The organism is Clostridium sp. AF50-3 (genome assembly GCF_003477445.1).
GTDB classification, from domain to species: Bacteria; Bacillota; Clostridia; order Lachnospirales; family Lachnospiraceae; genus Otoolea; species Otoolea fessa.
This window is the reverse complement of the sequence record NZ_QUDH01000002.1, coordinates 1-57,671: the sequence shown is the minus strand read 5'-3', so window position 1 is coordinate 57,671 and position 57,671 is coordinate 1. Positions and strand designations below refer to the sequence as shown.

Below are 57,671 nucleotides of genomic sequence, written 5' to 3'. Positions count from 1 at the left end.
GGAACGGAAAAATAATCTCTGCCCCGCGAAGTCCCGTTGTCTGTGCATGCAGGAAGCCGTCCGACTCCGGTTCCTGTATTTCCGCGCCCAGCGCACGGAGTGCCCGCAAATGCCAGTCGATTGGACGTTTTCCGATCATACATCCGCCGGGGCTGTAGACACCCGCCTCGCAAAAGCGTCCCAGGAGCGCTCCCAAAAGCATAATGGACGAGCGCATTTTCCCCATCGCTTTCTGCTCGATCCGCCAGCCATTCATCTTCGAAGTATCGATTTCCAGACGGTTTCCGTGCAACGCACACCGGCATCCCAGAGAATCAAGAATCCCCATCATACAGAACACATCCTGTATTCTGGGGACATTTTCAAGCACGGTAATTCCGCGGTTTAACACTGACGCCGCCATCATCGGCAAAACTGCATTTTTCGACCCCTGCACCGTGAGTCCGCCCTGAATCCGGCACGGTCCGTGAATCTCGATGAAAGCCAAACAATCCCCTCCCACCGGCATCTATGTATTATTATATGCCAACGAGAGAAAATGGTTCTCATTTTCTATATTTCCCGAAGTAAATATGTAACTCCGCCAAATATTCCTACTGCTCCAGCTTAATCTGGTTCGAGACGCTTAACACCATCCCCATCTCCAGCATCAGGAACATGACGGACGTACCTCCGTAACTGATAAACGGCAGCGTAACACCCGTGTTCGGGATCGTATTCGTAACAACCGCGATATTTAAGATAACCTGAATCGCGATGTGTGCCATCACGCCGATCACGATCATCGCACCCATCAGATCCGGTGCATTTCCAGCAATTACCATGAAGCGGTAAATCATAAACATGAAAATCAGAATGACCGAAATCGCGCCAAACAGACCTAATTCCTCACAGATAATCGAAAAAATCATATCATTCTGCGCCTCCGGCACGAAACCGAGCTTCTGGAGACTCTCGCCCAGTCCCTTTCCAAACAGACCGCCGGAACCGATCGCGTACAGACCCTGGAGCACCTGATAACCGCCGGAACGTGCATACTGCACCGGGTTGACCCAGACATTGATTCGTCCCAGCTGATAATCCTTCAGGATATGGAGCTTTACCAGCAAATGCCCTATATAGGGGGCGACCGCCAGAAGTCCAACGCCGCCTCCGATGCAGAGAAAAAACGGCCATTTGATCTTGCACGCCACAAACAGCATCACAAACACGATGCCGCAGATGATGATACCAGAACTTAAGTTGTTCGCCGTAACTAAAAGTGCCAGCGGCGCCGACAGCGCCACGATAAATCCGACTGCCCGCAGCTGGTTGATCCGCACGCCCAGATTGGCAATCAGAACCGCCAGAAGCAGAATCAGGGAAATCTTGACAATCTCGGTCGGCTGGAACTGGAGCGGTCCCAGGCGCAGCCAGCGCTTCTTACCATGCGATGCCACGCCCAGAGGTGTAAAACGCGTCAGAAGCAGCGTCACATATGAAACGATATATCCCAGCATCGCAAACCGCGCAAACCAGTGATAATCTATCTTGGAGACGATATACATCGCAACAAAGCTGACACCCGCGATGCCCGCCTGACGAAGCATAAAATATCCCGGATTGCCGTAATCAAGCTGCGCCTTATAGGAGCTCGCGCTGTAAATCATGATCAGTCCGAATACCGTCAGGAAAATGATGGTAAACAGCAGACTGTAATCATAAAACCGATGTGGTTTTTTCTTTTTAATTTTTCCCGGTTCCGGCATACTTCCACTCCCCTGCTTTTTGTTGTTACAGTTTCGAAATTCTGCCTGTAAACGGCAGTTTTTCCTTCAAATCAGGGCTGCCGCAGACAAATGCCGGCTGCGACAGCCCCCTTAAATACATTAAGCCTTTATTCGTTACTGTTCACGCATACGTGCCCAGTAACCTTTATTCTTCCAATACCGAATTGCTGCGTGCTTTGCACTCCGCAATTCTCAAAAGTCACAATTCCTCCTGCAAGCAATCTTGCGTCGGATTTCCGACCTTTGAACCTTGGTATTACAAATTTCTCACAAACTCTTTGAATTTGCGTCCGCGCTCTTCAAAGTTCTTGAACTGCCCCCAACTTGCACATGCCGGTGAAAGCAGGACGTTATCGCCCGGATTTGCGTAGGATGCACATACCTGTACAGCCTCCTGCAGATCTTCCGCGTACATGATATCATTGAAGCCGTGGCGTTTTGCACACTCGGCAATCTTGTCGCGGGTCTGGCCGATCAGCACCAGATAGCGTACCTTTCCGCCAAAGCTCTCGATCCACTCGTCAAACTCGGAATGCTTATCATATCCGCCTGCAATTAATAAGGTCGGTCCCGGCATCGCCTTGATCGCCTGCATCGCTGCATCCGGGTTGGTTCCCTTGGAATCGTTGTAGTATTTGACGCCGAAACGCTCGGTTACGAACTCAATGCGGTGTTCAACTGCCTTGAATTCCTTGATCACCTTCTGGATCTTCTCCAGCGGAACGCCCATGTTCATACTGATAGCAACCGCTGCCATAACATTTTCATGGTTATGACGGCCAAGTAACTTCAGATCGTGGATATTGACAATCACGGTCTCTTTCTCGCCGTCGTTGTATACAATCTCATCCTCTTTCAGGTAGAAACCTTGTTTCAGGGTACGCAGACTGGAAAAATATACCACCTTGATGTCTTTTAAAGTCTCACCAAATTCACGCAGTACCGGATCCTCATAGTTCAGGACGCAGACATCGCCCTCTTTCTGGTTCTTGGTAATGCTCTCTTTCGTCTCGATGTAGCATTCCATCGTCTTATGACGATCCAGATGATCCGGGGTAATATTTAAAATAGCGCTTACATTCGGGTGGAAATCGGTCATGGTCTCCAGCATGAAGCTCGATACCTCTGCAACAGTTACGGTCTCATCCGTTGTCTCCAATGCATGGAATGCAAACGGCTCACCGATATTTCCAACTACAAATACGCTGTCATAGAATGACTTCATGATCTCGCCGGTCAGGGAAGTCGTCGTTGTCTTTCCGTTCGTGCCGGTAATGGCTGCCATACGTCCTTTGGCACAGTGATATGCAAGCTGCATCTCGCCCCAGATCGGAATACCGGTTTCACGAATCATCTCTACAAACGGTGCATCGGTCGGGATGCCCGGGCTTAAAATTGCCAGCTCCACGCCTAACAAATCCGTCTTTTTCAGCTCTCCGAGGACGAACGTGATCGTCGCGCCTTCGTCAAATTTCTTTTTCAGCTCCTCTGGATCCAGTTTTTCATTGCCATCGTAAAGCACTACCTCTCCGCCTTTTGAGAGAAGGAGCTTTGCAGCTGCAATACCGCTGATACCTGTTCCTGCTACTAATACTTTCTGACTCATAATCTTCCTCCTATAATCCTAAGTATGCTATAAGGCAAAGGATTGCCGTAATAATCGAAAATACGCCTACGACCCTGGTCTCAGACCATCCGCAGAGCTCGAAATGATGATGGATCGGCGCCATCTTGAAAAAGCGCTTTCCGCCCGTCTTCTTAAAATAGGTTACCTGAATAATAACAGATAATACTTCCACCAGATAAATCAGACCCACGATCGCGATAAAGATCGGCATCTGCATCATAAAGGCACTGGAAGCGACAAAACCGCCGAGTGCCAGTGAACCGGTATCGCCCATAAACACACGCGCCGGATAGACATTGAACAGAAGAAAGCCCAGAAGACTTCCAACTACTGCGCCGGTAATCGGGCTAATGCCGCTGTTCTCCCCGATCGCCACGATCGTAAAGAACGTTGCTACCAGAATCGTCACACTGGTGCACAGGCCGTCCAGACCATCTGTGAAGTTCACGCCATTGTCAGTTCCCAGAATGATGAAGAACAGTGCCGGTACAAACAGCCAGACCGGAAGCTGTAAATACTTGCCGGTAAATGGAATCAGCATCCCTGTTCCGATGTCCGGTGAGGTTACAATATAATAGGCAAAAATACCTGTGATCACAAACTGTCCGATCAGCTTCTGGATCGGATTTAAGCCCTCCGAACGTTTCATCACGATCTTGATGTAATCGTCCAGAAATCCAACCACGCCGAATCCAACGGTCATAAACAGCACCGGAATGATCTTCGGATAATCCCGGATATAGAGCAGAGACGTAATGATGATGCTGGAAAGAATTACCAGACCGCCCATCGTCGGGGTTCCCTGTTTTTTCAGATGCGTCTGCGGCCCATCATCGCGCACCTGCTGTCCGAATTTCAACCTGTGGAGAAACGGTATCACGATCGGGCACAGCACTGCGCTGACCACAAATGCGATGATAACCGCCAGTATTGTTTCATTTACCATGTCACACCTCTAACTTATCTTCCTATGTATACAGAGATAGTTCCTCAAATTATACACTTCAATAGTATACGTCTTTTTAGGGGAATAATCAACCTCTTTTCTCCACCCCCAGATACGGCAAAATGACCTCAAACAGATCGCGGATCACCGGGGCGGCAATCGTCCCGCCATAGTAGATTCCTTCCGGTTCATCGATGGCGATAAGCGCGATCACCTGCGGATCGTCCGCTGGTGCAAACCCTAAAAATGAGGAAATATATTTTTTCCGGCTTCTTGGAAGTTTCTCCGAAGTTGCCGTCTTTCCGCCGATCCGGTAGCCCTCGATCCGGGCGTTTTTCCCACTCCCCTCTGCCACCACCTGTTCCAGAATATAACGCAGCGTCTCACTCGTCTGCTCCGATAAGATCCTCTCCCCTTTTGGATAGGAAAACGCGTGGACTGCCTGACCATCTGCCCGCACGGCACGGATCCCGATGTGCGGTGTGATGCGCGTGCCTCCGTTGATCAGGGAGGATGCCGTTGTAATGAGCTGGATCGGCGTGATCTGAAACGACTGCCCAAAAGAGACGGTCGCCAGCTCCACCGGTCCGATCTGATCCGGCTGGTGCATGATCGTCCCCGCCTCACCCGGAAGATCAATCCCAGTCTTTCCCAGCAGACCAAACTGCTTAAAATACTGATAGTACCGCTCCGGTCCCAGCCGCTGTCCGACATCGATCAGAACAGGATTGCAGGAATTCATCATTCCCTGTAAAAACGTCTCCCCGCCGTGTCCGCCCACCTTGTGACACCGAATCTTCCGATCTTCCACGATCCGGAATCCTGGGCAGGAAAACTGATCAGTCAGGTTGACCACGCCCGCCTCCAGTCCCGCAGCGCAGTCACGATTTTGAATGTAGACCCCGGTTCGTATGTATCATTTAAACAGGGATTGCGCCACATCTGATTGAGGAGAGCTTGTTTATTTTGCGCTGATGCTGCGTGTGACTGCACTTCATTCTTCCAGGATATGTCTTCTTCTGTTTCTGAATCTTCGTTTTTTCCATCTGTCACCAGCTCAAACGGCTCATTCAATGAAAACTCCGGTGCATTTACCATTGCATAGATTTCCCCGTTCTTCGGGTTCATCACGATGATCGAGACGCGGTTCGCATTCTTTTTCTGCATCGTCTGGTACGCCGCCTGTTCCGCGTACATCTGGATATTGACATCCAGACTCGCCTGCAGATCCCGCCCTGCCTCCGGCTCGATGCGATCCTCCGCCTCATTTTCCAGCTCGATCCCCGCCGCGTCCGTGAGCGTCAGGATCTTGCCATCCGTGCCCTTTAAATACTTCTCATACTGTACTTCCAGACCGATGATCCCCTGATTATCTCCCCCGGTGAACCCCAGCACTTTCGATGCCAGACGTCCATATGGATAATATCGTTTATAGTCCTCATCCACCTTGACCCCCTCCAGGCGCATTGCCCGGATCGCATCGCCCCGCGTTTTCTCCACATTAGACTTGATCACCTCCCTGGAAGATCGTTTTTCCGTCTTTTTCCGCACCTCTGCCTCCGGAAGTCCCAGTTCTTCGCTCAAAACCCGGATAACTGCCTCCGTATCTTTTACCTGATTATGAATCACAGAGATGGTACACACAGTCCGGTTATCGGCGATCACCGTTCCGTTCCGATCAAGGATCCGCCCGCGCGGCGCTTTGATACTGCGCTCCCGCTGATGCAGCTCCTCCGCCATCTGGCTGTAATAATCCGCTTTATACAGCATGAGGAAGAACAGTCTCCCCGCCAATCCTGCCATGCACAGGCAGATGGCGGCGCACAAAAAGACAGTTCTTCCTCTGTGATGCGTCCGGTTCCGATTCATACTGCTTCCTGTCTGATCTCATTGCTACAGTATATCATACGAACCGTTTCTTTATTCTGTATTTTCGTTACTGTTCACACACGTGTGCCCAGCAACGGGATTTTGCCGATGCTACGCATTCCAAATCGGCAAAATCTGCTGCCAGAACTGTATCGTACGGATTTTTCAGTTCAGAAAATTCCTACCTGTGAACAGTTACTCATTATCCGCTGTTCCGGTGTCTCTGCCCGTTTCCGCCGTTTCACCGTTTCCAACCGCCGCCGATTCATCCTGCACATTTCCCATCGTATCCGGATAGCTGTACTCGTCTCCGGAATCGATAAATTCCTCATCGTAGTTCGCCCAGCCGCCCTCCGGAGCCGGAGTCGTCTCTGCCGGTGTTTCAGCTGCATTCGGATCCTCGGTCGCTGTGCCGCTTATAATGCCTTCTTCCTGGCTGGAAAGATTGGTCTCGAGATCCTGTGCCGCGCCGCCTGCCGGGAATACATTCTTATATGGAAGGACTTCCGCCATAATCTTGCTGAAAATCTCGCTGGCAAAAGTCGAATGTGCCTGCTGCTCGCCCGGCAGATGCGGGGTATCTACTACCACATAGCAGAGTACCTGCGGATTGTATGCCGGTGCATATCCGATAAAGGAAACCAGATAATTCTTCTCCGCACGCGGCTGCTTCTGCGCCGTACCTGTCTTACCAGCCACTTCGTAACCGGCAACTGCCGCCGCGCCCGCGGTACCGCCATCACCTGATACTGTCTGGTAAAGCGCATTATTAATGAAGTTCGAGGTCGATTCCGAAACCGTCTCTCGCACCAGATTTGGGGAAACGGATTTGACAACGGATCCTTCGTCGTTCAGAATCTCTTTTACCACATGCGGCTCATAATAGGAACCGCCGTTGATTAAGGACGCATATCCGGCTGCCATCTGCACCATCGTACAGTTATAGTTCTGTCCAAATGCGTTGGTCGCCAGAGAAGCCGGATCCATATTGGATGCCTGATAAATCAGACCTGACGCCTCGCCCGGAAGGTCGATGCCCGTCTTCTCGCCAAATCCGAAAATCTTCTGATACTGGACAAACTTCTCTTTTCCCTCCAGTGATACAATACGCATCATAACGACGTTGCAGGATTTCATCAATCCCTGTGTGATCGTCAGCGGTCCGTGACCGGCTCGGGCAACACACCGGATATCCCAGTCTCCGAAATGCAGTTTTCCGCCGCACTCAAAGACCTCGTTTCCGGAAATCGCGCCTTCCTCGATCGCCCCGGCTACCGTAAATGCTTTCTGTGGAGAACCCGGCTCATAGGAGTCGCTCACGCAGAAGTTTCTCCACATTTTATACCACGCCTCGGACTTCGTCTTTTCATCCATCGCCTGGATTTCCTCATCCGTATAGTAGGTGCTTAAATTGTACGGATCATTCAGATTGTAACGGGTCGTCGTATCCATCGCCAGGATCTCACCGCTGTTCGGATCCATGACGATCGCCGCCGCCAGATTACTTCCAATGCCCGCCTGCCACTCATCCAGATATTTCTGGACAATCTTCTGGATGTTGACGTCGATCGTCAACTCCAGCGTCCTTCCGTTCTGCGCCGGTTTTACCGTTCGCTCGACGTTCGAATCGCCGTTTAAATAACCATACTCACGACCGCTCACACCGTTCAGGATATCATTATAATACTGTTCAACACCGCCGGATGCATTGCCATCCTTGAGGGCAAAACCAACCACATTGCATGCCAGCTCATTGTACGGATACGTTCTCTTATATTCTTCCTCGAACCATACGCCCGTGATACGCTGGTTGCCGCCTTCCTCCGTCGGCAGCGCCCGGTATTCCTTGTTCTTGTCCTTCTCATAAGTCTCAAACTTCTCTTTGTCTTCCGCTGGAAGCTGTTTCGCATAGATCACATACTGGCTGTCTTTTTTCTCCTCGATCATCGCCTGCAGCTCGTCCCGCTTGTAACCGAAGCACTCCACCAGCGCGTCCAGCGTGGCATCGAGATACTGGTAGTTCTCCTCCGTATCCAGAATCTGCTTCGGATCGATGACCAGATTGTAAACTTTCTCGCTAATCGCCAGATACGTCCCGTTCCGGTCGATAATATTGCCGCGCTTGTAGGGAATCGTGCGGCTCTCATAGTCCTGATGGCTCAGGACTATCTGATTGTACGACTCGCCCTTACTTTTTACCAGATTATAAAGCACCAGCACCAATGCAAACAAAGCCAGCATAATTACCAGGACGGTAATTGCCAGCTTTTCCTGCATATATTTCCGAAAGGTCTGTCTGCCGTTAGTGTTTTGGGATGTCCTCATACTGTCTTACATACTCGCTTTCCGTCTTGTCATATAAAAGAATCTGATCCTTATTTGCATATACCATGCCGAGCTCTTCGGTCGCCACTTTATATACATGATCCAGATCCACATACGTGTCAATCCGGGTCTGAAGTGCATCATTCTCGGACTTCAGGTTCTCCAGTTTCAACTCCAGATCCTCAATGTGGCTGATACGGGTCGTGATCGACGCCTGCTTATGCAGATAATTCATACATAAAACCAGCGTGATCAGCGCAGCGATGGTCAGCGCCAGCACATACGGTCCGTTCATGTAAAGCGCCTTTTCCTGGTTGCGGCGCACGGCGTGTTTATGCCGGTACTCCTCTCTCTCATCTCTTTCTGGTCTTATCTCCACGGTTCTCTGAACTTTTCGCACGGTATTACCGTCCACATACGTGGAGGCCGATACATGTTGTCTCCTTCTGACAGACATAACGTTCCCTCCCTGCTCTTTCGCTTTTTCTCTCTTTTATCTCCCCCGCACCTGAAACGATCTCTGTTCTGCGGTGCAGTTATGCTTTTGTTTATGATTTTTCAAATACCCGGAGCTTTGCGCTCTTGGAACGCGGGTTTTCTTCCATCTCCTGATCGGTCGGAAGAATCGGTTTTCTTGTAATCACCCGGCCGCGGCTTTTGCGTCCACAGACACAGACCGGAAAATCCGGCGGGCAGATGCATGGATTTTCATTCGTCCGGAAACGGTTCTTTACGATTCTATCTTCCAGGGAATGGAACGTAATGATCGAAAGCCGTCCGCCCGGTGCCAGGCGCTCAATCATCGTATCGATCGAATCTTCCAGCACATCCAGTTCCCGGTTTAACTCGATCCGGATCGCCTGAAACGTACGCTTTGCCGGATGACCGCCGGTCGCCCGGACCTTTGCCGGAATCGATGCCCGGATGATCTCCGTCAGCTCGCCTGTCGTCTCAATCTCTTTTTTCTGTCGTGCCTGTACGATGTGTTTTGCAATATTCTTCGCAAACCGATCCTCACCGTAGTCCCGGATGATCCGGTACAGTTCCATCTCACTGTAGGTATTGACGATGTCCTTCGCGGTCTGCTCATTTCTCTGATCCATCCGCATATCCAGCGGCGCATCGTCCTCGCGATAGGTAAATCCCCGTTCCGCTGTGTCAAGCTGGAAAGAAGAAACACCCAGATCCAGATAAATTCCATCCACCTGCGGAATCTCCAGCTCATCTAACACCTGTGCAATCCGCTCATAATTGCTCCGCACAACGGTTATCTTATCTCCAAAGGGAGCCAGACGTTCTGACGCAGCCGCAATCGCGTCCGCATCCTGATCAATCCCGATCAGGCGTCCGCCGTCTCCCAGCCGTGCCGCTACCTCGCTCGCGTGACCGCCGCCTCCCAGTGTCCCATCCACATAGATACCCTGGGGCTTTACACAGAGACTGTCAACCGTCTCATTTAATAATACTGATTTGTGATTAAATATCATATGCCAAGGCCTTCCATATTTTCTGCAATCTCTTCCATGTCATCATAGACATTCTTCTCCGCCCAGGTCGCCTTGTTCCAGATCTCGATCCGGCTTCCGACGCCGACCAGGACAACCTCCTTCTCGAGTCCTGCAAAATCCCGCAGAACCGAAGGAAGCAGGATTCGTCCCTGACGATCCACCTCACACGCCGAGGCACCTGCCAGAAAGAAACGGGAGAATTTTCTGGCATTCTGATTGGTAAGTGGGAGTGCCTGTAACTTCTCTTCGAACTTTTTCCACTCAGTGTTATCGTACACAAAAAGACAGCCATCCAACCCCTTTGTCACCACAAATTCGTCTCCAAGCTGTTCCCTGAACTTCGACGGAACGATCAAACGTCCCTTCGCATCGATTGTATGATTGTATTCTCCCATGAACATATCAATCACCCGTCATCCGATGTGTACCACTTTTGTGTCCCGAAAATCCATTTCGTTCCACTTTTCACCACTTTCTACCACTTGTTATGTTTATTTTAGTACATGCCCATCAAAATGGCAAGGTCTAAATCGAAAAAAATCAGAAAACTCAGGCACCGGTTCTTTTTCCGAACACATGTACCTGAGTTTTCTGTACTTATCTATATTTGTTTCTATTTCCACTCTTATTTTATAGCGCCGTCTCCAGCCCTCTTTCAGTCTCCGTCTCCAGCCCGATATACTGATTTAAGAGTTTGTCAAGCTCCACACTGTAGTGATAAATTGTGTCATATGCTGCCTTTGTGTCAATATTTTGATTCAGCTGCTGTCTTGCCCGTTCAATCTTTTGAACTAATTCTTCTCTCATATCCGCCATCCTATGCATTCTCCTTTTCTATTCTCTAGTGCCATTCCTCCTTACTTCACTGTCATTTTACGTCTTCCACCAGCAAAAAGCAAACTATTTCGACCGATTAAATTCGACAAAAAACGACGTTTGTTACTGTTCACACACGTGTGCCCAGCAACGGGATTTTGCCGATGCTACGCATTCCAAATCGGCAAAATCTGCTGCCGGAACTGTATCGTACGGAATTTTCAGTTCAGAAAATTCCTACCTGTGAACAGCAACCGACGTTTGCATATAACAATAGGGCAGGATCCCGAAGAATCCCACCCTACTATATAAATACATTATTCAGAATAAACCTATTTCACGCCAAAGATAGCCATGAATGTACCTGCTGCTACGGCAGTACCGATAACACCAGCTACGTTCGGTCCCATTGCGTGCATCAGAAGGAAGTTGCTCGGATCTGCCTCAGAACCAACCTTCTGGGATACACGTGCTGCCATCGGAACTGCAGATACACCTGCGGAACCGATCAGCGGGTTTACCTTACCATGAGTTACCTTGCACATAATCTTACCGAAGATAACACCTGCTGCAGTACCCAGAGCGAATGCAATCAGACCCAGAACTACGATCTTGATGGTATCCAGGTTTAAGAAAGCCTCTGCACTGGTAGTAGCACCTACGGAAGTACCCAGGAAGATAACGACGATGTACATCAGGGCGTTGGAAGCAGTCTCTGTCAGCTGCTTAACAACACCAGACTCACGGAACAGGTTACCAAGCATAAGCATACCAACCAGCGGAGCAGTTGTCGGCAGAATCATGCAGACAACGATTGTAACAACAACCGGGAACAGAATCTTCTCCAGTTTGGATACCGGACGAAGCTGCTCCATACGGATTTCTCTCTCCTCTTTGGTGGTAAGGAGTTTCATGATCGGCGGCTGGATAATCGGAACCAGAGCCATGTAGGAGTAAGCTGCTACGGCAATCGGTCCCATCAGACCTGTCTGACCAAGTTTACCAGCCAGGAAGATAGAGGTCGGGCCGTCTGCACCACCGATGATGGAGATAGCAGCCGCAGCCTTATCGTTGAATCCCATGAAGATAGCCATGAAGTAAGCGCCGTAGATACCGAACTGAGCAGCTGCACCGAGCAGGAAGCTCTTCGGGTTAGCGATCAGCGGACCGAAGTCTGTCATCGCACCGACACCCATGAAGATGAGGGATGGTAAGATACTCCACTCATCCAGTAAATAAAAGTAATGTAAAAGTCCACCAACTCCGTTCGATGAGTCTTCAATCGATCTCATAATATCCGGATAGATATTTACAAGCAGCATACCAAAGGAAATAGGAAGAAGCAGTAACGGCTCGAATCCTTTTCCGATTGCCAGATACAGGAAAATCAGCGCTACGAAAATCATAACGATGTTTCCAAATGTCAGGTTTAAGAATGCTGTCTGCTGAAGAAGATTGGACAATGTAGTTGTTATATATTCCATATTAATTCCTCCAAACGGAATAACATATCCCGTATTTTTTCAGCCAGTTTTATAAAAATTAGATTAGTTTAATGTAGCAAGAACTGCGCCCGGTTCTACCATATCGCCTACTGCAACATTAACACTGGCAACGGTACCGTCCTGAGGAGCTACGATCTCGTTCTCCATCTTCATAGCTTCCAGAAGCAGGATAACCTGACCACGTTTTACAGCTGTGCCAGCTGCTGCCTTAATACCAAGGATCTTACCTGGCATCGGGGATGTGATGGTTACGCCGCCTGCTGCCGGTGCTGCTGCTGGAGCCGGAGCTGCTGCCGGTGCTGGAGCTGCTGCTGGAGCCGGTGCTGCTGCGCCTGCAAATCCTTCTTCTACGGTTACCTGATATGCTGTACCATTTACGGTGATAGTATAATTCTTCATTTTAAATTCCTCCAGATTTTATCGATGATTATTTACGTGTAATGGAGCGGATATTTACGCTGTCTGCCGGTACGCCGGTTGCTGCTGCGATCGCTGCAGTGATAACTGCTACCAGTTCTCCATCGTTTGCCGCATTGCCTGCTGCTGGTGCTGCGGTACGTGCCGGCGCTGCTGCCGGTGCTGCAGTCTGTACAGGTGCCGGTGCTGCTGCCGGTGCCTCTGCTCCTGCTTTTTTAGCCTTTACATTTGCCTCAATCTCGTTAACCTTCTTGAAGCTGCTGATAATTAAGCTGATGAAGATCAGTACCAGGAATACGGTACCCATACCCATCAGGGTATTTAATGCTGCCTTCTCCATCTTCTCACCGAAGCTGTAGTTTACAACAAAGGATAACTCAGTCGGTACCAGAGAAGTACCGCCGTAGCTGCTTACGCTCTCCTCAGCGGTCAGGGAGAAAGTCAAGTTTCTCTTCTCAAAGGAAGCCTGAACAACTGCTGTGTAGCTGTCATCATCGGCGCGCTCTACGGTCACGCTCTGAATCTCACCCATCTTGCCTAAATCGTCCTTAGAACTGGTCCAGGAAGAAATTGCAGACTCAATGACTGTGTTTTTCTGCTTCTCAGCCTGTTTCAGCTGTGCTGCCAGATCTTCGTCACTGTAGCTGGCGAACTGCTCCAGATAGCTCTTAGCGCCATCGCTCATGGTCTGCTCGATCTCCGGAGAAATCGGCTCTACCGCTTCTTCAGAAGCGCTACCACAGGCGGACAGAGCGAAAAAGCAGACTGCCATGCAAAGTACAAGCAGCATTCTTTTCATATTCTGTTTCATAAATGTGTCACCTCGTAATTAGATCGTTCCATGCTTTGACGGACGTCCCTCTTTCTTCGTGAATCATATCCTGACAGCATCCATGTTTCTTTCATGGCGCCATCCGTGATACTTCCCACCTATCTGTGTTTGCAGGTGTTTTTGCAAAATTTCCAGAGCTTGTCATCACTCCGGGAATTCTCCATCTGACACGCTGCGGCAGCAGAGGATTGTACAATCTCCTCTGCATACATAAATGGCATGCACTTCCGTCTATGCGAATCCGACTTTAATAGCCATGCATACATAAACATCTGTACCACTGACTTGTTATTCGATTCTCACATAAGCGCTGTCCGGTGCCTGACTGATGACAAACACTGCCCTCATCCCTGTTTCCGGAAATGATTCCGGCAGCCAGCCGCACTGACATCCCTTTTTTAGCACTACAACTCCGCCGACGGTTCTGATTATATAATCATTATACAATATGTAAAAACACGCTGCTTCCATGCAGTACTAAATCCGGAATCTGCATTCTCCGACCTTTCCCTGCCTGCGTCTTAGCGCAGCTGCCTGCCTGCGAACCACTGCTTTCACAGTTTCCTGCTGACAAACGCCCCGCTTTCGCACTACTTCTGTGCCCGCCATCCCGATTCTGCGCTTTTGCCGATATAACGCATACCGAGGCTCTTCCTAATTTGCAGCCAGAAGAGCCTCGCATCTTTCGTCAAATCCGCACCGGAACAGCCGCAGCTTATCTTGCACATACAGTTGATATAGCAGTTTGAAACGTCATGTTATGCCAGATTACTTATGCTGTTTTCCTCCATCCCATAAGCAAGTCCTTTTTTTGCCTGTTTAACATTGTATAATGAGGTTGGCAAAAAAGCAAGTTATTTCCGTTCGAATTTGTTTACTTTTTCATTTTTTTAACTGAATCAGCTCCAATATCTGGGTACTGGTTCAAATCATATTTATATTATACCCCTGCCGGACCAGACGGCTGCACCGGTGACTGGCTTCCGGTTGTCGGAGTCTGTCCATCCGTCGAACCGCCATTTCCCGCCGCATTCTCCTCCGGCAGAACTACCGTGCAGCTTCCGTCTGCCGCTGCCTGCCAGGTATTTCCATCCATCTCGAACGTAATACCTGCGTACATCGCGCCGCTGGCATCCAGGTAATATTTCTTACCGCCAAGATCCAGCCAGCCGGTCTGCATCACGCCGGACTCGTTCATGTAATACCACTTTCCGCCGACTGCCTGCCAGCCCGTCGTCATGGCGCCGGAGCCGTCAAAGTAATACCAGCTTCCGCCCAGGTTCTGCCAGCCCGCCTGCATCGCGCCGGATGCGTTCAGATAATATTTCTTGCCGCCCGTCTCCAGCCAGCCGGTCTGCATCAGACCATTGTCCGCCATGAAATACCAGCTCCCATCAACCGCACGCCAGCCCGTCGCCTGCTCGCCCGATGCATCAAAATAACGCCAGCCGCCGTCCAGTGTCTTCCAGCCGGTAATCATATGACCATCCGCCTCCAGATAATACTTTTTGCCTGAAAGCTCCAGCCATCCTTTAGACGGATTGCCCGCCGCATTCATATAGTACCAATTCTGACCATCGTTAATCCACGCCGATTTCTGCATCACATGGTTCTGATAATAGTAACGGTTCCCCGCGATCGTCCGCCAGGTATTGCCCGGAATGATCTGCGTATAATCTTTATACAGATAATCAATATCCACATTGCCGTTCACGCCCTTGACCGAACCGGTGTTGGACGCCTGCCACATCGAGGTCTTTGAATATGTATACTTCTGCTGGTATTTTGCCACCCATATATCATACGAAATCTTCGACATATCGATCTTATTGGCAATCCAGTATTCATTTGCATAGACCATCGGATAATATCCTGCATCCTGAATCCGCTTACAGAACGCGTTGATCACATCGCTGACCTGAGACTGCGTCAGAGTTCCCAGCGTATTAGCATCCTCGGCATCAAAGACAACCGGAAAGGAGATAGGATAATCCTTGATAAGATTCAGGACAAAATCCGCCTCCTGCTGCGCCATTTCGACCGAAGTCGCATACGAATAAATGTACGCGCCCAGTCGCAGCCCTGCCTGGCTCGCATTTGCCGCGTTCATAGCGAAAAACGGATCCACATTACCGCGGAACCGGGTTGCCAGCATCGCAAACTGTACATTATCCGATGCCACCTGGCTCCAATTTACATTCTGCTGCCAGTAAGACACATCCACGCCGCGCGCAATCGCACCGATCCCCTCATTCTCCGTCACCCGGTACACGCCAAGCCCCGATGTGACCGCGCTCACACCCCCATTGGAAACAGAAGTCGAACCGCCAGAGCTGCCTGTACTTCCCGAATTGGAGCTGCCCGAACCGCCGCCCGGCCCCGCATTCGAGGATGACGATGTAAGAGAAGAATCTCCCGCCGGTCCTGCCAGCGCTGTCATCGGCTGAAAACACAGCGCTGCTGCCAGCATGCCAGCCGCTGCCCGTGAAAGCACACGCGCGCGCCCCATCCTTTTTTTGTTCATTCTATTCCGATTCATGCCAAAAAACCTCCTTGATTATCCTTTTATACCTGTTGTCTGTTCACCATTTATATACATTTCCCCGCCTGATCCGGCGGGGGCATATGCGAAACAAATATGGTTCATCCACACACTGTGTAACCAACAGCAGAACATTTCCTATTATAACCTAGTTTAACAGATACTCCCCATCCACTTCAATAGAGAAACTTTAAATAAAATCTGTCAAATTTATTACAGAATGCTTCCCTTTCTGCTAAAAGAATGAAGCCGTCCATGCCAAAAACAGGATTTTCAAGCAGAAAAACACAATAATGCCGGAACAAAGCTTTCCCCCGTTCCGGCATTTCATTTTTGCATATTCAGTTTTCCGCAAAATTCCACTTTTCTTTATTCCTGCAAAGGAACTTCTGTTCTCCTGAAAGATTTTTTCCTATTTCCGATTCCGGTTCATCAGGCGGATAATGTACAGAAACAGGTTGATAAAATCGAGATACAGCTGCAGCGCTGAGAATACCGATGCTTTCTGAAGCAGCTCCGGATCCGCGGAGAAAATCTGGTAATTATCCCGGATCTTGGTTGTATCATAAGCGGTAAAGCCTAAGAATACCACGATACCGGCATAGCAGAGCACTGTCTCAAAGCTGCCTAGATTTAAAAACATTGAAAGCAGACCAAAGAGAATCAGAAACAGCAGTCCGCCAACGAGCAATGGACGGATTCCGCTCAAGTCCAGCTTGAAGATCAGGCTGACGCCCGCCATCATTCCGAAGAACAGCGCGGTCGCCGCAAATACAAACACCATCTCCACAACACCGAAGATCAGGAAATACATCGAGAAAACAACGCCGTTTAAAGCTGCATAGAATAGAAACAGCCCTCTCGCCGCTCCCACCGATAACTTGTGAATCCGGGCACTCAGCCAGATCACCGTCAAAAGCTCCAGTCCCGTCAATGCGAGGGTCGCATATGGAACCTGAAATACATACAAAATCGCTCCCGTCACGTATCCGGCTAATGCGATGCCAAATGTCACAAGAAGCCCTGCAAACATCCATAAATATGTCTTCGCCACATACTGTCCCAGTGTCTCATGGCGTTCCCCCGCCATCTGCCAGGACTCATTCATTGGTTCATAGCCCATAATTCTGCCTCTCTTTCTGACCAGCGGCAAGTGCCTCTGCCCTCTGTTTCGAATCTCCGTTTTATCTGCCGCTTGCGCGGCATCCATCCAGGAAGAAACACTGTCACCTATCTTTTGTAACATAAGAATATCACACTTTCTGAAAAAAATCCAGTACCACCCCGTTTTGTCAATCATTTTCGAAACCATGCATAACTATTTACAGGTTATGAAGCTCCCGCCTCTTTTTCTTCCACGAAAGCGGCACATTCCATTTTTTCAGCGCACTGAAAAAATAATAATAAATATTAAAGAGAACCGTTGTGATCGTCCAGGTCAGCGGATAGCTGAATACTACTGTCAGGATATCCGGGCGGATCGGAACAGCGATCAGGATCCAGACAACCCGCAGGACGCACACGCCCAGCGCCGTCATAATCATCGGAATCCAGCAGTCTCCCACACCGCGCAGTGCGCCGGAATAAATCTCAATACAGAGGTATGTCACAAATGCCGGCACCAGGAAGTGAAGAATCTTCATGCCGATCGCGATTACCTCCGCATCCGTTGTGAACAACAGATAAATATAGCCGCCCGTCAGATACAGGATCGTGCTCAGCCCCACCGTGATAATACAGGAAATTCCCAGGCAGACGTACACGCTGCGTTTCACACGGTCCAGCCGCCCCGCGCCGTAATTTTGTCCGACAAAGGTCGTGATGGAGATCCCCAGCGCATTAATGATCATCCAGTAAGTGCTGTCGATCTTTCCATATGCAGCCCACGCCGCCACCGTGTCTGTTCCCAGTGCATTGACGCTGCTCTGGATCACGAGGTTGGAAAAGGAATACATAACCGACTGGAGTCCAGCCGGAAACCCAATCCGGATGATCCGCACCAGAATCACCGGTGTGATCCGCGTTTTCCGGATCTCAAACCGGTACGAGCCATCCGCACGCATCAGCGTTCCCAATACCAGACACGCACTGACCACCTGGGAAAGAATCGTCGCCACCGCCGCGCCACGCACGCCCATCCGAAGTCCTACTACAAACAACAGATCGAGCGCAATGTTTGTAAAACAGCTGATCACAAGGAAATAGAACGGTCTTTTGGAATCACCGATTGCCCGCAGGATTCCGGCACCCATATTATATAAGAGGTTCGCCGTGATTCCGACAAAATAAATGTGCAGATACCCGCTTGCATTGTCCATGATATCCTCCGGCGTCCCCATCAGGCGAAGCGCCGTGTCGGAAAAAAGGAGTCCGCCAACCGTCATGAGGATACCGCACAGCAGCGAAAAGGCAATCGCCGTGTGGACTGCCTCGCTGACCCGCTGACCGCGTCCCGCCCCGTAAAACTGGGCGATGATAACTGTCGCACCCGAAGAAAGTCCTACAAAAAAGCCAACCAGCAGGTTCGTAAGCATCGATGTGCTTCCGCCGACCGCCGCCAGCGCTTCCTTTCCGACAAAACGGCCTACTACCACCGCATCTGCCGTATTATAGAGCTGCTGAAAAAAAGTTCCAAATAAAATCGGGAAGAAAAATAGCAGAAGCTGTTTCCAGATCACTCCCTCTGTGATCGCATTTGCCCGGCCAGTCTCCCCGGTTTGTCTGACTCCCTCTTCCCGTCTGGTATCTTTCATCCAATCCACCCCCTCTTATGTTCTTTGTCTCTGTTTCCTGTATGCATCCTGCTCACAGATATTTCACCTATAGGAATTCATATGTCTTTTCGTTATTCTTCTCCCGCAAATCCCATTTCCAACTCAATTCAGCTCCGCAATCCGCGAGATCCCCACATAGATATGAGAAATCTTGTACCAGGTAGCAAAATCCACCACGCCCGTCTGCGGAAGTCCAAACACCGACTGGAACGCCCGTACGGATGCCTCCGTTCCGGGTCCGTAGATCCCGTCCGGCGTAACCCGCGGGATCGCTGTATACACAGTCGCCACCGCATCAAGCTGCTGCTGCAGCTGCCGCACCTTATCGCCGCTGGACCCCACCTTAAGCGGTTCCCCCGGATAGGAGATCGGGATTCCTGATATCTGTTCCGCAGTGTTGATGTAAATACTATTTCCATAGAAGCGCCGCAATATCTCGATCGCGCTGTATCCCTGTTCTCCCAGACTGCAGGATCCCCACTGGGTCATCCAGCCCGGGCAGGACACCCGCCGCCCGTCGCAGTACTGCGTCAGAATCGGCTGCCTCACACCGGGGCGGGACAGATAGTTGTCAAAAATGTCATCCACCACCTCTGAGATCGGCTCAAAAATATCGCGCCCGTAAATCCATTTGTGATCGAATGCCGTTGAGGATGTAATCGTAAAATCGTAGCCCTGGTTCCGATACCACTCCGTATACACCCGGTTCAACGTAAACGACATGATTGCCAGCACATTAGCGACGATTGTGCTGCGCGGCCAGGTCGCATAAATCTCGCTCGATGCCACGTTCTTGATATAATCCCGGTATGCCACATAGTAATCTTTTGCGGACGCATTGGTCGGTGCACCGTCATGCACGACGATCGTCTGCGGCACCACCACGCGGCTCAGCACGATCTCTCCGCTCTCCTGCACTGGTTTTACCTCATCCTCGGCAATCTTGGGCGGATAGGAACCATATAAGGTATGGTCCGGAATCTGGATATTCTCCTCCGCTCCGGTCTGAGCCGGAAGCGGAATCATCCGGATCGGCTGGACTGCCAGCACGCCCGCCAGCACCTCCGTTCCCTTTACCTTCACCGGCCCATAGCCCTCTGCCCGCACTTCCACCGTATAATCCGCATACGGCTTTTCCCGGTTCTGTTCTTCCAGTGAAAGCAACGCAGGAGGCGCCGCTACCGCAATCTCCTCCGTCTGCCCGGATAAATTGGTTCTAAGCACTTCCTGCGTCTGTCCTGATTCTCCATAGCTGATCGAAGCCTCTGCTCCCTTAATTGGAAAATTGTTTTCACTGTTTACCACATCGATCCGCAGATAGCCGTCCTGCATTCCAGTTGTCTCACAGATTCGGACACGGTCGAACGAATGATAGCGCATACACGCAGCCTCGCATTTATTTTACATGGTCATTTACAGTTTATATCCGGCATCTTTTATCTATGCCGGTTTTTAACCGCTTTTTTAATGTTTTACTGCCGTATCTTCCTTGTTTTCCTCTTCTAAATTGCTCGCGTCGCCTCTGCCAGCCACATCTTCTCTTCCTCCATCATATACGGAGACAGCTTCTCATACACGCCCTTATGGTACGCGTTCAAAAGCTCGCGGTCGCGCGCTTCCATAAGCGATACATCGATCGTGTCCAGATCGATCGGAACCCAGGTCAGGTTTTCAAATTTCATGAACTGACCAAATTCATTCTTCACATCTTTCACACAAAGCATCAGATTCTCCGTCCGGATGCCAAATTTTCCTTCCAGATAAAGCCCCGGCTCATCGGAGGTAACCATGCCTTCCTCCAGAACCGCATTTTCAGCAGGCGATGTGAGCAGCCTCCATCGGATGGAATTCGGGCGCTCATGCACACATCCCAGATAGCCGACACCATGCCCTGTTCCATGGTTGAAATCCAGACCGTTTCTCCACAGGAGTTCGCGCGCAATATAGTCCAGGTTGATACCGCGGCAGCCATACATAAACTTCGCATCCAGCAGACGCAGCATCGAACACGCCACCAGCGTACAGCAGCGTTTTTCTTCCTGCGTGATCGGTCCGACCGCGATGGTACGCGTCACATCCGTCGTTCCCTCATAATACTGTCCGCCGGAATCGACCAGATACAGCCCCTTATTCGGCACACTGCTCTTCTCTGTCTCAGACGCCGTATAATGGCACATCGCCGCGTTCGGTCCCCACGCAGAGATCGTCGTAAAGCTCATATCCAGGCAGTTTTTTTGCTCCAGGCGCAGCTTATCCAGATATTCCCCTGCGGTCCACTCGTCCAGTCCTTTTTCGCCTGCATGTTCCTTCACCCAGCGCAGGAAACGGGTCAATACCAGACCGTCCTGCACATGCACACGGCGCATATTTTCCTGTTCCACTGGATTTTTGACTGCTTTGGCCGCTGCCGTCGGATTCATCGCCTCGATCACTTTCACGCTCGCATCCAGGCACCGGAACAGACGGTAATTGATCTTCGACTTTTCCAATAAAACGCGCTCATAGCGGAATGCGGATGCAATCTGGTATACCGCCTCATATGGCATGATCCGAACGCCCAGTCCATGCAGATAGGCACGTACTTCTTCGTTCAGCGTCTTCTCATGAATAAAGAGGAATAATTCCTGTTTTGTCACAATCAAGTAGGACAATACAACCGGCGTATGTACAATGTCATCACCCCGGATATTTAAAAGCCACGCGATATCATCAAGACTCGTCAGCAGATGCACCGTCGCCTGACGCTTTTTCATCTCCCCGCGCAGATCTGCAATCTTCTCCTCCGCCGGTTTTCCCGCATACTTCTCTTCCAGAATCCAGACCGGGTTCATCGGAAGCGCCGGGCGGTCATCCCAGATACTCCCAACCAGATCCTCACCCTCCGAAATGCGTACCTTTTTCCCGGACAGTGCTTTCGCGATGCGCTCGCCCTCTGCCGTATCGACCACTCTGCCGTCAAAACCCAGAACACCCTGTTCCGGCATATGTTTTTTCAAAAATTCCAGCGTCGTCGGCACGCCCTCCTGACCGGAGCGGTAAAGTTCCACCCCGCTGCCGGAAAGCTCTGCTGCCGCCTGCACAAAATATCTGCCATCCGTCCAGAGACCTGCGTCCTCCATCGTAATGACCGCCGTTCCCGCCGAACCGGTAAAGCCTGTCATATATTTCCGGCATTTGAAATACCCGCTCACGTATTCCGAGCCGTGGAAATCCGATGTTGGAATCAGATATGCGTCCATTCCACGCTCCGCCATCTTCTCGCGAAGCTGTTCAATTCTCTCCCGAACCTCACGTCCCATTTTTCTGCCTCCTGTTGTTTCTCTATTATCCATTTTTCAACGCATCTTTGATCGCCTCCGTGATCGCCTCACTGTACGTCGGATGCGCGCGCATCGCCGTCGAGAGCTGATATGCCGTAAGACCATTGGCGATCGCCGTTGCCATCTCTCCGATCATGTCCGTCGCACGCGCACACATGATCTGCGCCCCGATCAGCGTGTTGGTATACGCCTCAAAAATCAGGCGCACAAAACCGCGGCTGTTTCTCGCTAAAAGCGCTTTTCCATTTTCCGTCATATATGCCACACCGCACTTGATCTTCATATTATAAAGGCGGGCGTCATTTTCCGTAAATCCAACCGCCGCAATCTCCGGCTCCGTATAAATACAGGTCGGCACAACCGGAAGCACGACATACATACCGTTCGGCACGACCGAAAGCTGCATCCGGTGTCCGCGTCCCGCCAGGTTTTCGACCAGATAAGCCGCATGGGACGCTGCCACATGGGCAAGACGTTTCCGCGCCACGGTATCGCCGATCGCATAGACATTTTCCTGCGTCGTGCGGTAAGTTCCCTTGATGAGCGGACGCCCATTTTCCAGCTGTACCTGACAATCGTCCGCCAGAACCTTCGACATATTCGGGCGTCTGCCGACTGCCACCAGCACGCGGTCCGCCGGGCTTTCCTTCCAGCCACGCTCACAACGGTAATTGACCGACACCGTGTCGTTGCCGCGATCCTTGATCTCCATGACCTGTACATTGCAGTGGACTTCAATACCCTTAGAACGCAGATTTGCTTCCATCTGCTCGGAAATCATCGGATCCATCGACTCCAGCAGACGGTTTGCCTGCTCCAAAAGCGTTACGCGGGAACCGAGCGCCGCGAAGATCGTCGCGATCTCCACACCGATGACACCGCCGCCGATGACCGTCAGACAGTCAAAATTCCAGTCATCCATCCGCAGAATATCACGGCTTGTCATAACCTGCGGCAGATCAATTCCCGGGATATCCGGAATCACAGGGCTGGAACCGGTTGCCAGAATCACATTTTTTCCTTTCAGCGTCAATGCGCCTTTGGAGGTCGTCACACGCACCACATTATCCGCATGCAGGCGCGCATCGCCGTGAATCATCTCCACCTCCGCTTTTTCTAACATTCCCTGAATCATTGAGCGGAATGATTCCACGGACTCATTTTTATAAATCTGCATCTGCCGCCAGTCAAAGCTGACCTTCTCCGCCACGATGCCAAACCGGAATGCTTTCAACATATCCCGATAGACTGCCGTCGCCTGCAGAAGCGCCTTGGCAGGAATACAGCCGGTATTGACGCATGAGCCGCCCAGCGCTTTTTTCTCGATCAGGACTGCATCCATCCCCATCGCCGCCGCACGCAGCGCTGCCGTATATCCCGCCGGTCCCGCACCGATAATAATTAAATCATAGATATGATCCGCCATATAAATATCCTATCCTCTCATTCTATGGGCTTCCCATTACATAAAAAGAATGTGCCTTTTTGTGTAATAGGGAATTCTAATGAATTTCTTATTACACAAAAAACTGCCGCAGAAAATCACTTTCCCGGGCAGCTTTTCATCAATTTTATTTTTACAGCAGATGAATGTTGTGAGCCTCTGCCTCTGCGCGCACACCGTCCGGCCAGATCGACGCCTGCACCTCTCCGATATGTGCTTTCCGCAGAAAGAACATACAGATACGGGACTGACCGATACCGCCGCCGACTGTATACGGAAGCTCTCCCTCCAGAACTGCTTTCTGGAATGGCAGCTCCGCGCGTTCCTCACATCCCGCCTTTACCAGCTGCTCTTTCAGGGAATCCTCATCAACACGGATACCCATGGAAGAAAGCTCCAGTCCGATATCCAGAACTGGATAATATACCAGAATATCGCCGTTTAATTTCCAGTCATCATAGTCCGGAGCACGACCATCGTGCTTCTCACCGGATTTCATCTTGTCACCAATCTGCTCAATAAATACCGCACCATGCAGCTTCGCAATCTTATACTCGCGCTCCTTCGGTGTGCAATCCGGATACATATCTTCCAGTTCCTGGGTCGTCACAAATGTGATATTTTCCGGAAGATAACGTCCAATGTACTCATATTCATATGCCATATAGTCCTCGGTCACTTTCAGTGCCTTGTAAACCGAACGGACAATGGATTCCAGTGTCTCACGGGTACGATCTTTTTTACTGATGATCTTCTCCCAGTCCCACTGATCCACATAAATGGAATGGATGTTGTCTGTATCCTCATCACGACGAATCGCGCTCATGTCGGTGTAAAGGCCTTCACCTTCCTGAAATCCGTACTCTTTTAATGCCTGACGTTTCCATTTGGCGAGAGAATGTACAATCTCAGCCTTCCGATCTTTCTGCTCCAGAATCCCAAAGGATACCGGGCGCTCTACGCCGTTTAAGTTATCGTTCAGACCAGATTCCGGCAGTACAAAAAGCGGTGCGGACACACGGGTCAGATTGAGCTGTTTTGCCAGTTCTCTCTGAAAAAAGTCCTTGATTTCCTTGATAGCAACCTGTGTTTCTCTCAAATCCAATACCGGTTTATAACCAGCCGGAGTAATTAAATGTTCCATCTGTTACATCCTCTCTTTTTCCCGGTGCGTGTCCGGTTCCCTGCCGCACTGCCGATTTCTGCAGCCGCAGTTCATCCTTTTAGTCAAAGCTTGCAGGCACGCGCCTTTTAAGTCATTTCTTGTTATTGTACTGCATGGAATTTCTACTCAAAGAAACTCACCTGTGGACAATAACCGTTTGGTAGCTATTATATCATTTATATAGGAAAATGGGAACAGGTAAAATAGGAAAATAACTTCTTTAAAATAAATGAAGGTGTTCGCACGCTTTATAAATTCCATCTTCCCCGATCGGTGCCGTCACGTAATCGGCTACTTTTTTAAGCGCATCCACTGCATTTCCCATCGCCACGCCGATGCCGGCTTCCTGCACAACCTCAATATCATTCATGCTGTCGCCAAATGCCACTGTATCGGAGAGATCTTCTTTTTCTCCAAAATACACCGCCAGCCTGCGGAGTCCGTCCGACTTGGAATTGCCTTTCTCGACCACATCCGCGCCATGTCCGCTCGCAAACATCGGCAATTTCAGGGTCGGAAATTCCCGTTCCATCTCCTTCACCTGTTCACGGCTGCCGACAAACGCCAGTGTCCGGACCGGCATCGTGAGCATCTTCCACGGATTCTGGAACTGCCGCCCGCAGCTTCCCCAGAAGCGGATATCATTAGCCGCAATGATCTCCGGATGGATATAGTAATCTTCATCCCCCACCGTCATGCCGATTCCGAATCCCTTTTCATCGCAGAAACTCAGCACCCGGCGCAGGAGTTCCGGATCAAAGATGTGCTCAAACAGCAGCTTATCTCCCACTGTGATCTTCGTCCCGTTCATATGTACAATCGCATCCGGACGGACGATGTCCCGGTACGATGTACTGTAATAATTATCCATATCGCGCCCCGTTGCCAGCACAATCTTGTACTTCGGGCGTAGCTTTTCAATCGCCTCCAGCGCACTCGGTGTGATCTGATCCGTCCGGTGGTCTAAGAGGGTCATGTCAAGGTCAAAACTTATCATGATGTTCTCCTTGGGGTTGGTTACTACAAAAGGTCACAGCCGAAGACTCTGCTATGACCTTTTCTTTTAATTATCCACGTTTTCATCATACCATTTTTCAAATTTGGAGTCAATATTGGGAGAATTTTCATTCTGTTGATCCATTCCATTGATTCGTAAAATTCCACTCAACCATCAAAATTACATCAAAAAACAAACATCCGGCAGCGAAAATTTAGAAGTCATAGTTGATTTTTGATGTAATTTTGATATAATGATACGCATATGATATTTCAACAAATGGCGGTATATGTCAGCTGAACATTTGGCAAAGTACAGCTATGATTTATTTTCGGGGTATGGCGTAGCTTGGTAGCGCGCTCGGCTGGGGGCCGAGAGGTCGCAGGTTCAAATCCTGTTGCCCCGATTTTTAGCGTATTCTTAGAGTTCTTAATAACTGAAGGGAAGAAAGCCGGGCAGCTCTCACCGCCCGGCTTTCTTTCCCTCAGTTCACACCTCGTGCAAATTGAATCGCCCTCTCTAGTTTCCGCAGCCACAGCCGCCATTAGTGCCGCAGCCGCAGCCAGACTGGCTGTCTCTTCCGGCATCATAGCCATCCCGATAGCCGATTGCATAACCATCGTTGAAACCTCTCCGATAGGAATTTCTTCCGTTATTTCCACAGCTATTCCAGCCCCATCCATTATTTCCACAGCCGCCGCATCCTCCGCAGTGTCCACAACCATTACCCCAAGACCAACACATATGATAATCTCCTTTTCATTTTTCATTGATACTATATCATATGCCTGTCAACGCAAAGTGTGTCCCACTTCCCCGGAAGCCACACTGTCAGCCGTTTCAAGCATCTGTCCCAAAACAAGCCACCAGCCATTTTCTCTGCATCATGGCAGCAAAAATGGGCGCATGCCAGACACATCACGCCCACTTTTATCTACTTACACCCGGAAGTTCCGGCTCTTAAACACATACACATGTGCGAACAGTGTCACCAGCACAACTGCCGCCAGCACCAGATCGCCCGTACCGCCGCCCAGATGAAACGCCATGCCAAACAGCGACAGCGTATCAATCGCAAACAGCCATTTTTCAACCGCATACACCTTTTTCAGGTTATATTTCTTCGGATCGATCGAATCCGATATAAAATCAGGAAATCTTTGCCGCAGAACAAATCAATTGTCTCTGCCAGTCCCAGACACCCCGTTAAAAAGAACAGTATATCCATCCGCATTCTCCTTCCCTAGAACCGCTTCCAGGTTTCCCTTGAAAACAGCAGAAGTACCGGGAAAATCTCCAGACGTCCTGCCAGCATATCAAAAATCAGAACCACTTTTGAGAAATTACTGAAAAATCCAAAGTTTCCGGTCGGTCCGACCAGCGCCAGACCCGGTCCGATATTATTAAACGTAGCCGTAACCGCCGTAAAATTCGTCACCAGATCGTATTCATCCAGAGAAATCAGCAGAACAGATACCGTAAAAATGAGCACATACGCAACCATAAACACATTCGTCGAGCGCACAACCTCATGCTCCACGATCTTTCCATCCATTTTGATCTTCTCCACTGCACTCGGGTGCAGGTACTGTTTCAGCTCCTTTTTTACCGATTTAAGCAGAATCAAAACACGCGACACCTTGATACCGCCTCCGGTACTGCCCGCGCAGGCGCCGATAAACATCAAAAGTACCATAATCGTTCTTGAAAGCTGCGGCCATTTATCAAAATCCACCGTGGCATAACCGGTCGTCGTGATAATCGAACCGACCTGGAATGCCGCATCCTGGAATGCCTGCAGTGCATTGCCGCAGAGTGCTACCGTATTGACTGTAATGATGCCAACCGCCGATGCAATGATTAGAAAATATGCCCGGACCTCCTGCATTTTAAAGGCCTGTCCCATCTTCCGCATCAGCAGAAAGAAGTAAAAGTTAAAGTTCACTCCGAACAGAATCATAAACACCGTCACGACATTTTTCTGAAATGCCGTGTAGCTCGCCAGACTATCATTCCGGATTGCAAAACCACCCGTACCTGCTGTTCCGACCGTGATCGTGATCGCGTCGAAAATCGGCATTTTCCCAAGAATCAGAATCACAGCCTCAAGAATCGTCATTCCCAGATAAATCTGGTATAACAGCTTCGCCGTCATCTGAACCTTCGGAACGAGACGACTCACGATCGGTCCTGGGCTCTCCGCTTTCATCAAATTCATATGGGAACCGCCCACCATCGGCAGGACACTCAGAAGAAATACCAGAACGCCCATACCGCCGATCCAGTGCGTAAAACTTCGCCAGAATAATAAGCATTTCGGCAGCTGCTCCACATTGCTCAGAATACTTGCACCGGTCGTCGTAAAGCCCGATACCGTCTCAAACAAGGCATCGATCGGATTTGGAATATAGCCGCTTAATACAAACGGCACTGCTCCCATCACACTGAGTAAAACCCAGCTTAGAGAAACCGCCACAAAGCTCTCCGCCACATAAAAGATCTGATTTTTCGGTTTCCGGCGTACCAGAAGCATACCAACCATCAGGCATACTGCCATCGTTGCCAGAAAACACCATACCTCTGACTCACGGTAAATCAGTGCCACTACCGTCGGAAGCACCATAAAAGCCGCCTCAAAATTCAGGATCCAGCCTATGATATAAAATACAATCGAATAATTCATCTATGCCGCCTACTTTCTCAGGATGTCGCGGATATCCCGCAGACCTTTCTGACTCGTCAGGACGATCACTGTATCGCCCTGCTGGATGCAGTCCTGTCCACGCGCGATCTTGATATTGCCGCCGCGGTTGATGCATCCGATCAGCAGGTTGTTCTTGAGATTCAGATTCATCAGCGGAATGCCCGTCACTTCCGACTCCTCGCGGATCACAAACTCCAGCGCTTCCGCCCGGCTGTCGAGAATATGGTACAACGTCTCCACATTGCTGCCGATGGTATTCTGCATCGCGCGCACATACTGTAAAATGTAGTCCGCCGTGATGTATTTCGGATAAATCAGACTTCCCAGATCCAGCTTGCTGATCAGCTCGTCAAAGGCGATCCGATTAACCTTTGTCACCAGCTTCGCGCTGGAATTTTCCTTCGCATACAGCGCAAGGAATACATTTTCCTCATCCATATTCGTCAGAGTGACAAATGCCTCCGCCGTCATCAGCCCCTCTTCCAGAAGAAGCTGCCGGTCCGTTCCGTCACCGTTGAGGATCAACGCATCGTCCAGAAGCTCTGTCAGAACCTCGCAACGCGCTTTATCTTTCTCCACAATTTTAACCCGGATCTTCATCGCAGCCAAAAGTTTCGCCAGATAATAAGCAATCGTACCGCCTCCGACAATCATCGTATTTCTGACCTGGTTTGTCTGGATGCCGATCTTGCGGAAAAATTCTGCCGAATTTGCCGGGGAAGCGATAATCGACACCATATCCCCGTTTTTAATCACAAATTTACCATCCGGGATCGCCACCTCATCGCCGCGCTCAACACCGCCGATCAGGACATCGCAGCGGAATTGGCTATCAATATCCATGACCGAAAGCCCGTCCAGCTTAAACTCCGGTTTTACCTTAAATTTCAGAAGCTCTACCTTTCCCTTGGCAAATGGATCGATCTTGATCGCTGACGGGAAGCGCAGAATTCTCGAAATCTCCGTCGCCGCCGCATATTCCGGGTTAATAATCATGGAAATTCCCAGCTGCTGCTTGATAAAGGTAAGCTCGTTGCTGTAAATCGGATTCCGCACACGCGCAATCGTGTGGCAATGCCCCACTTTTCTCGCAATCAGGCAGCAGAGAAGGTTCATCTCATCCGACCCTGTCACGGCAATCAGCATGTCCGCCGTCTGCACACCTGCCTCGATCTGCATGGAAATGCTGGCACCATTTCCCACCAGCTTGATCGCATCGATATCATCTGACACCCGCTGCATCCGCTCCGCAGACGTATCGATCATCACCACATTGTGATCCTCCCGGACAAGCTGCTCCGCCAGCGTCGTACCAACCTTGCCGCATCCGATAATGATTATATCCATAGTTTCCTCCGTTATTTTCTGTTTATCCGCCATACCGATACAGATTTATATACAAAATAAAAAATGTGCCTTAACACTTTCCTATGACGGAAAAAGGGTGCCTGAAAACCGCGCCCTAATCTATACGGAATTATTATAACACCTTCTGCGAGTTTTTGAAATATAAATTGTGTTAAGAGGGGATTTTGTGGGCGTTTTGAATATATTTGTCTCTTTCGGTCCCAAAAGTGCCTACCCGTGTACAGTAACTTTCCTCCCTTTTTGGCAAGATAAATTTCTTGACTTTTTCAGAAAAAACAGTATACTTAATATATATTTGCAGATATGGTTCATCGGTAGAACGCTAGCTTCCCAAGCTGGAAAGGCGGGTTCGATTCCCGTTATCTGCTTTTTTTGATGGATGCGGAAACTCTTGTAAATGCTGGATTTTTCCTTTATTTACAAGGGTTTCCGGTGTTTTTGGAGCATCTACCACGAAAGCATATTTCAGTATAAAGAACCCCTTTTTCTGGGGAAATATCACACGAAAAAGGGCTGTTTTTCCTTTATTTTCAAGGAATGACAGCCCCTTATTATGCGCTTATATTGTGTTTTTCATCATATTTTATCGTATATGTCCGTCCTCTGCTATCCGATCTGCGGTAATCATCCAGCCATCCGAATCAAACGCATACGCCTGCCCGTCAATCTGGCAGACTGCATCGTGCCGGTAGGTGTACCCACTCAGCAGATACCACCAGCGCCCGTCCTGGCACACCCAGCCAGTAAGATACTTGCCAGACACCCAGCCGTCCGCAGTCTGGATCCACGGTGCTCCGCTGACAAAACACTTCCGGATCGGCTGCACCTGCTGATCCTTACTGTATCGCTTGCCAGAGTCAGCACCTGCCGGAGCTGTCCGGATGATGAGCGAAGATGCAGTGATGCTCAAGCCGTGTGCGCCGCTCTTGATGTCCTTGAGATCCGCCGCTCCGGCATCGCTGTCGGCTTTGACTGTCGCTACATCCATTTTAGGCCAGGTCTTTTTAAACGCCTCAAAGGTGCCGTAACGCTGTTTAAGAATGTTGGTGCCGCTGCCCCAGTCCGGCAGATAAAGATGTGCCTTGTCCACGATGCTACGCCAGTCTCCGCCCCAGGCAAGTCCTAAAGCTTTTGCCAGCTCTGCGGCCCTTTTAAACATACCTGTGCTGTCATTGTAGGCATCGTCTGACACGCTGCCATCGCCGTCCACATCCATCTTAAGATAAAAATCAAAGGCAATCCCCCACTGATGCTGACTGCTATAGCTATTGCCTTTGGCATTGGTTACAATGTTGCCAGGCTTGGTACGTCCTTGCGCGTACAGAGCGTCCTGCTCCGCCACCGTCCGCAGTGTCTCTCCGATGGCTACTGTGATACCCTCGGTCGCACAGGCTTTGATCCAGGCGGACGCAATGCGCTGGAGACGTGGATGGCATAATGTGATATCTCTCATAGATTTGTCCTCTTTTCTTTATGATATGAAAAATATGACATTTTGTTTTCCGGGGTATCTTGCAAAGAATTTTCGCATATGCTATAATGCCGATAGGCTAAGAGATAGTAGTTGTCCATCACAGGCAACGACAAAACCCCCAAGGATCGCGACTCCTTGGGGGTTTTTATTCCTACTATCGGCTTTCGTCGATTTTCCCCTATTGTTGCGATGCCGCAACGGCAGCCATGCCCCGAACTGCCGCGGGAGATAGTCGGATCGCCTCCTTCTACTCTTCTTTTCCTGACTGCTTAAAAATCTGGTTTACATACGTAGACAATCCCGCCACAAGGACGCCCTGTGTAAGTGCCGTGAAAACTGCCAGCGCGATATCCTGACCACTGCCGCAGGCACAGGTGGCGAACACATAGATGGCACAAATCGCAACGCCAATCAGCCCATTAATGAGTGGGATGTATTTGTCTTTCACTGTCTCACTCTGCTTCAGCCACATCCCAATAAAGTACAGCACTACTGCTACCACAAGTAATTCCGGCTTTACATAATCTTTAATCTGCATACCTTATCCCTCCATCTGCTTTTCCAAATCTGCGATCCGATGGTTTGCCACCCGGATCTGTTTCTGCATCACTGCCTCGGTCTCCTCTAATTTATATGTACGCTCAATTACTGTATGAAAGCAATTATGAATGATGAAGTCATGGAACGACTGATTGATACGCTGATGGAGTTGCAGAAGAAAGAAAGCACCGATCTGCCTCTTTTGAAAAAGTAGCTTGCAGAAACGGAAAAAGGTATTAACAATATGCTCAACTCCATTCAAGCAGGGATTTTTACTCCGTCCACCAAGCAAAGACTGGACGAGTTGGAGGAAACCAAAAGGCAGCTTGAAGTCAGCATTTTGCAGGAGGAAATGCACAAGCCCCTGCTTACAAGAGAACAGATAGCATTTTTCATTTACCGCTTCCGTAAATTTGATGTGACAAAGCGGGAACAGCGGCAAAGACTGATTGACAGTTTTGTAAATGCGGTGTATCTTTATGAGGACAAGATAATTCCTTACTTTTAACTGTAAGAACAGTTCTAAGACCATCACACTGGCGGAGGTTGAGGGTTCGGATTTATCCGCACTCGGTGCTGGTTTGAAAACCTCCGTAAAGAATGAATTTGACATTGTTTACGGAGGTTTTTGTTTTATCCCTTCGCTTTCACTTTATCAAACTCTGGGTTAAACGTATAGAAATTACGACTGCTCAGGTGATCCTGTACATTTCTTAAAGCTTCACCAAACCGCTGAAAATGTACAATCTCGCGCTCGCGCAGAAAACGGATCGGATCGCATACTTCCGGATCTTTGACCACGCGGAGAATATTGTCGTAGGTTGTGCGGGCTTTCTGCTCTGCTGCCATATCCTCATATAAATCCGTGATCGCATCGCCCTTCGACTGGAACTCGCACGCATTGAACGGGATTCCGCCTGCTGCCTGCGGCCAGATTGCCGTGGTGTGGTCGATATAGTATGGTCCGAACCCGGATGACTCGATCTGTGCCGGAGTAAGGTTGCGCGTGAGCTGCTGGACAATGGCGGCAATCATCTCCATATGGGCGAGTTCCTCGGTTCCGATGTCGGTCAGAAGTCCTTTCTGCATCTTATAAGGCATCGTATACCGCTGGGACAGGTAGCGCATAGAGGCTCCGATTTCGCCGTCAGGACCGCCATACTGGCTCATTACATATTGCGCGATCTTCGGATTCGGCGTCTTGATATTGACTGGATATTGTAATCTTTTTTCATATCTCCACATACGCTACACCTCCCCTTCCCACGGCCAGCGCTCTGTAAGCCAGGACCATGTGCATGCATCGTCCGCATCCTCGATCGTGAGCGGTCCAAACGATGCCTCATACGCTTTAACAGCTTCTTTCCGAAGTGCCACCACATACCGGTAATAATTCAGCGCATTCCTGTCATCCGGGTGGGTGTCCAGATAGAGAATCACATCATCCATTGCAAAGCTGGCATCATCAATCCGTTTCATCAATTTTCTGGCAGTCTCATTCATCAGCAGGCACCTCCCATCATAAACGGCAGATCCAGATCCGGAAAAATAGTTCCCCGCCTGAATGCGGTTTCCAGCGCATACGGCTGCTGCCAGGACTGAATCGGTACATATCCCATGCCGACCGGATAATTTCCGCCTCCCAGAAATGTCTGCGGCGGCCTGTTCCCTCCTGTCTGCGGATACGGGCGGGCAGGTCGGATTTCTGGACCCTGCGGGCAAAATGCCCCATTTTCCGAAACAAGATGCACCGAACCAGCACAAGGTATTTCCGGCGGACAGGTTGGCGGTGCGGTATTTATGCAACGATTGCCAGAAATGCCTGCCACCGGGCATGACATAAGAGGCATTCCCGAACGGCAGGCATTTTTCCGGCTGGAGTTATCCTGATAACCATTCATATTTCATTCTCCTACAAAAGCAGTTATACTTTATCTTATGCAGGAAATATATAAATGCGATCGCCGCTGAAAAACAGAGCGATCATTATGTACTATTTTTTACAAAGGTAACTGATAACATCTTTTCTGGTAATAATACCGATAAAATTTTTCTGATCATCCAGCACCGGCACGAAATTCTGGTTCATGATCTTTCCCAGAAGATCTTCCATATCCGCATTGACAAGTACCGGCTGATTATCCGAACGGCGTGGAATCTCAGTGATCCGCACTTTTTCTAGTCCTTTCTGCACCAGATCTGTCTTATTTTTGAGTCCCCACAGCAAGTCGCCCTCGGTTAATGTTCCTGCGTAACGCCCTGCCTTCGTGATGATCGGCACCGCAGAATACTTGTACTTTTCCATCGTATCCATTGCCTGCCCAACCGTGTCCTCCTCATTCACATAAATGACTTCGCTTTTCGGTGTCAGAAAAAATAATATATTCATGGTTTACCTGTTCTCCTTTCATCTTTCCCCATACGTCCCCCATACGTATCTGTAGATTTTGTATATTTTCGTTCAAATCTGCCTTCGTTCTTCTTGATTATACCAAATCCGTCCAAAAAAGATATAAAGAAATCCTTATTTTTCCATCAAATTTTTCTGTAATCGGTACTGTTCATACCCGTGACCAGTAACTATATTCCGCTCCTAATAACCCATCTCCTCATCCACAAACACAACCTCTACTTCCATCCCATTGCTCGGACGCTCCAGGATCACGATCGAATGGCAAATCCGTGCCGGGCTGTTGCAGTCTACGCAGACGCCCGTTTTCGCACACGGGGTCTGGACCTGCAGACGGGCTGCGTTCTTCGGTGCTGCGATCTGTTTTGCACGTTCCATCGCAGATGTCAAATCCGGACAGACTTTATTGTTTCCAATGACAAAATATACTTTTTCCGGTCCGAATAAGTCTGCGACACGCGGTTTCCGGTTCCATCGATATTGACCAGTTCTCCGGTTTTGGAAACACCATTAGCGCTGGTTATGTACACCTCGGCACTTCTCGCTTCCACAAGCATCTCGCGCCCTGCCTTTTTCCAGTGCCAGATCACCTCATTTTTCTCGGAAAGTGCCTCATAAAGTCCCATCTCCTGTGCCGTCACACTTCCGCCTATCGCAACTTTTTTCCCGGAAATCTGATCTTTCAGATAGTCCGACGCAGCCTTCTTTGTATCAAAGAAACTCGTTTTAAATCCGTGACGTTCAAAATTATTCTTCAGCAGTTCCTGTTCCATCTTTGTCCTCCTTATTAAATCGTTCAATTTATAGTAACTTTTATTTATAACCTACATTGACAGCCTTTGGTCTTTGAAAATATTCTTACTTTACCTATAGTATATCAAATATTGGCAGAAAAACAAGGCAGAGCAAATTAGCTGCCCGCCTTGCTTCAAGTCAAGTTACTGTTCACGCATGCGTGAACAGTAACGGAATTTGCCGTGGCTTCGCATTCAAATACGGCAAATTCCTGCTGCCACCACGTTTTCTTACGGCACTTTCGGTTCCAAAAGTGCCTACCCGCAAACAGTATCAAGTCAACAAAATTCCCTGTCTTCATGTTTTCATACAGCAGCTTTCTGTTTCAAAACCACCTGTCACAAAACACAACCTTATCCCTTCATTTCCAATTTCCGCCACAGCCAGAGCCAGCCTGCAAGGCACATTAAAAACAGCATTTCAGCCTATCATTCCAGATAATCCAGTGCATCCACCGGTTCTCCGTCGTGCATCAGCTCGAAATATACGTTATTTCCCTCAATCGAATAGTATTTGGTCGGCTCCGCCACATATCCGAGCGTCGTATCTTTTGCCACATACTGCTTCTGCGCCACCTGAACGTCCTTGAGCTGTCCACAGACCGCCGTGTAGCCGCTTCCCAGATCCAGCACAACATAATTGCCGATCTCCTCATTAGAACCGACTTCGGTTACCTGCGCCTCGGCGGGTGCGGCGACCGGTTCACTCACATCGCCCTGGATAATGAGCGCCGGATTGCATTTGTATTGATCGAGCGTCGGAAAATAGATGGTCGAATCCATGCTGTAATCGAGAATTACATTGCCCTGGACCGGCCAGCTTAAGCGATCGGTTCCATTGTAGGAAAGTGCGCGTGCGGCAGCTGCTCCGGCTCCCAGACTGCTCTCTTTTTCCTCCTCCATCGGCTTCTGATCGGCTTCATCCCGGTTATTGACCGAATACGAGGCATCCGAACTTCCTGCCACCTGTGCGCGTGTTTCCGCCTGTCCGTCGTTTTCTTCTAAACGGTTCTGCGGCATCTCTTCCGCCAGGATTCCCTCCGTCTGCGGCACATCCAGATACGGATTTCTTCCATCCTGCGCATTATCTTTTCGAATTTTTACGGTTCCTGCTGCGGCTACGATTGTCAGCAGACCAAGCACTGTCATTACCAGAACAAGTTTGTCCCTGAATAACTGTCTTACTTTATTTTTCACGTTTATCACCTCGGTATTAGTCTTGCCGAAGTGAATCGTTTTATTCAGAAACGATTTGAATATTTTTAAAATAATGCTTTAAAATTTCTTCCGCGCTGCTCCCATTCTCCGCCATGAGTCCCGCCCCGTACTGCGACAACCCGTAACCATGCCCGCGCCCATAAGTAACACAGCGGATTTCGTTCCCGTCTTCCTCGAGGGAAAAAGCTGGCGACGGCACGCCTAACGCATAGCGCACCGCGTCCCCGCTGTACGTCTCCGCCCCAATCTGCACGGTTTCCACATAACCGGCGCTGTCCCGTTTCACGATCTGAATTTCCTCCAGAATCCGCTCTTCTTCCAAATTTTCCAGATCCGGGTGTTCTCCCAATGCATTCAGTCCTTCTTCCAGACGTTTTTTCAGTTCTTCCCGTGTCATGCCCTGCCGCGTCAGGTAGCCGCCAGCGCCCTCATCCTCCTTTGCCGCAACCGACGCCAGATACGGATGCGCCTCATCCCCTTCGCGCGTCCGCCCCGCGCTCACTGCATGAAACAGCGGCTCAATATAATCCCCATCCCAGATCGCCGTCTGTCCTGCGCTCTCCCGCACCGCCCCACAGATCGTCTGGTAATATTCCGGCATTCCAGCCGCCTCAAACCGGCTCTCGATCTGCTCCGGCTCCAGATAATCCATATCTAACGCCGATTCCTCGATCGAATCCGCCCCGTCCATCTCCCGGTACAGCGCCGTCCGCGCCAGAATTGCCTGCGCCTTGACTGCCTCCTTCGGATAGCCGTCCGGAATCTGCACTGCAGTCAGACCGATCAGATATTCTTCCAGTGGGACAGCATACCCGGTTCCGTTGTTGCGGACGCCATCCTCCCGATCCAGAAGGATCTGCCGACCATCCGTCTGACTTCCCCCTCCAGATGTTCTATCTGAATTTCCTCCGATTTTTCCTCCATCCGCCCCCTGCACACGCCCGGAAACTGCCAGTGTTGTGATATATGGGATCAAAAAAGCCGCCAGTACGGCGGCAGTTCTCTTCTTCATTTCGGTTCTCCTGTTTTGACTGTTCCAGTACGGTTTCACGCATTTTCTGTTTTGCCATACCAGTAAACTTATGGTTTCAATGCCTTACAAACCTGCTTCTTTTCTCTGCCTTCCTTATCTTATGACAGGCACTCAAAAAATATCACAAGTCTACGCTCCGGCTTTTCCTCCGCCGCCCTTTGCAGTCTCTTCCAGTTTCCCCTCTATCATTCTTTTACTCCCCCAGCGTCACACCATCCAGCAGCCAGCGGAACCATCCCTTTTTCTTCATCACCACAGTTCCATGAAAGTCCATCGTCTTCTCCGGTGCCAGCACCTCATCGCCTTTTTCCAGGCAGAAACGCACCGAAACCGTGTAGTCATACGTCCGCGCCTTCTTATCCCGCCCCGTCTCGCTCAGCTGACAGTTCGTCACATACACGCGTTCCACCGGTGCGGAAAACTGCGATAATAAAAGGACATACGGAAGCCCCGTCTGCTCCAGCGCCTCGCATCCAGCCTCGGTTGCCGTCTTTCCATACTCTTTCGCATAGATCGCCGTCAGACCGTCCTGATACACCTCATCCAGATCAAACGCCCGGTTCGCCGTATAAAGCGAATAGATTTCCTTTTTCGCCTGCTGATAGGCGCTGTTTTTATAAGAAGCAAACAAAAACAGCGAAATGATAAAAAAGAGGGAAGCACCCACAAGAGGAACCGAAAATCCTTGTGTCCCCGGTCTTTTTCTGTATCCTCTCATAGTGTGTCCTCCCTCTTTTTACTCCTTTTACAGTGCCTTTACATCATCATCGTCCACATGGATCTTCTCCAGATGCCAGATGTCGCGCACATACTCCTCGATGGTACGGTCAGAGGAGAATTTACCAGCGCTTGCTGTGTTGAGCATGGCTGCTCTCGCCCACCAGTTCTCGTCACGGTAAGCTGCCTCGACGCGTCTCTGTGCTTCCGCATAGGAACGGAAATCTTTCAGGATGAAGTAGGTATCTGCCTTGGCACTGTTCTTTGTATTTAACAGAGAATTGTAAATATCGCGGAACAGCTCCGGATCCTGCGGTGAATAGTAGCCGTTGATGAGCTGCATCAGCACGCGGCGGATATCCTGGTCGGTGTTGAAGATCTCCTCCGGGTTGTAACCGCCGTTGTTCTCATAATTGATAACCTCGTCAGCGCTCAGACCGAAGATAAATGCGTTCTCCTTGCCTACCTCCTCGACGATCTCCACGTTCGCACCATCCATCGTGCCCAGCGTCAGCGCACCGTTCAGCATGAACTTCATGTTGCCGGTACCGGACGCCTCCTTGCTGGCGGTGGAAATCTGCTCGCTGACATCCGCTGCCGCAAAAATCAGTTCTGCGTTGGAAACGCGGTAATCTTCGATAAACACAACTTTCAGCTTACCATTGATGGATTTATCATTGTTGATAACATCTGCTACAGAGTTAATCAGTTTGATCGTCTTCTTGGCAATCTGGTAACCTGCCGCTGCTTTCGCACCAAAAATAAAGGTTCTCGGAACCATATCCATGTTTGGATTGTCTTTGAGCTGGTTATACAGGTACATTACATGAAGAATATTTAAAAGCTGTCTCTTGTACTCATGGAGACGTTTTACCTGTACATCGAAAATGGAACGCGGATCAATGTCGATGCCGTTGTGCTCCTTGATGTATTTTGCCAGGCGCAGTTTATTCTGATACTTGATGTTCATAAATTCCTGCTGGAATTTCGGATCATCGACGTATACTTTTAATTTTGCCAGGTGCGGAAGATCGGTAATCCACTCGTCGCCAATCTGCTCCGTGATCCAGTCTGCCAGAAGCGGGTTGCCATGCAGCAGGAAACGACGCTGGGTAATACCGTTTGTCTTATTGTTAAATTTCTCCGGCATCATCTCGTAGAAATCTTTCAGCTCCTGATTTTTCAGAATCTCGGTGTGAAGTTTTGCCACACCGTTGACGGAATATCCGGCTACGATCGCCAGATGCGCCATCTTGACCTGACCGTCAAAGATGATCGCCATCTTTTTAACTTTCTCGTAGTTATTCGGGTACTTATTCTGTACCTCGATCAGAAAACGGCGGTTGATCTCTTCCACAATCTGGTATACACGCGGAAGCAGGCGGGAGAACAGCTCGATCGGCCATTTTTCCAGCGCCTCTGCCATGATAGTGTGGTTGGTGTATGCACAACATTTTGTTGTGATACCCCACGCCTCATCCCAATTTAAGCCTTCCTGATCCAGGAGCAGGCGCATCAGCTCAGCAACTGCCACGGTCGGATGCGTATCGTTCATCTGGAATACGATCTTCTCCGGCAGTTTGTGAATATCATCGTTTGTCTCTTTGAATTTCTTCAGAGCAACCTGTAAGCTGGCAGAAATGAAGAAATACTGCTGTTTAAGACGCAGCTCTTTACCCGCATAGTGGTTGTCGTTCGGATAAAGGACCTCAACCAGGTTCTTCGCCAGATTCTCCTGCTCGACCGCCTTCTGGTAATCACCCTTGTCAAATGCAGAAAGGCTGAACGTGTCGATCGGCTGTGCATCCCAAATACGCAGGGTGTTGACTACGTTGTTGCCGTAGCCGACAATCGGCATATCATACGGAACTGCCAGAACAGACTGATAACCTTCCTGTACAAAATGGTTGCGCCCACCGTCCCACTCGGTCTTGACATAACCGCCAAATTTAACCTCGGTCGCATACTCCGGGCGGCGAAGCTCGAACGGATAACCGTTTTTCAGCCACTCATCCGGCACCTCCACCTGGTAGCCGTCTTTAATTTTCTGCTTGAACATACCATAATGGTAACGGATGCCGCAGCCGTAAGCCGGATAACCAAGCGTTGCCAGGGAATCCAGAAAACATGCTGCCAGACGCCCCAGACCGCCGTTTCCAAGTGCCGGATCCGGCTCCTGATCCTCAATCGCATTGAGGTCAAAACCCAGCTCTTCCAGTGCTTCCTTCACTGCTTTTTTCGCACCCAGGTTGATGATATTGTTACCAAGCGCACGTCCCATCAGAAACTCCATAGAAAGGTAATATACCTTCTTTGCGCCTGTCTCGTCAAACTGCTTCTGAGTTGCAATCCAGTCGTCGATAATCACATCCTTGATCGCATAGGACACAGCCTGGAATATCTGCTGCGGTGTCGCCTCGTCGATCGTTCTGCGGTACTGGTTCTTTACATTTTCGATAATACTCTTTTTAAACTCTTCTTTGCTGATCTCGCGCATCCTGTCCTCCTAATATTCGTAGTATCACGGTTTCCCGCCAGGCACATCAGTCAGTCGTTTTCTCAACACCAAACATACCTTTTTCGCCATTGATATCCCACTCTTTTGTGTGTCCGCCCATGGTGCCAATCAGGATATTATCAGCCAGAACCTCTTTCTTGATTTCCTCTGTATGGTTCTTTAAAATTTCTGCAAGTTTATCATTTCCGTCCTGGAAGACGTTGATATGGTTCATTACCTCAAAACCGGCTTCCTTACGCATCGTCTGAATCTTACTGATGATCTCACGGACAAAGCCCTCTTCGATGAGTTCCGGTGTCAGATTAGTATCCAGAACAACGGTAACGAAATTGTCACCCTCAGATACAAAGCCCGGTACCTGTGCCATGTCAATCAGAAGATCTTCTTTTGCCAGCTCTACCTTTGTACCGTCCTGCGTCTCAAAGCTTAAAAGGTCGGTTTCATTTAAGGTATCCATCGCCTGATTTCCGTCCAGACCTGCAAGAATCTCTTTGATCTCGTTTACATACTTGCCATACTTGCGTCCAACGGTACGAAGCTGCGGCTTAAAGCTGTAGGAGGTAAATGCGCGGACATCATCCGTGAACTCTACCTTCTTCACATTCAGCTCATCCTGGATGATTTCCTGATAGAACTCCGGCAGAGCGGTCTCTGCCTTCACGAACATACGTCCGATCGGCTGACGGTTCTTGATGTTAGCAGTATTTCTTGCTGCACGACCCAGAACGACAACCTTCAGGACTTCTTCCATTTTCGCTTCCAGATCCTTGTCGATGTGCGCCTCATTTGCAACCGGGAAGTCGCACAGATGGATGCTCTCCGGTGCCTCTTTATCCAGACTGCGAACCAGATTCTGGTAAATGTCTTCGGTCATGAACGGAATCATCGGAGCCGCTACCTTCGCTACAGTTACCAGTGCGGTGTAGAGTGTCATGTACGCATTGATCTTATCCTGCTCCATGCCCTTCGCCCAGAAACGCTCACGGCTTCTTCTGACATACCAGTTACTCATATCATCGACGAAATCCTGGAGCGCTCTTGCAGCCTCCGGAATGCGATAGTTGCCCAGATCGTCGTCCACCTCTTTGATGAGGCTGTTTAACTTAGACAGCAGCCATTTGTCCATAACCGGAAGTTTATCGTATTCCAGCGTATATTTGGTTGCGTCAAAATTATCAATATTCGCATAGAGTACAAAGAATGCATAGGTATTCCAGAGAGTACCCATGAAACGTCTCTGTCCCTCGATAACGGCTTTTCCGTGGAAACGGTTCGGCAACCACGGTGCACTGTTAATGTAGAAATACCAGCGGATCGCGTCAGCGCCGTAAGTCTGCAGTGCATCGAACGGGTCAACCGCGTTGCCCTTGGACTTACTCATCTTCTGTCCGTTCTCATCCTGGACATGCCCCAGAACGATAACATTCTTGTACGGCGCCTTGTTAAAGATCAGGGTCGAGATAGCTAACAGGGAGTAGAACCATCCACGCGTCTGATCAACCGCCTCGGAGATGAAATCTGCCGGGAACTGCTGCTCAAACAGTTCTTTATTTTCAAATGGATAATGATGCTGTGCAAATGGCATGGAACCGGAATCAAACCAGCAGTCGATAACCTCCGGTACACGGTGCATCTGTTTGCCGCACTTCGGGCAGGTGATCGTCACATCATCGATGAATGGGCGGTGAAGCTCAACCTCTCCATTTGCCTCCTGATCCATCTCTTTTGCATATTTTTTCACAACGTCCGTGTAGTTCGGGCTCATAGATTTTAATTCTGCCTGGCTTCCGATCGCGTGCTGGCAGCCGCACTCGCACTCCCAGATATTTAATGGAGTACCCCAGTAACGGTTACGGCTCACACCCCAGTCCTGGACATTCTCCAGCCAGTCGCCGAAACGCCCTTTACCGATGCTCTCCGGAATCCAGTTGATCGTGTTGTTGTTGCGGATCAGGTCATCCTTGACTGCGGTCATCTTGATGAACCAGGATTCACGTGCATAGTAGATAAGTGGTGTATCGCAGCGCCAGCAGTGCGGGTAACTATGCTCAAATACCGGTGCAGAGAACAGAAGTCCGCTTTCTCTTAATGCTTTCAGAACCTCCGGATCGGCTTTCTTGCAGAACATACCAGCCCACGGAGTCTCCTTCGTCATCTCGCCCTTGCCGTCTACCAACTGTACGAACGGAAGGTCATATTTTCTGCCGACCTTGGAGTCATCCTCACCAAATGCCGGCGCGATGTGTACGACACCGGTACCATCGGTCAGTGTTACATAATTATCGCAGACAATGTAGAATGCTTTCTTATGCTGTTTTTCACAGGTTGCTACGGCATAGTCAAATAATGGCTCATACTCTTTATATTCCAGATCTTTTCCGACAAAGGTTTCCAGGACATCGTAAGTGCCCTCGCCCAGAACGGTATCACACAGCGCCTGCGCCATATAATAAACCGTGCCATCCTCTTTCATTTTTACCTTTACATATGTCTCGTCCGGATTTACACAGAGCGCCACGTTGGACGGAAGTGTCCACGGGGTGGTCGTCCATGCAAGAATGTATGCATCTTCGCCCTTTACCGGGAATTTAGCAATCGCAGAACGCTCTTTGACGTCCTTATATCCCTGTGCCACCTCATGGCTGGACAGCGGGGTGCCGCAGCGCGGGCAGTACGGTACGATCTTGAAGCCCTTATAAAGAAGTCCCTTGTTCCAGATTTCTTTTAATGCCCACCACTCAGACTCAATGAAGCTGTTGTGGTAGGTGACATACGGATGCTCCATGTCTGCCCAGAAACCAACGGTGTTGGAGAATTTTTCCCACATTCCTTTGTATTTCCAGACACTCTCTTTACAGTGCTCGATGAACGGCTCCAGACCATACTGCTCAATCTGCTCCTTGCCGTCCAGTCCCAGCATCTTCTCTACTTCCAGCTCAACCGGAAGACCGTGGGTATCCCATCCAGCCTTTCTCGGAACCATGTAGCCCTTCATCGCGCGGTATCTCGGAATCATATCCTTGATAACACGGGTCAGCACGTGTCCGATGTGCGGCTTGCCGTTTGCGGTAGGCGGTCCGTCATAGAATGTATAGGTCGGTCCCTGCTTACGGCTGTCGATACTCTTCTTAAAAATCTGCTCATCTTCCCAGAACTTCTCAATGTTCTTTTCACGTTCCACGAAATTCATGTTTGCCGGAACTTTGTTGTACATGATAAATTCCTCCTAAAAATATGAAATAAAGTTTTTATTTCATAGAACGTCTTTTTCTATGAAATAAAAATGGACCCATCCTGTAACAGGACAAGGGTCCACTTGCTTTTAACCACCTATTACTGCATACCTTTATATGCGCTCCCTATAACGGAGGAAACCGTCGGTACTTACTGAATTTTCCTTCCGGGCGCTGTCAGAAACGGCGCTCAGACTTCCAAAAATGGTTCAGCCCGAAGCTCCGGAGTGATCTTCGCATCCGCTTTACTCACAGCAGGCTCTCACCGTCCCTGCCTCGCTCCCGCTTTCCGTGCGGCGCTACTGTCTCCATCATTGCTTTTCCTATCGTAATTAGTAATCAAATCACTAACATGGACATTGTATCTTTTTTCCAGATGGTTGTCAAGGAATGTTTCGGATATGATTCACATGTTATAAAATTATCATTATTTTGCCATTCCCCTGATTTTATGGTATAGTATATAAAATATGTCTGTATTTACTTTAAAAAACAGACACAGACATTCATTGCAAATATAAACAATGAAGTATACTATATATAAAAAGAAGGGCGTGCCCGCAGCCGTCTTTCGCAACAAAGGAGAATATTATGGAGCCAAGAAACCTTACCCTATTGACCGACCTGTATGAACTGACGATGATGCAGGGCTATTTCCGGGAGAAAGATGCCAACGAAACCGTCATTTTTGATGCGTTCTACCGCACAAACCCGGATGGAAATGCGTTTTCCATCTGCGCCGGCTTAGAGCAGGTCATTGACTATGTGAAAAATCTTCACTTCGATGATGCCGACATCGAATACTTACGCGGACTCGGCATTTTTGATGAAGATTTCCTCGAATATCTTCACAATTTCAAATTTTCGGGTGACATCTACGCAATCCCGGAAGGCACCGTTGTCTTCCCGCGTGAGCCCCTCGTCAAGGTCATCGCGCCGATCATGGAAGCACAGCTGGTTGAGACTGCATCTTAAATATCATCAACCACCAGAGCCTGATCGCGACCAAAACCTCCCGTATCGTCTTCGCCGCACGCGGGGACGGAATCATGGAGTTTGGGCTTCGCCGCGCGCAGGGTGCTGACGCCGGTACCTATGGCGCCCGCGCTGCCATGATCGCCGGCTGTATCGGCACTTCCAATGTACTGGCCGGAAAACTATTTGACGTTCCGGTCAAGGGAACCCACGCACACAGCTGGATCATGAGTTTCCCGGATGAGTTGACTGCGTTCCGCGCTTATGCAAAGCTCTATCCGAGTGCCTGCATCCTGTTAGCCGATACCTATGATACCCTGGGTTCCGGTGTTCCGAACGCGATCCGCGTCTTCCAGGAGATGCGCGACGCCGGTATCCCGCTGACTTTCTACGGCATCCGCCTCGACAGCGGCGACCTTGCATATATTTCCAAGAAAGCCGCAAGATGCTGGATGACGCCGGATTCCCGGATGCAGTCATCTCCGCCTCCAACGATCTGGATGAATACCTGATCGACAGCCTGAAGATTCAGGGCGCTGCCATCACGTCCTGGGGTGTCGGCACAAACCTCATTACCTCCAAGGACTGCCCTTCCTTCGGCGGCGTTTATAAGCTGGCTGCCATCATGGACCGTCACACAGGCAAATTTATCCCGAAGATCAAGCTTTCGGAAAATACAGAAAAGGTTACCAATCCGGGCAACAAGACCATCCAGCGAATCTATGACAAGGAGACTGGCAAGATTATCGCAGATCTGATCTGTCTCGTGGATGAAGAGTTCGATGAGAAGAATTCCCTTCTGCTCTTCGATCCGATCGAGACATGGAAAAAGACACACCTCGCGCCGGGCACCTACACCATGCGCGAACTTCTCGTTCCAATCTTCAAAAACGGCGAATGCGTTTACGAGTCTCCAAAGGTTATGGACATCCGCGAATACTGCAAGAAAGAACAGGGGACGCTGTGGGATGAGTCCCGCCGTCTGGTAAACCCGCATGAGATTCATGTGGATCTCTCCAACGAGCTGTGGCATATGAAGGCGCAGCTGTTAGACAGCTATCATTATACAAGCAACTAGTAGATAAAATAGGAGTAAATACCATGTTCAGGCAAGTTTATTGCTGCCGGACATGGTATTTTTTGCTTTAACGCTTCCATAAAATTTGCAAAATAAAAACGAATGTGTCTCCAAGGAAATTCCTATTACACAAAAACTGCCGCCAAATACATCCGGCTGCCAGCCCTCTTCTTTGAAAAGTCCAGCCCGCCATTGTATTCCAGCGACAGTTTTTATATGAATCGTATCTTTATTTTTTTAAATCTATATCAAATATGATATTAATTACTCATCCCAGTTATGGTAAGTAGCCTGTACGTCATCATCCTCATCCAGAAGATCCAGGATTCTCTGCATCTTTTTGATGGATTCCTCATCGGTAAGCTCTACCCAGTTCTGCGGAATCATGGTAACGTCTGCTTCCATCATCGGAACGCCAGCCTTCTCCAGCGCCTCGCGGACTGCAGAGAAATCTTCCGGTGCGGTGATCACTTCGTAGCTGTCCTCCTCCTCGGAGAAATCCTCAGCTCCTGCATCCAGTGCAAGCATCATCAGCTCATCCGGATCCATCTCGCACTCTTCTTTGTCGATGATGATCTGACCTTTTTTATCAAACATGAAGGACACGCTGCCCGGAGTACCTACGTTTCCGCCGCCCTTGGTAAATGCGCTGCGGACATTCGCTGCGGTACGGTTCTTGTTGTCGGTCAGGGTATCTACGATGATAGCGACGCCATTCGGACCATATCCCTCGTATGTAAGATTCTCGTAATTGACAGAGTTTGCATCTCCGGCTGCTTTCTTGATACCACGATCGATGGTATCGTTCGGCATATTGTTCGCTTTTGCTTTTGCAATCACATCACGCAGACGGCTGTTGTTTGCCGGATCCGAACCACCTTCCTTAACAGCTACGGCAATCTCACGACCGATAACGGTAAAGATTTTTCCCTTTGCTGCGTCATTTCTCTCTTTTTTGTGCTTAATATTGGCGAACTTTGAATGTCCTGACATAAAATAACACTCCTCTTTCTATCTTCTTTGTTGTATCTTTTCGCTCATCAGCTTTTATATCACGCCGATTTCGGCACTAAAAAGCTGCATCTTAGCTATTTTAACACCATTCTGTATGCTTGACAAGGGGTTCGCGGCTGATTTTATGTATCCAGTTCCAGACTGACCTTCAGCGCACGGTCCACTTCCTGTAAAAGCGCCCCGTCGATATGACAGATTTTCTCTTTCAGCCGCTGCTTATCGATCGTGCGGAGTTGTTCCAGTAAAATAACCGAATCCCTCACCATCGCACAGCGGCGCGTGTTTAATTCCACATGCGTCGGCAGCTTGGCTTTGTTCATCTTTGATGTGATCGCCGCGCAGATCACGGTCGGGCTGTGCTTGTTGCCGATATCATTCTGGATGACCAGCACCGGGCGGACGCCGCCCTGCTCTGAGCCAATGACCGGTCTTAAATCTGCGTAATAAATATCTCCTCGTCTGATAACCACTCGATTCACACTCCGTCCAAACTATTTTAAGATATAAATAACTGCTTTGTACTTTCACAGCTCCACAGTCCGTTTATACCGTTAGTATGGACAGATTTACACCGCCTATACGCGGGTCGTCCCATAAATGCATCCGGCAGTCCAGGTTCCCGGCTTTGCCGAAGCTATCTACTTTATCTTATGAATCCTTTTTCTAAATGGTTCAAACACCGGCTTTACTCCATAAAATCCTCATACCGATCATCATTATAATCCTTTTTCCCGACGATCTTTCCACCTCTCACGTACACGCGCGGCACACGTTTTCCAAGCACGCATGGGATCTCATAGTGGAAACCGCCACTCCATTCCGCCAGCTCTTCCATCGAGATCTCGTCGTCCCCGTCGCGTCCGACCAGCGTTACCCGCGTGTCCTCAACAGCCTCCGGGATATCGGTCACATCGATCATGCACTGATCCATGCAGACGCGTCCCAGAATCGGTGCGCGGTGTCCATGAATCAGGACATAACCCTTTCCAGAGAGATTTCTCGGATAGCCATCGCCGTATCCGGCGCCAATCGTCGCGATCCGCATCGGACGGTCCGTCACAAAGGTTCCGCCGTAGCTGATCGGCGTGCCCGGCTCCACTTCCTTAACATAGGTAATAAAGCTGCGGATCTCCATCGCCGGGTAAATCTTCATGTTCCTCTCTACCTCATCCGACGGATACAGACCGTATACCGTGATACCGGCTCTCGCCGCATCCAGTCCCATCCGCGGCAGTTCCATGATCGCCGCGCTGTTCGCACAGTGGCACATCGGAATATGAACGCCTGCAGCTTCCAGACCTTCATGGAATTTCTGGTAGCGCTCATACTGTAAATGGGTAAATGCCTTATCCGCCTCGTCAGCACGCGCAAAATGTGTAAACATTCCCTCGATCTCAATGCCCGGAAGCTTTGCAATCCGCTCTATCTCTTTCAGGCTATTTTCATCCGGGTGAAATCCGATTCGTCCCATGCCGGTATCGAGCGCAATATGCATTTTCGCCGTCTTTCCCATCGAAACCGCAAGTTTTGAGAGCAGCTCTGCCTTGTCTTCCTCAAAGATCGCTGGACGGATATCGTCCTCAATCAATTCCACAAAATGGCGCGGGTGCGTGCTGCCAAGCACCAGAATCGGTTTGTCAATGCCGTGGCGGCGCAGGTTCTGTCCTTCCTCCAAGGTTGCCACCGCATAGCCCCAGACAAACGGCGCGATCGTCTTCGCCACCGGGACAGCCCCGTGACCGTAACCATCCGTCTTAACCACGCCGATCATCTTCGTTTTTTCCGGAAGATTTTCGCGCATCGCCTCCATATTTTTCACAATCGCATCCAGGTCAATCCGCGCATAAATCCGGGTATATGGTTCTTCTGCCATTGTATATGCTTTTTCCATCTTTTTGTCTTCCTTTTTATTTTCAATCTATCTTTTCAAGCAGACAGTCCGCGATATCTCTTGCCAGCACGGAATGCTCTCCCTTTTTACAGGCAGCTGCGCCCCGGCTCTTCCGTGCAGGAACACGCCGAGCGCCGCCGCCTCATCCTCTGAAAATCCCAGCGCCAGAAGCCCGGCAATCACACCTGTCAGCACATCGCCGGAACCACCCTTTGCCATCGCGGCGCAGCCGCTGTCGCCGATATACACATTGCCATCGCGCCCCGCCGTCACCGTCACGGCATCCTTGAGCACGCAGGTCACGCCTTTCTCTTCGCCATACCGCACCGCTGATTCGACCAGATCCCGTTTCAAATCCTCAATCGAGTGTCCCGTCAGACGCGCCATCTCTCCCAGATGCGGAGTAACGATCACATTTTCCGTAAAATACCCGGACAAATGCGGATGCTGCGCGACAGCATTTAATCCATCCGCATCCACAATGATCGGCACATAGGCGGAAAGCAGCACGTTCTGCACCAGACTTGCGACATGGGCTTCCTTTCCGAGTCCCGGTCCCAGCACGATCGCGCTCGCCCAGCCGCACTCCTGTTCCACCAGGCTCTTAAAACCTGCCGGATCCGTCTGTGCCTGTTCCGGATCATACGGCGTCAGGATCGCCTCCGGAAGGAGATTTTGCAGAATCGGCACATTTGCCCGGACGGTCAGGATCTTCACAAGTCCCGCGCCCATCCGGTACGCAGCCAGGGCGCTCAAATACGCTGCGCCGCACATCCCCTCCGAACCGGCTGCGATCAGGATTTTTCCATACGTTCCCTTGTTGGCGTCTGCCCGCCGTTTCGGGATCTGGTTCTGATCCTCCGGATCATAGGCAAAATAGGTATGCCCTTCATATTTTGTATACGCCGGAAACCCGATGTCGGCAATCACAATCTCGCCGCACAGCTTCCGTCCCGGATAGAACACCATTCCCAGCTTCTCATAGCCGAAAGTAACGGTCAGATCCGCCTCAACTGCCTCGCCAAGCGCCTCCCCCGTCTCTGAGCTGACGCCGGACGGAATATCAACCGCAACTACCGCCTTTGGCTCCTGCTCCCGCATAAAACGGATCGCCTCGGCAAATTCACCGCCGACCTCTCTGGAAAGACCCACACCAAAGATCGCATCCACCATGATCTCCACATGCCCCGGCACATAATTTTCAAACGCCTCCACCGGGATCCCCAGATTCCGGTCAATCGCCACCTGGCAGGTCATCTCCCCCGTCCAGTGCGCCTTGTCACCGACCGTGAGCACCGTCGGAAGCGCGCCGCGCAGAAAGAGAATCCTAGCCAGCGCTGCGCCGTCCGCACCGTTATTGCCCGTTCCGCAAAATACCAGAAGCCTCTGCCCTGAAAGCTTTCCATACCGTTTTTCCATCTCGTCTGCAACCGCCAGCGCCGCTCGCTCCATCAGTACCAGAGAGGGTATCCCCACTTTCCGGATTGCATATCCATCTATCTCTTTCATCTGTTTTCCTGTCACCAGACGTCTCATTTCCATTCCCCCTCTCCGACTGCGTAAGCGGATGCAAGACTGCCTGTATTCGTGATCGACACGTGAATCCGGGTGATTTTCAGGCTGTCCGCAAGTTTCTTTGCTCCCCCGTGAAGCCGCACCCACGGTTTTCCAAGCTCGTCCCGGAGCACTTCTATATCCAGCAGTCCAAAGCCCCGAAAGCCTGTTCCAAACACCTTCGAGACTGCCTCTTTTACCGCAAAATCGCCGGCGAGCCGGGACACCTTCCCCCCAGCCTGCCGACGCTCTTCTTCTGTATATACACGCACCAAAAAAGCCTCTTTTTCACAGGCTTTTTTGATTCGCTCTATCTCTATCAGATCCGTACCAATTCCGACGATCATTTTGTTTCTCCGGCACCAGCTGCCTCTTCCTGCTTTCTCTGCGCTTCTTCTCTCGCTTTCTGATCCTGCATGCTGCATACGCGGTAAGAAAGGCGCATCAGGCTCTCCGACAGATGGACATTTTCCACCACAACGTCATCTGGAACCTGTAAATCTGTATGGGCAAAATTCCAGATCGCCTTGATTCCGGCTTTGACAAGCCGATCCGCAATCTCCGGCGCTTTCGACTTCGGAATCGTCAGTGCTGCGATCTGCACTTCATTGTCCTTGATAAACTGCTCCAGATCTTCAATACCGCGGATCTCCACTCCACGGACTACCAGACCGACCAGACGCGGATTCACATCAAACATACCTTTGATTAAAAAACCACGCCGCTCAAAATTCGTATAATTCGCGATCGCCTGACCCAGATTTCCCGCACCGATAATAATTAGGTTATGCTGACGGTCAATTCCCAGAATCCGGGCAATCTCCGAATATAAATACTTTACATTATAACCATATCCCTGCTGACCAAATCCGCCGAAATTATTCAGATCCTGACGAATCTGGGACGCTGTCACCTTCATGCGGATACTCAAATCATTCGATGAGATTCTCTCTACTCCCTCCTCGAGCAATTCGCCCAAGTAACGATAGTATCTGGGTAGCCTAGAAATGACCGCTTTAGATATCTCTTTCTGTTCCACGGCTTTCTTCCACCTTTCTTTCCTCTAACGTTGTCCATATGGTTTACGCAAACCTTCGGACATCTGATAAATTTATTATAGTCATATGATAAATAATTGTCAATTTTTTTATTTCATATGAGGGATTTTACATTGTATTTCGCAAAATTTTCTGACCAGAAACAGCCATTAACCGTTCTCATTCTTGCATTGCTTCTTTATTTATATTATAATTTGAGATTGACGGTATATTTTTAACCGAAATACATGGATACAACCACAGGAGGAATCTATGATTTTATCTTGCAGCAATATTTCAAAAGCATTCGGTACAGAGGAAATCCTCAAACACGTATCGTTTCATGTAGAAGATCACGAAAAAGCCGCCATCGTCGGCATCAACGGAGCCGGTAAATCGACTCTTTTAAAAATAATTGTCGGAGAACTCGCAGCAGACGAGGGCTCCGTGACCATCACCAAGGGCAAAACCCTCGGTTACCTGGCACAGCACCAGGATCTGCATAGCCAGACCACCATTTATGACTCTCTTCTGGAGGTCAAACGTCCGATTCTGGAAATGGAACAGCAGATCCGCACGCTGGAACTCCAGATGAAGCACGCCGAGGGCGAAAAGCTCGAAACGATGCTCAACACTTACAGCCGCTTAAACCATGAATTTGAACTTTTAAACGGCTACGCATGGCAGAGTGAAATCACCGGTGTCTTAAAGGGACTCGGCTTTGTCGAGGAAGAATTTTCCAAACCGGTTTCCGAACTTTCAGGCGGTCAGAAAACGCGCGTCTCCCTCGGTAAGCTCCTGCTCTCCAAACCGGACATCATCCTTTTGGACGAGCCGACCAACCACCTCGACATGGAATCCATCGCGTGGCTGGAAACCTATCTGATGAACTACGCCGGGACGGTCATCATCGTCGCCCACGACCGCTATTTTCTGGACCGCGTCGTGACCAAGATCGTCGAGCTGGACGGCGGCATCGCCACCTCTTTCCAGGGCAATTACACCGCCTACAGCGAGAAAAAAGCGATCATCCGCGCCGGTGTGCTCAAGGCTTACTTAAACCAACAGCAGGAGATCCGCCATCAGGAGGAGGTTATCACCAAACTCAAATCCTTTAACCGTGAGAAATCCATCAAGCGCGCCGAGAGCCGTGAAAAAATGCTTTCCAAGATGGATCTTCTGGAAAAACCAACCGAAATCAACGACGCGATGCACATTACGCTGGAACCGTGCGTCACCAGCGGAAATGACGTTCTCTCCGTCCGTGAGCTTGCCAAGAGTTTCGACGGCATGACACTCTTCACGGATCTGAACTTTGAGATAAAACGCGGCGAGCGCATCGCCATCATCGGCAACAACGGAACCGGCAAGACCACAATTCTCAAGATGATCAACGGTCTTCTGACCCCGGACAACGGCGAGATCCGGTTAGGTTCCAAGGTGCATATCGGTTACTACGATCAGGAACACCAGGTTCTGCACATGGACAAGACGCTCTTTGACGAGCTGCAGGACACCTACCCGGATATGAACAACACGCAGATCCGAAATGTGCTGGCGGCATTTCTCTTCACCGGCGACGATGTCTTTAAGCGCATCCGCGATCTGAGCGGCGGCGAACGCGGACGTGTTTCCCTGGCGAAGCTGATGCTCTCGGAGGCGAACTTCCTGATCCTCGATGAGCCGACCAACCATCTGGATATCGCCTCGAAGGAGATTCTGGAAAACGCGCTGGTTCATTACACCGGAACCGTTCTCTACGTCTCCCATGACCGATATTTCATCAACAAAACTGCGACCCGGATTCTCGATCTGACGATGGGAACACTGATTAATTATATTGGAAACTACGATTATTATCTGGAAAAGAAGGAGACGCAGGAGAAAGCCTATCTGGCTTCCGCCGCACAGGCAGCCAGCCGCTCTGCAAAATTTTCCGGAGCCGGAAACACAGAGACTTCCAGCCATCTGACCGCTGCGACAGGCGCAAATCCGACTGCTCTTTCTGGAAATGGCACTGGTACCTCTGCTGCTTCGTCCGCTTCTGCCGTGACCGCCGCAGTTCAGGCGGCAGCCAGCGCTTCCTCCGGCAAATTGGACTGGAAACAGCAGAAGGAAGAACAGACGCGGCTTCGTAAGAAACAGAATGAATTGAAACGCGTCGAGGAAGAAATCCACACCCTTGAAACCCGCGATCAGGAGATCGATGCGCTTCTCTGCGATGAGACTGTCTTTTCCGATGTTCCGCGTTTGATGGAACTGAATAAAGAGAAGGAAGAACTGAATGCAAAGTTAGAGGGATTGTATGAGAAGTGGGAGGAATTGGCAGAGTAGTGGTTACTGTTCACGCATACGTGCCCAGTAACGGAATTTGCCGCGGCTTTGCATTTACATACGGCAAATTCCTGCTGCCACCACGTTTTCTTACGGCACTTCCGATGCCGGACCACTCTTAGCCTTTAAAGATTCATCCCCAGCCGGTCCGGCTCCATTTCCGGCAAATTCCGGATCAGAGTTCATCTCGACCCCTTCGGCTTCGTCTGGTTTTTGTCCTTCCTGCCAGAATCCTAACTTTACGACATATTTGTATAATTCCGGACTGTTTTTTCGGATGTCAGCTCGGACATCTTTGTCACAGCAGGCGGCGAAAAAGCTGCCGAACTGCATCTCTGGCTTATCGTCAAAGTAGGATGGAAGCGGCTGCACCAGTCCACTGCCAGCCAGATATCGCTCGAAATCCGTCAGGGCACGTGAGGTTTCTTCGTCGCTTAGTTCCGACGCAGCGAACTCGCCGAATGCCATCGCAAGTCCCTGCGGTTTAGAAAATTTGATTTTCTTGTAATGCACATCTGTATCATAATTGACAAAATAGATACCCTGCTCTGTTTTCGGCGCTGAGAAGTATGCCTTGTCTGTGTAGTACATCAGCTCCCAGCCTGATTCTGCAAATCGTTTGATCCACTCTCTTGGCACGCCTGCCAGTTCTTTCGTAATCTGTTCTTTTTCACTGTCCGACGGACGCCGTTTTCCCATCAAACGCACATCATGCGTCCGGTCGCGCAGTCCATTTGCATCGTAGTAGTTGAGTTCCACGTACTGATCCGCCGCCATCTGACCATTGTCAAAGAAATAATATTTATGCCCGTTTACCATCCGGTTTCCGCCGCTGAACATAACACATTTGGAATCAAACCAATACCAGGCATTTCCTGCCTGATACCAGCCGGTCGTCAGTGCCCCATCCTCGTTTGCATGATACCACTGATCTGTCTCTTCCTCATAAATCCAGCCAGTCATCATCGCGCCGCTCTCGGCGAAATAATAACGGTTTGTGCCGATTTTCCGGAGTCCCCGCTGCATATAGCTGCTTTTTCCCAGATAATACCAGTGACCATTCGATTTCAGCCAGGACGCTTTCAAAAAGCTGCCATCCGTCAGGCGGTACTGCCAGTCCTCGCCGTCTCCGACCCACTCGCCCTCATACAGATACATTTCTTTATTTTCAAAACCAGCCGCGCCACTTTCTGTCGCCGATGCCTCTGTCTCTGTTATATCATTGGCATTATTTTCGGTGCCGAACCTGTAAACTTGATTTTCTTCCTTGCCCTGCGCCGGGGTGTCCGCAAACGCATCGTTACCTGCCGCCAGCGCTGTCCCACAAACAAACAGGGATATTAAAAAGGATGCTGCCCACATAAATTTTTTCTTCCAATTCATCGTGTGCCTCCCCTTTCTTGTTCATAATTAAGCAAAAAAATGTAAACAGTTGCCACATCTCTTCTTATTTTACCGCACCGCAAATGAAAAGTATAGAAAAAAATTCTTACATCCTTTATAATAATAAAATAAAAGACAGTTCATCAAAGACGGCAATATCCAATCTGCCTTTGAAACAATATAAAAATAATTACAAATTCCAATCACTCTTTTTTATAGAGTTATAAAATTAGAAAGGATACCATATATGAAATCAAAACGCATTTTGGCGCTGACAGGTGCTGTTATCCTAATCGCCCTCTACGTCTCTTCCATCATCTTCGCCCTGATGGATAGTCCACTGGCAGAAAATCTGCTGCTGGCATCGCTGTTCTGCACGATCGTTATACCGGCGGTGCTCTACGGGTATGCGGTGGCACTGCGATATTTTAAAAAGAAAAAATAACGTTCAAAAAGCAAACGACTGTCTATTTCTAACACAATACGCAGTCGTTCGCTTCTTTCATTCTTCTATACTGACTGCCTCCGCAGTCTCCTGTCATTTTTTCATCATCCCGCCACTGTAACCGCATTCTCCCGGACATCATTAATCGCTTTCATAAGCGCTGTTCTCGTTCTCACATCAAACAACTTTAAAAAACTAATTGGCTTATCAAACGGAGGCTTCTGCAAAACAGCCACATTCTCCATATACCCATTCTGCTCCATATGATTAATAATCTTATGAACAAAATTGATCTGCCGTTGGGTGAACCTCACATGGCTAAAGTCACATGCTTCTCGGCCGTTTTAAACGGCAAGACTAAATATCGGCGGATACGCCAGTAACTTAGAATTCGTGCGGATACGCACTTTTTCCACGCCGGATACGGCTGGTTTCCACATTACAGGTAGTCCGCTGTATATCTGCCTGTATTTATGCCGCTTTTAAGTTATTTACTTCTACATAAAGCTTTCTCAAATCTGCATAAACGCAGGAGGTTCTACGCTTCACTGCAGGTACTTTTGCCTCCAGTGAAGACCTTTCCGTTTCCGGCAAGGGTTTTAAAAGTTCCCGTATAAAATATCTCGCCCCGATATTATAAGTTGCTGACAAATCACAGTTATACTGCTTTCCTGTCTGGAAGATACATAGGCTATGGTTCTCCGGATTTCTTACTATCGCTCCACTTCCGTCACAGGCCAGCCTGCTGGTGTTCCGGGCACTAACTCTGGACACACGAATCCTGTTCCGATGTGCCTGATGTTCACATAGCTTCTGAATATCCCGCTTTCTCCATAAATGAAGTTTTTGCTTCTTTTTTCCGGATATTTTTCCCTGCATTTCCAGATACTCAAAAACAATTACATCTGCCTGATATTCTACGGCATATTTCGTGATCTCCGTAGCTATTTTGCGGGACAGTTCCATATTCAGCCTTTTTGCATAACCCCATCGGCTTTGAACCTGTCTGGAGGAATGTTCTCTCTGAAAACGGCGGATTCTGCCAAGTACATGATACAAATGGTCTTTATCACTGGGGAAATTTATAAATTTACGTCCCAGGATAGTGCCATCTGCCCGCATGATGCTGCAGACTGCATCCGTATTGATTCCCAAATCAACACTGCATATCACCTGCTCTTTTACAGCTGTTTTCGATAAGGTTACTTCCTCTGTGTATGAAAACCGAAGGAAATATTTATGATGTTTCCTTTCCAAAGTTGGGGCAGATGCCTCTTTCCCGCTCCACTTTTTTCGAAGATATTCCATATCGGTATGAAGTAATTTCACCTGAAACCACTTCCACTCACGCCCATCAAATAGCTTTAAATAAGCCGTATCTTCTCCCGGTTCTGCTTCCCTATACATGACATCCCGATAGAATACCGGCATCGCATGATTCTCACAGACCAGCTTCGGTTTCCCCCTCAGTTCTCCCTTTTCCCACAAACTAAGGCGTGATTGATAGGAGGACACGGCTCCAAGTGCGTGTTGAATCGCCGCTCTTCTCAGATAAGATGGCATCTTAGGAAAATGACGGTCAAACGGAAATCTGGCATGATTCTTTTTTGTCTCATGTACCAGATGTTCCGCCTCATTAAAGCGTTTTTGTAGATTTTTGATTTCTGAAAGTTCTTCCCAGATCTCTGCATACACCGGAATCAGATAGGAAACTGCTTTCCGAAAAATATCCAGCGTAGAGCGGAGCGGTATATTCTTTTTTTTAATTTCTACTCCATAGCTGGATACAATCTGCATAAAGGTCCCTGCTTTCTGTTTTCGATATTTCGCACACTGTGCAAAATGATACTGTAAAAAATACGCATTTCTTCTTCCTGCGAAAGTAAGTTTTCTTTCGTAGGTAATACACTATATTTACATTTATATTATACCATGCATCTCTTTGCAAGGCAAACGCTTGTTCTGTATCTATTAAAATAATTGGCACACCTAACTCATCACTACTACAATATACTTATGGGTAATCCCCTTACATCCAGTAAGGATTTATCCATCTCATTACTTAAACTGTTAGAATGTAGGATGCAATGGTATA

Annotated in this window: 49 protein-coding genes, 2 tRNA genes and 2 pseudogenes (1 of these 53 running past the window's edge); 6 read left to right on the top strand and 47 right to left on the bottom strand. The window is 49.5% G+C overall.

Annotation, left to right across the window (positions count from 1 at the left end):
- From murA to DW085_RS02520, 21 genes and pseudogenes are all read right to left on the bottom strand, one after another.
- Window positions 1–487, bottom strand: partial view of a UDP-N-acetylglucosamine 1-carboxyvinyltransferase gene (gene murA / locus DW085_RS02625; RefSeq protein ID WP_118293738.1) — the beginning only. It extends 797 nt beyond the left edge of the window; 487 of the gene's 1,284 nt are visible here — the first part of the coding sequence; the start codon lies at window positions 485–487; its stop codon lies off the left edge, out of view.
- Window positions 488–593: 106 nt separating this feature from the next.
- On the bottom strand, window positions 594–1,748 hold the full coding sequence (locus DW085_RS02620; RefSeq protein ID WP_117795227.1) for a putative peptidoglycan glycosyltransferase FtsW: 1,155 nt from the start codon (window positions 1,746–1,748) through the stop codon (window positions 594–596).
- Between the two features lie 277 nt (window positions 1,749–2,025).
- Window positions 2,026–3,375 carry a UDP-N-acetylmuramoyl-L-alanine--D-glutamate ligase gene (gene murD, locus DW085_RS02615; protein ID WP_106999726.1) on the bottom strand — a complete coding sequence of 450 codons (1,350 nt, stop codon included), beginning with the start codon at window positions 3,373–3,375 and terminating at the stop codon, window positions 2,026–2,028.
- Between the two features lie 10 nt (window positions 3,376–3,385).
- Window positions 3,386–4,342: a phospho-N-acetylmuramoyl-pentapeptide-transferase gene (mraY, locus tag DW085_RS02610; protein WP_022360215.1), complete on the bottom strand. Its 957-nt coding sequence runs from the start codon at window positions 4,340–4,342 to the stop codon at window positions 3,386–3,388.
- 88 nt (window positions 4,343–4,430) lie between these two features.
- Window positions 4,431–6,211, bottom strand: a pseudogene (locus DW085_RS02605) (penicillin-binding transpeptidase domain-containing protein).
- Between the two features lie 195 nt (window positions 6,212–6,406).
- On the bottom strand, window positions 6,407–8,536 hold the full coding sequence (locus tag DW085_RS02600) for a penicillin-binding protein 2 (protein WP_243017101.1): 2,130 nt from the start codon (window positions 8,534–8,536) through the stop codon (window positions 6,407–6,409).
- Window positions 8,514–8,993, bottom strand: coding sequence for a cell division protein FtsL (locus DW085_RS02595; RefSeq protein ID WP_118293741.1), 480 nt, complete (start codon window positions 8,991–8,993; stop codon window positions 8,514–8,516). Before DW085_RS02595 ends, DW085_RS02600 begins: the two co-directional genes overlap by 23 nt.
- A gap of 91 nt (window positions 8,994–9,084) precedes the next feature.
- Window positions 9,085–10,023, bottom strand: coding sequence for a 16S rRNA (cytosine(1402)-N(4))-methyltransferase RsmH (rsmH, locus tag DW085_RS02590; RefSeq protein ID WP_022360211.1), 939 nt, complete (start codon window positions 10,021–10,023; stop codon window positions 9,085–9,087).
- Window positions 10,020–10,445: a division/cell wall cluster transcriptional repressor MraZ gene (gene mraZ / locus DW085_RS02585; protein WP_022360210.1), complete on the bottom strand. Its 426-nt coding sequence runs from the start codon at window positions 10,443–10,445 to the stop codon at window positions 10,020–10,022. The genes rsmH and mraZ overlap by 4 nt, the downstream gene beginning before the upstream one ends.
- 229 nt (window positions 10,446–10,674) lie before the next feature.
- Window positions 10,675–10,860 carry an aspartyl-phosphate phosphatase Spo0E family protein gene (locus DW085_RS02580; protein ID WP_106999723.1) on the bottom strand — a complete coding sequence of 62 codons (186 nt, stop codon included), beginning with the start codon at window positions 10,858–10,860 and terminating at the stop codon, window positions 10,675–10,677.
- Window positions 10,861–11,192: 332 nt separating this feature from the next.
- On the bottom strand, window positions 11,193–12,344 hold the full coding sequence (locus tag DW085_RS02575; protein WP_022360208.1) for a sodium ion-translocating decarboxylase subunit beta: 1,152 nt from the start codon (window positions 12,342–12,344) through the stop codon (window positions 11,193–11,195).
- Window positions 12,345–12,407: 63 nt separating this feature from the next.
- Complete coding sequence (locus DW085_RS02570) at window positions 12,408–12,764, bottom strand: biotin/lipoyl-containing protein (RefSeq protein ID WP_106999722.1); 357 nt, start codon at window positions 12,762–12,764, stop codon at window positions 12,408–12,410.
- A 28-nt stretch (window positions 12,765–12,792) separates the two neighbouring features.
- Window positions 12,793–13,593 carry an OadG family transporter subunit gene (locus DW085_RS02565; RefSeq protein WP_022360206.1) on the bottom strand — a complete coding sequence of 267 codons (801 nt, stop codon included), beginning with the start codon at window positions 13,591–13,593 and terminating at the stop codon, window positions 12,793–12,795.
- 961 nt (window positions 13,594–14,554) lie between these two features.
- A complete protein-coding gene (locus tag DW085_RS02555) occupies window positions 14,555–16,153 on the bottom strand; it encodes a GH25 family lysozyme (RefSeq protein WP_243033894.1) in 1,599 nt (532 codons plus the stop codon).
- Between the two features lie 415 nt (window positions 16,154–16,568).
- Window positions 16,569–17,279 carry a Bax inhibitor-1/YccA family protein gene (locus DW085_RS02550; RefSeq protein WP_107000382.1) on the bottom strand — a complete coding sequence of 237 codons (711 nt, stop codon included), beginning with the start codon at window positions 17,277–17,279 and terminating at the stop codon, window positions 16,569–16,571.
- A gap of 199 nt (window positions 17,280–17,478) precedes the next feature.
- Window positions 17,479–18,909 (bottom strand): MATE family efflux transporter, encoded by a 1,431-nt coding sequence (locus DW085_RS02545; protein ID WP_118293742.1) that lies wholly within the window; start codon window positions 18,907–18,909, stop codon window positions 17,479–17,481.
- A 123-nt stretch (window positions 18,910–19,032) separates the two neighbouring features.
- Complete coding sequence (locus DW085_RS02540) at window positions 19,033–20,310, bottom strand: peptidoglycan-binding protein (protein WP_270228600.1); 1,278 nt, start codon at window positions 20,308–20,310, stop codon at window positions 19,033–19,035.
- Between the two features lie 122 nt (window positions 20,311–20,432).
- Window positions 20,433–22,229, bottom strand: a complete 1,797-nt coding sequence (locus DW085_RS02535) for an aminopeptidase P family N-terminal domain-containing protein (RefSeq protein ID WP_118293744.1) — start codon at window positions 22,227–22,229, stop codon at window positions 20,433–20,435.
- A gap of 25 nt (window positions 22,230–22,254) precedes the next feature.
- A complete protein-coding gene (lpdA, locus tag DW085_RS02530; protein ID WP_117795214.1) occupies window positions 22,255–23,676 on the bottom strand; it encodes a dihydrolipoyl dehydrogenase in 1,422 nt (473 codons plus the stop codon).
- Between the two features lie 151 nt (window positions 23,677–23,827).
- Window positions 23,828–24,838 carry an aspartate--ammonia ligase gene (asnA, locus tag DW085_RS02525; RefSeq protein WP_022360200.1) on the bottom strand — a complete coding sequence of 337 codons (1,011 nt, stop codon included), beginning with the start codon at window positions 24,836–24,838 and terminating at the stop codon, window positions 23,828–23,830.
- A gap of 241 nt (window positions 24,839–25,079) precedes the next feature.
- Complete coding sequence (locus DW085_RS02520) at window positions 25,080–25,856, bottom strand: HAD family hydrolase (protein WP_118491211.1); 777 nt, start codon at window positions 25,854–25,856, stop codon at window positions 25,080–25,082.
- A gap of 332 nt (window positions 25,857–26,188) precedes the next feature.
- Between DW085_RS02520 and DW085_RS02515 the strand changes: the two genes are divergently transcribed.
- A tRNA-Pro gene (locus DW085_RS02515) sits at window positions 26,189–26,262 on the top strand.
- Window positions 26,263–26,375: 113 nt separating this feature from the next.
- On the opposite strand, the gene DW085_RS02510 is transcribed toward DW085_RS02515, so the two are convergent.
- From DW085_RS02510 to trkA, 4 genes are all read right to left on the bottom strand, one after another.
- Window positions 26,376–26,600 carry a hypothetical protein gene (locus DW085_RS02510; protein WP_118491209.1) on the bottom strand — a complete coding sequence of 75 codons (225 nt, stop codon included), beginning with the start codon at window positions 26,598–26,600 and terminating at the stop codon, window positions 26,376–26,378.
- A gap of 194 nt (window positions 26,601–26,794) precedes the next feature.
- Window positions 26,795–26,959: a hypothetical protein gene (locus DW085_RS19500; protein ID WP_243015170.1), complete on the bottom strand. Its 165-nt coding sequence runs from the start codon at window positions 26,957–26,959 to the stop codon at window positions 26,795–26,797.
- Window positions 26,960–27,099: 140 nt separating this feature from the next.
- Entirely contained in the window at window positions 27,100–28,539 is a 1,440-nt protein-coding gene (locus DW085_RS02500) for a TrkH family potassium uptake protein (RefSeq protein WP_118491207.1), read from the bottom strand.
- 9 nt (window positions 28,540–28,548) lie between these two features.
- Complete coding sequence (gene trkA / locus DW085_RS02495; protein WP_117795754.1) at window positions 28,549–29,907, bottom strand: Trk system potassium transporter TrkA; 1,359 nt, start codon at window positions 29,905–29,907, stop codon at window positions 28,549–28,551.
- 318 nt (window positions 29,908–30,225) lie between these two features.
- Between trkA and DW085_RS02490 the strand changes: the two genes are divergently transcribed.
- Window positions 30,226–30,296, top strand: a tRNA-Gly gene (locus DW085_RS02490).
- A 215-nt stretch (window positions 30,297–30,511) separates the two neighbouring features.
- Here DW085_RS02490 and DW085_RS02485 read toward each other — a convergent pair.
- The gene (locus tag DW085_RS02485) at window positions 30,512–31,381 is read right to left on the bottom strand and encodes a M15 family metallopeptidase (protein ID WP_118491205.1); all 870 of its coding nucleotides are present in this window, start codon (window positions 31,379–31,381) and stop codon (window positions 30,512–30,514) included.
- A 268-nt stretch (window positions 31,382–31,649) separates the two neighbouring features.
- Window positions 31,650–31,940: a phage holin family protein gene (locus DW085_RS02480; protein WP_022359091.1), complete on the bottom strand. Its 291-nt coding sequence runs from the start codon at window positions 31,938–31,940 to the stop codon at window positions 31,650–31,652.
- A gap of 246 nt (window positions 31,941–32,186) precedes the next feature.
- Here DW085_RS02480 and DW085_RS19005 point away from each other — a divergent pair, with 246 nt between their 5' ends.
- Window positions 32,187–32,450 carry a hypothetical protein gene (locus tag DW085_RS19005; protein WP_182430745.1) on the top strand — a complete coding sequence of 88 codons (264 nt, stop codon included), beginning with the start codon at window positions 32,187–32,189 and terminating at the stop codon, window positions 32,448–32,450.
- A 125-nt stretch (window positions 32,451–32,575) separates the two neighbouring features.
- On the opposite strand, the gene DW085_RS02470 is transcribed toward DW085_RS19005, so the two are convergent.
- The 11 genes from DW085_RS02470 to ileS form a co-directional block, all read right to left on the bottom strand.
- On the bottom strand, window positions 32,576–33,187 hold the full coding sequence (locus DW085_RS02470) for a manganese catalase family protein (RefSeq protein WP_118293749.1): 612 nt from the start codon (window positions 33,185–33,187) through the stop codon (window positions 32,576–32,578).
- A gap of 3 nt (window positions 33,188–33,190) precedes the next feature.
- Window positions 33,191–33,445, bottom strand: a complete 255-nt coding sequence (locus tag DW085_RS02465) for a spore coat protein CotJB (protein ID WP_022360123.1) — start codon at window positions 33,443–33,445, stop codon at window positions 33,191–33,193.
- Complete coding sequence (locus tag DW085_RS02460) at window positions 33,445–33,843, bottom strand: spore coat associated protein CotJA (RefSeq protein WP_233430131.1); 399 nt, start codon at window positions 33,841–33,843, stop codon at window positions 33,445–33,447. The genes DW085_RS02465 and DW085_RS02460 overlap by 1 nt, the downstream gene beginning before the upstream one ends.
- A 92-nt stretch (window positions 33,844–33,935) precedes the next feature.
- Window positions 33,936–34,331, bottom strand: coding sequence for a CBS domain-containing protein (locus DW085_RS02455; RefSeq protein ID WP_022360124.1), 396 nt, complete (start codon window positions 34,329–34,331; stop codon window positions 33,936–33,938).
- Between the two features lie 204 nt (window positions 34,332–34,535).
- Window positions 34,536–34,742: an LUD domain-containing protein gene (locus tag DW085_RS20130; protein WP_284525699.1), complete on the bottom strand. Its 207-nt coding sequence runs from the start codon at window positions 34,740–34,742 to the stop codon at window positions 34,536–34,538.
- Entirely contained in the window at window positions 34,739–35,125 is a 387-nt protein-coding gene (locus DW085_RS02450) for an LUD domain-containing protein (RefSeq protein ID WP_284525698.1), read from the bottom strand. The genes DW085_RS20130 and DW085_RS02450 overlap by 4 nt, the downstream gene beginning before the upstream one ends.
- Before the next feature lie 450 nt (window positions 35,126–35,575).
- Window positions 35,576–36,343: a M23 family metallopeptidase gene (locus tag DW085_RS02445; RefSeq protein ID WP_118491203.1), complete on the bottom strand. Its 768-nt coding sequence runs from the start codon at window positions 36,341–36,343 to the stop codon at window positions 35,576–35,578.
- A gap of 40 nt (window positions 36,344–36,383) precedes the next feature.
- Entirely contained in the window at window positions 36,384–37,376 is a 993-nt protein-coding gene (locus DW085_RS02440) for a SpoIID/LytB domain-containing protein (protein ID WP_118491201.1), read from the bottom strand.
- Window positions 37,377–37,590: 214 nt separating this feature from the next.
- On the bottom strand, window positions 37,591–38,115 hold the full coding sequence (locus DW085_RS02435) for a hypothetical protein (RefSeq protein WP_106999704.1): 525 nt from the start codon (window positions 38,113–38,115) through the stop codon (window positions 37,591–37,593).
- A gap of 27 nt (window positions 38,116–38,142) precedes the next feature.
- Window positions 38,143–40,611, bottom strand: a complete 2,469-nt coding sequence (locus DW085_RS02430; RefSeq protein WP_118491199.1) for a glycogen/starch/alpha-glucan phosphorylase — start codon at window positions 40,609–40,611, stop codon at window positions 38,143–38,145.
- Between the two features lie 46 nt (window positions 40,612–40,657).
- Complete coding sequence (ileS, locus tag DW085_RS02425) at window positions 40,658–43,846, bottom strand: isoleucine--tRNA ligase (RefSeq protein ID WP_118491197.1); 3,189 nt, start codon at window positions 43,844–43,846, stop codon at window positions 40,658–40,660.
- 610 nt (window positions 43,847–44,456) lie between these two features.
- Here ileS and DW085_RS02420 point away from each other — a divergent pair.
- Window positions 44,457–45,918, top strand: a pseudogene (locus DW085_RS02420) (nicotinate phosphoribosyltransferase).
- A 264-nt stretch (window positions 45,919–46,182) separates the two neighbouring features.
- Here DW085_RS02420 and DW085_RS02415 read toward each other — a convergent pair.
- The 6 genes from DW085_RS02415 to DW085_RS02390 form a co-directional block, all read right to left on the bottom strand.
- Window positions 46,183–46,911 (bottom strand): YebC/PmpR family DNA-binding transcriptional regulator, encoded by a 729-nt coding sequence (locus tag DW085_RS02415; protein WP_022360132.1) that lies wholly within the window; start codon window positions 46,909–46,911, stop codon window positions 46,183–46,185.
- A gap of 143 nt (window positions 46,912–47,054) precedes the next feature.
- Complete coding sequence (locus DW085_RS02410) at window positions 47,055–47,402, bottom strand: type II toxin-antitoxin system PemK/MazF family toxin (protein WP_022360133.1); 348 nt, start codon at window positions 47,400–47,402, stop codon at window positions 47,055–47,057.
- 215 nt (window positions 47,403–47,617) lie between these two features.
- Window positions 47,618–48,823: an alanine racemase gene (gene alr, locus DW085_RS02405; RefSeq protein ID WP_243033893.1), complete on the bottom strand. Its 1,206-nt coding sequence runs from the start codon at window positions 48,821–48,823 to the stop codon at window positions 47,618–47,620.
- 27 nt (window positions 48,824–48,850) lie between these two features.
- Window positions 48,851–50,365, bottom strand: coding sequence for an NAD(P)H-hydrate dehydratase (locus DW085_RS02400; RefSeq protein ID WP_347474951.1), 1,515 nt, complete (start codon window positions 50,363–50,365; stop codon window positions 48,851–48,853).
- The gene (gene acpS / locus DW085_RS02395; RefSeq protein ID WP_117795193.1) at window positions 50,356–50,724 is read right to left on the bottom strand and encodes a holo-ACP synthase; all 369 of its coding nucleotides are present in this window, start codon (window positions 50,722–50,724) and stop codon (window positions 50,356–50,358) included. The genes DW085_RS02400 and acpS overlap by 10 nt, the downstream gene beginning before the upstream one ends.
- The gene (locus DW085_RS02390; protein WP_117795191.1) at window positions 50,721–51,416 is read right to left on the bottom strand and encodes a redox-sensing transcriptional repressor Rex; all 696 of its coding nucleotides are present in this window, start codon (window positions 51,414–51,416) and stop codon (window positions 50,721–50,723) included. The genes acpS and DW085_RS02390 overlap by 4 nt, the downstream gene beginning before the upstream one ends.
- A gap of 271 nt (window positions 51,417–51,687) precedes the next feature.
- Between DW085_RS02390 and DW085_RS02385 the strand changes: the two genes are divergently transcribed.
- Entirely contained in the window at window positions 51,688–53,748 is a 2,061-nt protein-coding gene (locus DW085_RS02385; RefSeq protein ID WP_118491195.1) for an ABC-F family ATP-binding cassette domain-containing protein, read from the top strand.
- A gap of 90 nt (window positions 53,749–53,838) precedes the next feature.
- Here DW085_RS02385 and DW085_RS02380 read toward each other — a convergent pair whose 3' ends face one another.
- Window positions 53,839–55,131 carry an N-acetylmuramoyl-L-alanine amidase family protein gene (locus tag DW085_RS02380; protein ID WP_118491193.1) on the bottom strand — a complete coding sequence of 431 codons (1,293 nt, stop codon included), beginning with the start codon at window positions 55,129–55,131 and terminating at the stop codon, window positions 53,839–53,841.
- A 247-nt stretch (window positions 55,132–55,378) separates the two neighbouring features.
- Between DW085_RS02380 and DW085_RS02375 the strand changes: the two genes are divergently transcribed.
- Window positions 55,379–55,576, top strand: a complete 198-nt coding sequence (locus DW085_RS02375; RefSeq protein WP_022359311.1) for a hypothetical protein — start codon at window positions 55,379–55,381, stop codon at window positions 55,574–55,576.
- Between the two features lie 104 nt (window positions 55,577–55,680).
- Here DW085_RS02375 and DW085_RS02370 read toward each other — a convergent pair whose 3' ends face one another.
- Window positions 55,681–55,890 (bottom strand): type I restriction-modification enzyme R subunit C-terminal domain-containing protein, encoded by a 210-nt coding sequence (locus DW085_RS02370; RefSeq protein ID WP_267895288.1) that lies wholly within the window; start codon window positions 55,888–55,890, stop codon window positions 55,681–55,683.
- 157 nt (window positions 55,891–56,047) lie between these two features.
- Complete coding sequence (locus DW085_RS02365) at window positions 56,048–57,373, bottom strand: IS200/IS605 family accessory protein TnpB-related protein (RefSeq protein WP_118491191.1); 1,326 nt, start codon at window positions 57,371–57,373, stop codon at window positions 56,048–56,050.
- Window positions 57,374–57,671 lie beyond the last annotated feature (298 nt).

Coding starts and splice junctions, on each gene's coding strand:
- DW085_RS02500 (WP_118491207.1), bottom strand. CDS start 28,539: ATGAATTATTCGATTGTATTTTATATCATAGGCTGGATCCTGAATTTT.
- DW085_RS02375 (WP_022359311.1), top strand. CDS start 55,379: ATGAAATCAAAACGCATTTTGGCGCTGACAGGTGCTGTTATCCTAATC.
- DW085_RS02545 (WP_118293742.1), bottom strand. CDS start 18,909: ATGAAAGATACCAGACGGGAAGAGGGAGTCAGACAAACCGGGGAGACT.
- DW085_RS02520 (WP_118491211.1), bottom strand. CDS start 25,856: ATGATAAGTTTTGACCTTGACATGACCCTCTTAGACCACCGGACGGAT.
- DW085_RS02365 (WP_118491191.1), bottom strand. CDS start 57,373: ATGCAGATTGTATCCAGCTATGGAGTAGAAATTAAAAAAAAGAATATA.
- DW085_RS02440 (WP_118491201.1), bottom strand. CDS start 37,376: ATGAAGAAGAGAACTGCCGCCGTACTGGCGGCTTTTTTGATCCCATAT.
- DW085_RS02480 (WP_022359091.1), bottom strand. CDS start 31,940: ATGCAGATTAAAGATTATGTAAAGCCGGAATTACTTGTGGTAGCAGTA.
- DW085_RS02575 (WP_022360208.1), bottom strand. CDS start 12,344: ATGGAATATATAACAACTACATTGTCCAATCTTCTTCAGCAGACAGCA.
- DW085_RS02550 (WP_107000382.1), bottom strand. CDS start 17,279: ATGGGCTATGAACCAATGAATGAGTCCTGGCAGATGGCGGGGGAACGC.
- murD (WP_106999726.1), bottom strand. CDS start 3,375: ATGAGTCAGAAAGTATTAGTAGCAGGAACAGGTATCAGCGGTATTGCA.
- DW085_RS02455 (WP_022360124.1), bottom strand. CDS start 34,331: ATGAATATATTATTTTTTCTGACACCGAAAAGCGAAGTCATTTATGTG.
- DW085_RS02415 (WP_022360132.1), bottom strand. CDS start 46,911: ATGTCAGGACATTCAAAGTTCGCCAATATTAAGCACAAAAAAGAGAGA.
- DW085_RS02465 (WP_022360123.1), bottom strand. CDS start 33,445: ATGAATGAGACTGCCAGAAAATTGATGAAACGGATTGATGATGCCAGC.
- mraY (WP_022360215.1), bottom strand. CDS start 4,342: ATGGTAAATGAAACAATACTGGCGGTTATCATCGCATTTGTGGTCAGC.
- DW085_RS02535 (WP_118293744.1), bottom strand. CDS start 22,229: ATGGGACGTGAGGTTCGGGAGAGAATTGAACAGCTTCGCGAGAAGATG.
- trkA (WP_117795754.1), bottom strand. CDS start 29,907: ATGGATATAATCATTATCGGATGCGGCAAGGTTGGTACGACGCTGGCG.
- DW085_RS02510 (WP_118491209.1), bottom strand. CDS start 26,600: ATGTGTTGGTCTTGGGGTAATGGTTGTGGACACTGCGGAGGATGCGGC.
- rsmH (WP_022360211.1), bottom strand. CDS start 10,023: ATGATATTTAATCACAAATCAGTATTATTAAATGAGACGGTTGACAGT.
- DW085_RS02600 (WP_243017101.1), bottom strand. CDS start 8,536: ATGAGGACATCCCAAAACACTAACGGCAGACAGACCTTTCGGAAATAT.
- DW085_RS02435 (WP_106999704.1), bottom strand. CDS start 38,115: ATGAGAGGATACAGAAAAAGACCGGGGACACAAGGATTTTCGGTTCCT.
- DW085_RS02540 (WP_270228600.1), bottom strand. CDS start 20,310: ATGCGCTATCATTCGTTCGACCGTGTCCGAATCTGTGAGACAACTGGA.
- asnA (WP_022360200.1), bottom strand. CDS start 24,838: ATGGAACATTTAATTACTCCGGCTGGTTATAAACCGGTATTGGATTTG.
- DW085_RS02620 (WP_117795227.1), bottom strand. CDS start 1,748: ATGCCGGAACCGGGAAAAATTAAAAAGAAAAAACCACATCGGTTTTAT.
- DW085_RS02380 (WP_118491193.1), bottom strand. CDS start 55,131: ATGAATTGGAAGAAAAAATTTATGTGGGCAGCATCCTTTTTAATATCC.
- DW085_RS02470 (WP_118293749.1), bottom strand. CDS start 33,187: ATGTGGAGATATGAAAAAAGATTACAATATCCAGTCAATATCAAGACG.
- DW085_RS02565 (WP_022360206.1), bottom strand. CDS start 13,593: ATGAAACAGAATATGAAAAGAATGCTGCTTGTACTTTGCATGGCAGTC.
- DW085_RS02460 (WP_233430131.1), bottom strand. CDS start 33,843: ATGAATGGTTATCAGGATAACTCCAGCCGGAAAAATGCCTGCCGTTCG.
- DW085_RS02555 (WP_243033894.1), bottom strand. CDS start 16,153: ATGAATCGGAATAGAATGAACAAAAAAAGGATGGGGCGCGCGCGTGTG.
- DW085_RS02400 (WP_347474951.1), bottom strand. CDS start 50,365: ATGGAAATGAGACGTCTGGTGACAGGAAAACAGATGAAAGAGATAGAT.
- mraZ (WP_022360210.1), bottom strand. CDS start 10,445: ATGTTCATGGGAGAATACAATCATACAATCGATGCGAAGGGACGTTTG.
- acpS (WP_117795193.1), bottom strand. CDS start 50,724: ATGATCGTCGGAATTGGTACGGATCTGATAGAGATAGAGCGAATCAAA.
- ileS (WP_118491197.1), bottom strand. CDS start 43,846: ATGTACAACAAAGTTCCGGCAAACATGAATTTCGTGGAACGTGAAAAG.
- lpdA (WP_117795214.1), bottom strand. CDS start 23,676: ATGGCGGATCATATCTATGATTTAATTATTATCGGTGCGGGACCGGCG.
- DW085_RS19005 (WP_182430745.1), top strand. CDS start 32,187: ATGCTCAACTCCATTCAAGCAGGGATTTTTACTCCGTCCACCAAGCAA.
- DW085_RS02580 (WP_106999723.1), bottom strand. CDS start 10,860: ATGGCGGATATGAGAGAAGAATTAGTTCAAAAGATTGAACGGGCAAGA.
- DW085_RS02450 (WP_284525698.1), bottom strand. CDS start 35,125: ATGGAACAGGAACTGCTGAAGAATAATTTTGAACGTCACGGATTTAAA.
- DW085_RS02385 (WP_118491195.1), top strand. CDS start 51,688: ATGATTTTATCTTGCAGCAATATTTCAAAAGCATTCGGTACAGAGGAA.
- DW085_RS02485 (WP_118491205.1), bottom strand. CDS start 31,381: ATGAGAGATATCACATTATGCCATCCACGTCTCCAGCGCATTGCGTCC.
- DW085_RS02595 (WP_118293741.1), bottom strand. CDS start 8,993: ATGTCTGTCAGAAGGAGACAACATGTATCGGCCTCCACGTATGTGGAC.
- DW085_RS02430 (WP_118491199.1), bottom strand. CDS start 40,611: ATGCGCGAGATCAGCAAAGAAGAGTTTAAAAAGAGTATTATCGAAAAT.
- alr (WP_243033893.1), bottom strand. CDS start 48,823: ATGGAAAAAGCATATACAATGGCAGAAGAACCATATACCCGGATTTAT.
- DW085_RS02570 (WP_106999722.1), bottom strand. CDS start 12,764: ATGAAGAATTATACTATCACCGTAAATGGTACAGCATATCAGGTAACC.